Origin of the sequence: Anabaena sp. 90, assembly GCF_000312705.1 — a bacterium.
In the GTDB taxonomy this organism is placed as follows: Bacteria; Cyanobacteriota; Cyanobacteriia; order Cyanobacteriales; family Nostocaceae; genus Dolichospermum; species Dolichospermum lemmermannii.
On record NC_019428.1, the window covers coordinates 1 to 55,863 of the forward strand.

At 37.8% G+C, this 55,863-nt stretch carries 69 protein-coding genes and 1 pseudogene; 26 read left to right on the top strand and 44 right to left on the bottom strand.

All coding sequences use genetic code 11. The features are described from left to right. Window positions 1-254 precede the first annotated feature (254 nt). Window positions 255-4,808: a hypothetical protein gene (locus ANA_RS22575; RefSeq protein ID WP_015081596.1), complete on the top strand. Its 4,554-nt coding sequence runs from the start codon at window positions 255-257 to the stop codon at window positions 4,806-4,808. Between the two features lie 106 nt (window positions 4,809-4,914). Here the strand turns inward: ANA_RS22575 and ANA_RS22580 are convergent, their stop codons facing one another. Continuing rightward, window positions 4,915-5,190 (bottom strand): hypothetical protein, encoded by a 276-nt coding sequence (locus ANA_RS22580; RefSeq protein WP_148279157.1) that lies wholly within the window; start codon window positions 5,188-5,190, stop codon window positions 4,915-4,917. 152 nt (window positions 5,191-5,342) lie between these two features. On the opposite strand from ANA_RS22580, the gene ANA_RS27995 reads away from it, so the two are divergent. Together ANA_RS27995 and ANA_RS22585 are read left to right on the top strand one after the other, a co-directional pair. Further along, window positions 5,343-5,483 (top strand): hypothetical protein, encoded by a 141-nt coding sequence (locus tag ANA_RS27995; protein WP_235082146.1) that lies wholly within the window; start codon window positions 5,343-5,345, stop codon window positions 5,481-5,483. Window positions 5,484-5,829: 346 nt separating this feature from the next. Further along, window positions 5,830-7,329 carry a DUF4268 domain-containing protein gene (locus ANA_RS22585; protein ID WP_158310566.1) on the top strand — a complete coding sequence of 500 codons (1,500 nt, stop codon included), beginning with the start codon at window positions 5,830-5,832 and terminating at the stop codon, window positions 7,327-7,329. Window positions 7,330-8,124: 795 nt separating this feature from the next. Here the strand turns inward: ANA_RS22585 and ANA_RS22590 are convergent. After that, window positions 8,125-8,313 carry a hypothetical protein gene (locus ANA_RS22590; RefSeq protein WP_015081600.1) on the bottom strand — a complete coding sequence of 63 codons (189 nt, stop codon included), beginning with the start codon at window positions 8,311-8,313 and terminating at the stop codon, window positions 8,125-8,127. A gap of 179 nt (window positions 8,314-8,492) precedes the next feature. On the opposite strand from ANA_RS22590, the gene ANA_RS22595 reads away from it, so the two are divergent. The 3 genes from ANA_RS22595 (at window position 8,493) to ANA_RS22605 (ending at window position 10,902) form a co-directional block, all read left to right on the top strand. Further along, the gene (locus ANA_RS22595) at window positions 8,493-9,446 is read left to right on the top strand and encodes a DUF4351 domain-containing protein (protein WP_015081601.1); all 954 of its coding nucleotides are present in this window, start codon (window positions 8,493-8,495) and stop codon (window positions 9,444-9,446) included. Window positions 9,447-9,573: 127 nt separating this feature from the next. Continuing rightward, on the top strand, window positions 9,574-9,927 hold the full coding sequence (locus ANA_RS22600) for an HhH-GPD domain-containing protein (RefSeq protein WP_015081602.1): 354 nt from the start codon (window positions 9,574-9,576) through the stop codon (window positions 9,925-9,927). A gap of 417 nt (window positions 9,928-10,344) precedes the next feature. Then, on the top strand, window positions 10,345-10,902 hold the full coding sequence (locus ANA_RS22605) for a hypothetical protein (protein ID WP_015081603.1): 558 nt from the start codon (window positions 10,345-10,347) through the stop codon (window positions 10,900-10,902). A gap of 2 nt (window positions 10,903-10,904) precedes the next feature. Here the strand turns inward: ANA_RS22605 and ANA_RS22610 are convergent, their stop codons facing one another. Then, entirely contained in the window at window positions 10,905-11,867 is a 963-nt protein-coding gene (locus ANA_RS22610; protein WP_015081604.1) for a tyrosine-type recombinase/integrase, read from the bottom strand. Window positions 11,868-12,256: 389 nt separating this feature from the next. On the opposite strand from ANA_RS22610, the gene ANA_RS22615 reads away from it, so the two are divergent. Next, window positions 12,257-12,763, top strand: a complete 507-nt coding sequence (locus tag ANA_RS22615) for a DUF1993 domain-containing protein (protein ID WP_015081605.1) — start codon at window positions 12,257-12,259, stop codon at window positions 12,761-12,763. 98 nt (window positions 12,764-12,861) lie between these two features. Here ANA_RS22615 and ANA_RS22620 read toward each other — a convergent pair whose 3' ends face one another. Next, window positions 12,862-13,143 (bottom strand): HNH endonuclease signature motif containing protein, encoded by a 282-nt coding sequence (locus ANA_RS22620; protein ID WP_015081606.1) that lies wholly within the window; start codon window positions 13,141-13,143, stop codon window positions 12,862-12,864. Between the two features lie 259 nt (window positions 13,144-13,402). Between ANA_RS22620 and ANA_RS22625 the strand changes: the two genes are divergently transcribed. The 4 genes from ANA_RS22625 (at window position 13,403) to ANA_RS22635 (ending at window position 15,925) form a co-directional block, all read left to right on the top strand. Next, on the top strand, window positions 13,403-14,356 hold the full coding sequence (locus tag ANA_RS22625) for a nucleotidyl transferase AbiEii/AbiGii toxin family protein (RefSeq protein ID WP_015081607.1): 954 nt from the start codon (window positions 13,403-13,405) through the stop codon (window positions 14,354-14,356). Between the two features lie 146 nt (window positions 14,357-14,502). Continuing rightward, window positions 14,503-15,048: a hypothetical protein gene (locus ANA_RS28000; protein ID WP_235082148.1), complete on the top strand. Its 546-nt coding sequence runs from the start codon at window positions 14,503-14,505 to the stop codon at window positions 15,046-15,048. A 6-nt stretch (window positions 15,049-15,054) separates the two neighbouring features. After that, entirely contained in the window at window positions 15,055-15,387 is a 333-nt protein-coding gene (locus ANA_RS28005; protein ID WP_235082151.1) for a hypothetical protein, read from the top strand. 160 nt (window positions 15,388-15,547) lie between these two features. Continuing rightward, the gene (locus ANA_RS22635) at window positions 15,548-15,925 is read left to right on the top strand and encodes a hypothetical protein (RefSeq protein WP_015081608.1); all 378 of its coding nucleotides are present in this window, start codon (window positions 15,548-15,550) and stop codon (window positions 15,923-15,925) included. Window positions 15,926-16,007: 82 nt separating this feature from the next. Here ANA_RS22635 and ANA_RS22640 read toward each other — a convergent pair whose 3' ends face one another. Next, entirely contained in the window at window positions 16,008-18,650 is a 2,643-nt protein-coding gene (locus ANA_RS22640; protein WP_015081609.1) for a CHAT domain-containing tetratricopeptide repeat protein, read from the bottom strand. Between the two features lie 245 nt (window positions 18,651-18,895). Continuing rightward, complete coding sequence (locus ANA_RS22645) at window positions 18,896-22,360, bottom strand: caspase family protein (RefSeq protein ID WP_015081610.1); 3,465 nt, start codon at window positions 22,358-22,360, stop codon at window positions 18,896-18,898. A gap of 431 nt (window positions 22,361-22,791) precedes the next feature. On the opposite strand from ANA_RS22645, the gene ANA_RS22650 reads away from it, so the two are divergent. Further along, the gene (locus ANA_RS22650) at window positions 22,792-23,097 is read left to right on the top strand and encodes a bifunctional DNA primase/polymerase (RefSeq protein WP_256380224.1); all 306 of its coding nucleotides are present in this window, start codon (window positions 22,792-22,794) and stop codon (window positions 23,095-23,097) included. A 34-nt stretch (window positions 23,098-23,131) separates the two neighbouring features. Here the strand turns inward: ANA_RS22650 and ANA_RS22655 are convergent, their stop codons facing one another. Beyond that, window positions 23,132-24,043, bottom strand: coding sequence for a ParB/RepB/Spo0J family partition protein (locus ANA_RS22655; protein ID WP_015081612.1), 912 nt, complete (start codon window positions 24,041-24,043; stop codon window positions 23,132-23,134). After that, on the bottom strand, window positions 24,043-24,792 hold the full coding sequence (locus ANA_RS22660; protein ID WP_015081613.1) for a ParA family protein: 750 nt from the start codon (window positions 24,790-24,792) through the stop codon (window positions 24,043-24,045). Before ANA_RS22660 ends, ANA_RS22655 begins: the two co-directional genes overlap by 1 nt. Before the next feature lie 552 nt (window positions 24,793-25,344). Between ANA_RS22660 and ade the strand changes: the two genes are divergently transcribed. Together ade and ANA_RS22670 are read left to right on the top strand one after the other, a co-directional pair. After that, entirely contained in the window at window positions 25,345-26,973 is a 1,629-nt protein-coding gene (ade, locus tag ANA_RS22665; RefSeq protein ID WP_015081614.1) for an adenine deaminase, read from the top strand. A 141-nt stretch (window positions 26,974-27,114) separates the two neighbouring features. Next, a complete protein-coding gene (locus ANA_RS22670) occupies window positions 27,115-27,942 on the top strand; it encodes a hypothetical protein (protein WP_015081615.1) in 828 nt (275 codons plus the stop codon). Here the strand turns inward: ANA_RS22670 and ANA_RS22675 are convergent, their stop codons facing one another. After that, on the bottom strand, window positions 27,943-28,455 hold the full coding sequence (locus ANA_RS22675) for a thermonuclease family protein (RefSeq protein ID WP_148279159.1): 513 nt from the start codon (window positions 28,453-28,455) through the stop codon (window positions 27,943-27,945). A gap of 61 nt (window positions 28,456-28,516) precedes the next feature. Between ANA_RS22675 and ANA_RS22680 the strand changes: the two genes are divergently transcribed. Next, entirely contained in the window at window positions 28,517-28,699 is a 183-nt protein-coding gene (locus tag ANA_RS22680; protein WP_148279160.1) for a hypothetical protein, read from the top strand. 672 nt (window positions 28,700-29,371) lie between these two features. Here the strand turns inward: ANA_RS22680 and ANA_RS28660 are convergent. The 23 genes from ANA_RS28660 to ANA_RS22795 all read right to left on the bottom strand — a co-directional run bounded on the left by ANA_RS28660 (window position 29,372) and on the right by ANA_RS22795 (window position 40,814). Further along, window positions 29,372-29,431: a zinc finger domain-containing protein gene (locus ANA_RS28660; protein WP_083881545.1), complete on the bottom strand. Its 60-nt coding sequence runs from the start codon at window positions 29,429-29,431 to the stop codon at window positions 29,372-29,374. Between the two features lie 325 nt (window positions 29,432-29,756). Further along, window positions 29,757-30,800 carry a DUF5131 family protein gene (locus ANA_RS22690; protein WP_015081618.1) on the bottom strand — a complete coding sequence of 348 codons (1,044 nt, stop codon included), beginning with the start codon at window positions 30,798-30,800 and terminating at the stop codon, window positions 29,757-29,759. A gap of 2 nt (window positions 30,801-30,802) precedes the next feature. Further along, window positions 30,803-31,012, bottom strand: a complete 210-nt coding sequence (locus ANA_RS22695; protein WP_015081619.1) for a hypothetical protein — start codon at window positions 31,010-31,012, stop codon at window positions 30,803-30,805. 86 nt (window positions 31,013-31,098) lie between these two features. Further along, window positions 31,099-31,374 carry a hypothetical protein gene (locus tag ANA_RS22700; protein WP_015081620.1) on the bottom strand — a complete coding sequence of 92 codons (276 nt, stop codon included), beginning with the start codon at window positions 31,372-31,374 and terminating at the stop codon, window positions 31,099-31,101. 93 nt (window positions 31,375-31,467) lie between these two features. Further along, window positions 31,468-31,746: a hypothetical protein gene (locus ANA_RS22705; protein ID WP_015081621.1), complete on the bottom strand. Its 279-nt coding sequence runs from the start codon at window positions 31,744-31,746 to the stop codon at window positions 31,468-31,470. A 172-nt stretch (window positions 31,747-31,918) separates the two neighbouring features. Then, window positions 31,919-32,263, bottom strand: coding sequence for a hypothetical protein (locus ANA_RS22710; protein WP_015081622.1), 345 nt, complete (start codon window positions 32,261-32,263; stop codon window positions 31,919-31,921). Window positions 32,264-32,338: 75 nt separating this feature from the next. Then, window positions 32,339-32,731 (bottom strand): hypothetical protein, encoded by a 393-nt coding sequence (locus ANA_RS22715; protein WP_015081623.1) that lies wholly within the window; start codon window positions 32,729-32,731, stop codon window positions 32,339-32,341. A 65-nt stretch (window positions 32,732-32,796) separates the two neighbouring features. Beyond that, window positions 32,797-33,003, bottom strand: a complete 207-nt coding sequence (locus ANA_RS22720) for a hypothetical protein (protein WP_041458690.1) — start codon at window positions 33,001-33,003, stop codon at window positions 32,797-32,799. 71 nt (window positions 33,004-33,074) lie between these two features. Then, a complete protein-coding gene (locus ANA_RS22725; protein WP_015081625.1) occupies window positions 33,075-33,791 on the bottom strand; it encodes a 3'-5' exonuclease in 717 nt (238 codons plus the stop codon). Between the two features lie 103 nt (window positions 33,792-33,894). Beyond that, a complete protein-coding gene (locus tag ANA_RS26885) occupies window positions 33,895-34,209 on the bottom strand; it encodes a hypothetical protein (RefSeq protein WP_015081626.1) in 315 nt (104 codons plus the stop codon). 148 nt (window positions 34,210-34,357) lie between these two features. Beyond that, window positions 34,358-35,101, bottom strand: a complete 744-nt coding sequence (locus ANA_RS22735) for a DUF5895 domain-containing protein (protein ID WP_051155267.1) — start codon at window positions 35,099-35,101, stop codon at window positions 34,358-34,360. Between the two features lie 97 nt (window positions 35,102-35,198). Further along, window positions 35,199-35,654 carry a hypothetical protein gene (locus ANA_RS22740; RefSeq protein WP_015081628.1) on the bottom strand — a complete coding sequence of 152 codons (456 nt, stop codon included), beginning with the start codon at window positions 35,652-35,654 and terminating at the stop codon, window positions 35,199-35,201. A gap of 40 nt (window positions 35,655-35,694) precedes the next feature. Then, window positions 35,695-36,147 carry a hypothetical protein gene (locus ANA_RS22745; protein ID WP_148279162.1) on the bottom strand — a complete coding sequence of 151 codons (453 nt, stop codon included), beginning with the start codon at window positions 36,145-36,147 and terminating at the stop codon, window positions 35,695-35,697. A gap of 63 nt (window positions 36,148-36,210) precedes the next feature. Beyond that, complete coding sequence (locus tag ANA_RS22750) at window positions 36,211-36,450, bottom strand: hypothetical protein (RefSeq protein WP_015081630.1); 240 nt, start codon at window positions 36,448-36,450, stop codon at window positions 36,211-36,213. Between the two features lie 4 nt (window positions 36,451-36,454). Beyond that, a complete protein-coding gene (locus ANA_RS22755) occupies window positions 36,455-36,703 on the bottom strand; it encodes a hypothetical protein (RefSeq protein ID WP_041458691.1) in 249 nt (82 codons plus the stop codon). Then, window positions 36,684-37,022, bottom strand: coding sequence for a hypothetical protein (locus ANA_RS22760; RefSeq protein WP_015081632.1), 339 nt, complete (start codon window positions 37,020-37,022; stop codon window positions 36,684-36,686). Before ANA_RS22760 ends, ANA_RS22755 begins: the two co-directional genes overlap by 20 nt. A 40-nt stretch (window positions 37,023-37,062) precedes the next feature. Next, window positions 37,063-37,545, bottom strand: a complete 483-nt coding sequence (locus ANA_RS22765) for an SLOG family protein (RefSeq protein ID WP_015081633.1) — start codon at window positions 37,543-37,545, stop codon at window positions 37,063-37,065. A gap of 194 nt (window positions 37,546-37,739) precedes the next feature. Further along, window positions 37,740-38,027: a hypothetical protein gene (locus tag ANA_RS22770; RefSeq protein WP_015081634.1), complete on the bottom strand. Its 288-nt coding sequence runs from the start codon at window positions 38,025-38,027 to the stop codon at window positions 37,740-37,742. 92 nt (window positions 38,028-38,119) lie between these two features. Continuing rightward, a complete protein-coding gene (locus ANA_RS22775; protein WP_015081635.1) occupies window positions 38,120-38,572 on the bottom strand; it encodes a hypothetical protein in 453 nt (150 codons plus the stop codon). 102 nt (window positions 38,573-38,674) lie between these two features. After that, complete coding sequence (locus ANA_RS22780) at window positions 38,675-39,202, bottom strand: hypothetical protein (RefSeq protein WP_015081636.1); 528 nt, start codon at window positions 39,200-39,202, stop codon at window positions 38,675-38,677. 212 nt (window positions 39,203-39,414) lie between these two features. Next, window positions 39,415-39,972 carry a hypothetical protein gene (locus ANA_RS22785; RefSeq protein WP_015081638.1) on the bottom strand — a complete coding sequence of 186 codons (558 nt, stop codon included), beginning with the start codon at window positions 39,970-39,972 and terminating at the stop codon, window positions 39,415-39,417. Window positions 39,973-40,068: 96 nt separating this feature from the next. Further along, complete coding sequence (locus ANA_RS22790; protein WP_015081639.1) at window positions 40,069-40,368, bottom strand: hypothetical protein; 300 nt, start codon at window positions 40,366-40,368, stop codon at window positions 40,069-40,071. A gap of 89 nt (window positions 40,369-40,457) precedes the next feature. Then, complete coding sequence (locus tag ANA_RS22795) at window positions 40,458-40,814, bottom strand: hypothetical protein (RefSeq protein WP_015081640.1); 357 nt, start codon at window positions 40,812-40,814, stop codon at window positions 40,458-40,460. A 316-nt stretch (window positions 40,815-41,130) separates the two neighbouring features. Here ANA_RS22795 and ANA_RS22800 point away from each other — a divergent pair, with 316 nt between their 5' ends. Next, a complete protein-coding gene (locus ANA_RS22800) occupies window positions 41,131-42,078 on the top strand; it encodes a hypothetical protein (protein WP_015081641.1) in 948 nt (315 codons plus the stop codon). 102 nt (window positions 42,079-42,180) lie between these two features. Here ANA_RS22800 and ANA_RS22805 read toward each other — a convergent pair whose 3' ends face one another. The 3 genes from ANA_RS22805 to ANA_RS22815 all read right to left on the bottom strand — a co-directional run bounded on the left by ANA_RS22805 (window position 42,181) and on the right by ANA_RS22815 (window position 43,462). Further along, window positions 42,181-42,522 (bottom strand): hypothetical protein, encoded by a 342-nt coding sequence (locus ANA_RS22805; protein ID WP_148279163.1) that lies wholly within the window; start codon window positions 42,520-42,522, stop codon window positions 42,181-42,183. Window positions 42,523-42,671: 149 nt separating this feature from the next. Further along, a complete protein-coding gene (locus tag ANA_RS22810; RefSeq protein ID WP_015081643.1) occupies window positions 42,672-43,058 on the bottom strand; it encodes a hypothetical protein in 387 nt (128 codons plus the stop codon). Window positions 43,059-43,237: 179 nt separating this feature from the next. Next, on the bottom strand, window positions 43,238-43,462 hold the full coding sequence (locus ANA_RS22815; RefSeq protein WP_015081644.1) for a hypothetical protein: 225 nt from the start codon (window positions 43,460-43,462) through the stop codon (window positions 43,238-43,240). Window positions 43,463-43,548: 86 nt separating this feature from the next. On the opposite strand from ANA_RS22815, the gene ANA_RS22820 reads away from it, so the two are divergent. Both ANA_RS22820 and ANA_RS22825 read left to right on the top strand, forming a co-directional pair. Continuing rightward, on the top strand, window positions 43,549-44,688 hold the full coding sequence (locus ANA_RS22820) for a hypothetical protein (protein WP_015081645.1): 1,140 nt from the start codon (window positions 43,549-43,551) through the stop codon (window positions 44,686-44,688). A gap of 202 nt (window positions 44,689-44,890) precedes the next feature. Next, window positions 44,891-45,634 (top strand): LAGLIDADG homing endonuclease, encoded by a 744-nt coding sequence (locus ANA_RS22825; protein WP_015081646.1) that lies wholly within the window; start codon window positions 44,891-44,893, stop codon window positions 45,632-45,634. A gap of 196 nt (window positions 45,635-45,830) precedes the next feature. Here the strand turns inward: ANA_RS22825 and ANA_RS22830 are convergent, their stop codons facing one another. The 4 genes from ANA_RS22830 to ANA_RS22845 all read right to left on the bottom strand — a co-directional run bounded on the left by ANA_RS22830 (window position 45,831) and on the right by ANA_RS22845 (window position 48,479). Then, complete coding sequence (locus ANA_RS22830; RefSeq protein ID WP_015081647.1) at window positions 45,831-46,052, bottom strand: hypothetical protein; 222 nt, start codon at window positions 46,050-46,052, stop codon at window positions 45,831-45,833. A gap of 668 nt (window positions 46,053-46,720) precedes the next feature. Beyond that, entirely contained in the window at window positions 46,721-47,083 is a 363-nt protein-coding gene (locus ANA_RS22835; protein ID WP_015081648.1) for a hypothetical protein, read from the bottom strand. 159 nt (window positions 47,084-47,242) lie between these two features. Next, complete coding sequence (locus ANA_RS22840) at window positions 47,243-47,524, bottom strand: hypothetical protein (RefSeq protein ID WP_235082141.1); 282 nt, start codon at window positions 47,522-47,524, stop codon at window positions 47,243-47,245. A 349-nt stretch (window positions 47,525-47,873) separates the two neighbouring features. Next, window positions 47,874-48,479 (bottom strand): hypothetical protein, encoded by a 606-nt coding sequence (locus tag ANA_RS22845; protein WP_015081650.1) that lies wholly within the window; start codon window positions 48,477-48,479, stop codon window positions 47,874-47,876. Window positions 48,480-48,587: 108 nt separating this feature from the next. Here ANA_RS22845 and ANA_RS28015 point away from each other — a divergent pair. Then, window positions 48,588-48,779, top strand: a pseudogene (locus ANA_RS28015) (hypothetical protein); the annotation flags it as partial. A gap of 103 nt (window positions 48,780-48,882) precedes the next feature. Here the strand turns inward: ANA_RS28015 and ANA_RS22850 are convergent. The 4 genes from ANA_RS22850 to ANA_RS22865 form a co-directional block, all read right to left on the bottom strand. Further along, window positions 48,883-49,380 (bottom strand): hypothetical protein, encoded by a 498-nt coding sequence (locus ANA_RS22850; protein WP_015081651.1) that lies wholly within the window; start codon window positions 49,378-49,380, stop codon window positions 48,883-48,885. Between the two features lie 56 nt (window positions 49,381-49,436). Next, on the bottom strand, window positions 49,437-49,688 hold the full coding sequence (locus tag ANA_RS22855) for a transcriptional regulator (RefSeq protein ID WP_015081652.1): 252 nt from the start codon (window positions 49,686-49,688) through the stop codon (window positions 49,437-49,439). A gap of 217 nt (window positions 49,689-49,905) precedes the next feature. Continuing rightward, window positions 49,906-50,223 carry a hypothetical protein gene (locus tag ANA_RS22860; protein WP_015081653.1) on the bottom strand — a complete coding sequence of 106 codons (318 nt, stop codon included), beginning with the start codon at window positions 50,221-50,223 and terminating at the stop codon, window positions 49,906-49,908. 370 nt (window positions 50,224-50,593) lie between these two features. Beyond that, window positions 50,594-50,962, bottom strand: a complete 369-nt coding sequence (locus ANA_RS22865; protein WP_015081654.1) for a hypothetical protein — start codon at window positions 50,960-50,962, stop codon at window positions 50,594-50,596. Between the two features lie 254 nt (window positions 50,963-51,216). Here ANA_RS22865 and ANA_RS22870 point away from each other — a divergent pair, with 254 nt between their 5' ends. From ANA_RS22870 to ANA_RS28670, 6 genes are all read left to right on the top strand, one after another. Next, window positions 51,217-51,465, top strand: coding sequence for a hypothetical protein (locus tag ANA_RS22870; RefSeq protein ID WP_015081655.1), 249 nt, complete (start codon window positions 51,217-51,219; stop codon window positions 51,463-51,465). Between the two features lie 2 nt (window positions 51,466-51,467). Beyond that, on the top strand, window positions 51,468-52,043 hold the full coding sequence (locus ANA_RS23805; protein WP_015081656.1) for a hypothetical protein: 576 nt from the start codon (window positions 51,468-51,470) through the stop codon (window positions 52,041-52,043). Further along, window positions 52,040-52,966: a hypothetical protein gene (locus ANA_RS23810; RefSeq protein ID WP_015081657.1), complete on the top strand. Its 927-nt coding sequence runs from the start codon at window positions 52,040-52,042 to the stop codon at window positions 52,964-52,966. The genes ANA_RS23805 and ANA_RS23810 overlap by 4 nt, the downstream gene beginning before the upstream one ends. Beyond that, window positions 52,941-53,411 carry a hypothetical protein gene (locus tag ANA_RS23815; protein ID WP_015081658.1) on the top strand — a complete coding sequence of 157 codons (471 nt, stop codon included), beginning with the start codon at window positions 52,941-52,943 and terminating at the stop codon, window positions 53,409-53,411. Before ANA_RS23810 ends, ANA_RS23815 begins: the two co-directional genes overlap by 26 nt. A 348-nt stretch (window positions 53,412-53,759) precedes the next feature. Further along, on the top strand, window positions 53,760-54,554 hold the full coding sequence (locus tag ANA_RS28665; protein ID WP_083881543.1) for a DNA cytosine methyltransferase: 795 nt from the start codon (window positions 53,760-53,762) through the stop codon (window positions 54,552-54,554). Next, window positions 54,523-54,939: a hypothetical protein gene (locus ANA_RS28670; protein WP_371260433.1), complete on the top strand. Its 417-nt coding sequence runs from the start codon at window positions 54,523-54,525 to the stop codon at window positions 54,937-54,939. Before ANA_RS28665 ends, ANA_RS28670 begins: the two co-directional genes overlap by 32 nt. Window positions 54,940-55,131: 192 nt before the next feature. Here ANA_RS28670 and ANA_RS22895 read toward each other — a convergent pair whose 3' ends face one another. Next, window positions 55,132-55,404 carry a hypothetical protein gene (locus ANA_RS22895; protein ID WP_015081660.1) on the bottom strand — a complete coding sequence of 91 codons (273 nt, stop codon included), beginning with the start codon at window positions 55,402-55,404 and terminating at the stop codon, window positions 55,132-55,134. Between the two features lie 177 nt (window positions 55,405-55,581). On the opposite strand from ANA_RS22895, the gene ANA_RS22900 reads away from it, so the two are divergent. Next, the gene (locus ANA_RS22900) at window positions 55,582-55,818 is read left to right on the top strand and encodes a hypothetical protein (RefSeq protein WP_235082142.1); all 237 of its coding nucleotides are present in this window, start codon (window positions 55,582-55,584) and stop codon (window positions 55,816-55,818) included. Window positions 55,819-55,863: the final 45 nt, after the last annotated feature.

The window sequence follows — 55,863 nt, forward strand, 5'->3', positions numbered from 1 at the left end:
TTTTATAACACAAATTTTAATTCTAAGTGCGACCGCTACACTTTTGCTATCTAAAGCCCAGTTTCTATCATTGAAGTGGCGTGAGTTCGTGAAACTAAATTTAAAACTTAAAATATCAAAGGCAAGAAGCAGGTATTGCAGGTACGTAATCAATGTAAATCAAAGCTACGTTGATTAATAAGCCACACACCGTATACATCTACAGATAAAATTGGAATAGAGTAAAATTTATATCAAAAAAGGTGTAAGCAAAATTGGACTGGTCTAACTTTAACCTTCATGGTGATGCTCCTGACCGTGCATTGGAGTCCCTAACAGGAATAATTTTCGAGCGATGGTGTTACCGTGAGTATCCTTATCCTTCACAGGTTAGCCAGGTAATATTTGTTAATGGGTCGGGAGGAGATGGAGGCGTTGAAGCGTATGCTCGTCTGAATAATGGAGATGTCATCGGTTTACAGGCAAAATGGTTTAGAGAACCACTTGAATCTTCCCAAATCAACCAAATTAAAAGTTCCCTGCAAACGGCTGCAACTAAAAGAGAAGGATTGACTCGATATGTAGTCGCAATTCCTCGTGACTTGAGTGATGTTAGAAGAACTGATAAAAAAGGGAAAAGGGTTGAGACTGAACGCGATCGCTGGAATGATTTTTTCAAGACTGCCAAAACGAATCATCCTGGAGTAACCGTTGATTTATGGGATGAAACCCGAATTATTGACTTACTAGCTGAACTGGGTAGTGAAGGATTACGTCGCTATTGGTTTGAAGGCTCAGTCACTGACCTAGATTACCTTCAGTTGAAATTCCATCAGGCGCAAAATGGTTGGCTCTGTAACCGATATACCCCCGATTTACACCAATCTGGGCAAATAGAGCAGGATTTAAAAATTCGTTTGAATGGACCTGGTGTTTATCCTGAGTGGCTTCAAGACGTTACGAAAATGCGTAATCTTCTAGAGGATGGACAAGTTGCCACAAATCGCCTGAGACGCTACCCAGAATTTATGGATCTGCCAGATGCAGAAAATCTGATTCAAACGGCTCAAAATTGGTTGACAGATGCGATCGCAGAACAAGTTGAGCTAGAAAAACGTCTCTCTCCACATAATTCATTCCCTGTTCCTGATGTTGAGAGCAAATTGGACACCACTGGTAATGAGGATTTACAGAATTTAATTAATGTACTGCTGCCTGAAGAGACAAATACCTCCGACAGAGAAATTATTAAAGATATTCGTGATCTTTTATCGCACGCCCCTTCGTACAAACCCACGAAAACTAAAAATATACGCAGTAAATCCACCTTAATTTTATTGGTTTTTATCCTTAAACTAAGGGGTTCGGAAATATACTTTGTTACTAAATTGCATCAATTTATATTGACGCTAGATACTATTAAAGATATTGGCAGCCAATTAGATAAGTTACCGAAAAGTTGGGGTAAGCGAGAAATTACCCCTCAAAAGCTACGAGATTGGGGGCATCCAGTTATATATATCGGTAATCCTGGTGTTGGGAAAACTGATGCTTTGGCAAACGCAGTCCAACAACATCTAGTTCAGAGAAAACCTGCTGTTTTAATTCGAGCTAGGAATGTTGATTTAACCCAAAGTATTGATTTACTACTGGCAAATGCAATTGGTCAGCCTACTTGGAATCTACGACAAGTTCTTGATGCCCTTGAATCAGCAGCAATCCAATCTCAAGTTCGTTCCGTTGCCAATACTGTTGATGTATCCGAAAGTTTACCAGTTCGAGTGCTGATTGCAGTGGATGGTTTAGATGAGACAACTAGCGCAGAAGATTGGGCAGAAAAACTTGGAGAACTGGCTGTAGTAGCTCAAGAATACCCAAGAATCTTATTTGCATTCTCAGTTCGACCAAGTTTGCTTCAGCGAATTTCTCCACTGAGAAATATTAATAGGATTCGGTTGAGAGGTTCTGACGCTCCACTAGCGGATGTACTTGAAGCACATTGTCAAATTAATGACATTCAATGTCCACCTCTACTACGTTGGGCTTTACAAACTCCTTTAGCTATTCGCCTTTTTGCTGAATTGTATCGAGGACAAAGAATCGAGCATATTTCGTTGCAAAATTTTTCCTTAATCGAATTAATTCAGAAAAAAATTGATAATGTGGAACGTTCTATCAGGGAGCGTGTAGGTGAAGACTGGCCAACAGATATAAAACCAGTTCGTAGTTCTCTCGTTGCGATCGCAAAAACCTGCTTTACAAAAGGAGCAGCATTATCAGAAGAGGAGATGCTGCAAGCTGTTGAGTCAGCGCAGACCCCAAAAGGAATTTTAAATCGTTCACAACTGTTGCACATTCTTAACCAGTGCCGTGATCAAGGGCTATTACTTCGCCGAAGTATGCCTTCAGATGATCTTTTTGCTCCAGAAATTAATACGTGGGAGCCAGCATACGAAACTTTGACAGATTTTCTGCTGGCATGGGAGGCGTATCAAAATGCTAAAAAATCACCTAACAACCCCGATATGCCTCCATATTTGGTACATCGAACAGCATCTGTCAGGCTGGCAGTATATCTCCTAGAAAAGGATGGACATAATTTCTTTGATTCAGAATTGTGGAAAAATAACCTGACAGGTCAGCGTCGAGAAGATATTCAATTTACGGTGCTGTCTATGATACCCTCCCATCAGGGAGAAGCATATCGAGAATGGGTGCTTAATCTATTTAGTCGAGATATGCCTACTTGCTCCAGAATTTTAGAACTCCTTATAGTTCCTGGGCTAAGAATTCCTGGCTATATCTATGGTGCAAAATTCGTCCATGAGGCTCTTTTACCTATGGGAGTAGCAGAGAGAGATTTATTTTGGTCTGGTCTACATCATATATCCCATAATCATGGAGCAAAATGGGAAGGTTACGCCTATGCGGTATTGGAAGAACTTGAATTATATGAAGATGAGCCTTGGGATTCAGCGCCTTTGCTTTTAGCATGGGCAACTACCACTGTTAATAACGATAACCGAAGACGAATTCGGTCTGAACTTTCAGACTGGGGTGATAATAAACCAAGTGAACTTCTAGCACTTCTAGAAACTGCCTTTCAAACTAATGACCTTCAAATGAGAGAGGATCTTTTGATGGCAGTGTATGGTGCTTCTTGTCTTGTCCGTCCTAACGAAACATGGCTACCATTATGTGAGTGGATTATTAACAGCATTTTCAGCCCTAATGCGCCATATCGCACGCATAATCTAATCATCAGGCACTGCGCTCGTAGTTTAATTGATAGGTCTCGAACTTGTGGTGTCTTAATTTCAGAGGAGCTTCTGGTACATCTACGCACAACTTATGTAGACCCAAACGAATTACTTCCACTTGATCATAGCTCTATCAGTAGTATTGATGAAGAACACGGCATTAATCCAGCTACTATGGATCTTGCTTGGTATGTTGTGCCTCAAGCAATAGAACCTTTTTTTGATAACAGCCATTTTGCAAGAATGGCTCATTCTACGTATGCCAATGCTGGTAAATCTCCACAGTATTCTACCTTGGCTCAAAAATTTCTAACACATCATGCCAAAGCTTATCATTTGTCAGAGCTAACACCTAAACGTCTTGCTTTGGCTTTCGTTCGCGCTTATGCTTTGAGCTTGGGCTGGTCTGAGAAAATTTTCATTGGAAATCCTCAAGGTGGCGATCCTGGTGAGATTTTGGGTGCAGATATTGCTATTTCACGGAAGCATGGGAAAGCAACGCATGGGGAACAAAGTTCAATGGCTTCGTTCGGTGAGAAGTATGTCTGGGCAGCCACGCATGAACTCACTGGTTTTCTATCTGATCGCGTCACAGCTTATGATTGGAAGCATAAACCTCATCAACCTCCTGTCAATTTGGGAATTCTGGCTAAAGTAAATAACCCAGCAACTGATATTGGTTATGGTGAATTCAATTCAGGTACAGTTTTAGCCTTTTCAGAGCTTATTCCAGATGTTGACTTAACTGAACCAGTTCAAATTGATAGAGTCAATGAGTGGGTACAGAAAGCTCGTCTACCAGCAGTTGAGCCATTACTTTTGCCTGAATCAAATCAGTTTCCAGAATGGGCGCAAGAGCATGAATGGTTAGTTTTAAAAGCATTTGTGAGAAGACGACATATAGATAGTCAGGCTGAATCGAATTTCTGGGCATCAAGTTTTGTATTTCCATCGTTCGCATCTTCTCTTCTAGAAAACAGTATATGTGATGTCGAAACACGGGATTTATATGATTTTAAGGCAATTGTTGATGCAATGGAAACCTACCAAGATCCATGTGAGGTAGTTTGGGCCCCCTGGATTCGAGAGGCAGAAGGAATTGTCCATCCTGTGGTTTATAATTCAGTCGGACAAACAAAAGCAATTCCTTTGCAAGCCGGAACTTGTCAAGTTTATTGGCGTAGTCCAGATGGTGAAGCAGAAGAGTGGTTGCCAGCAAAGTGGCTGAGAAGGATGTTAGGAGTTGTTGATTTCCGCGCAGGAAAATTTTTGAATGCGTCAGGAGAAATCTTAGCCTTCACAATAAAACAATCTGGTGAAAGCGGGGAAAGGCATGAGAGCGATATTCTTTTTGCTCGCCGTGATGTAGTTACTAATGCCTTAAAAATAAGGAACTTGTCCTTGGCTTGTGGAATTCGGCTATATCGTGAGCCATCATATCCACTTATTATGCTGTCAGATGAAAAAAGGATGTATCGAGACTGGTATGCAACTGTGTTTTTCTCAGATGATTCTTTAAAAACTGTCATTTGTAAGGATTTGGTTGCTCGTTGGGGAAACAATGCCTAGTAATAGCTATTTTATTGGCTTGTTCGGTTTACTTTACCTACAACTTCGGTTTTTGCACATTTCGACTGAAAGCTTATATTGCTAAAATAAGAAGTAAGTTAAATATTTAAGTCATTCGGTGTGTCACGGGTTCGAGTCCCGTAACTTCCATTACGAGGGGGTTTAGCTCAGTGGTAGAGCAACCGGCTGTTATCAGCAAAAGGTCAGGAATCGCTACATCCTGGCCTTTTGCTATTTTTATTAAATCGCTGGTGGTAATTTTGTGGAATAAGTAAGTGGGCGATATGTCTACGGCTAGGGAAGCGATCGCATTAACGCTAGAAAAGGTGCGAAGTGGGCAATATTTAAGTAGGGGAATGAGTTTTATCAAAAGTGCTATCATAAAAATTGATACAAACAAAACCCCGCCCTTCTTCATACTATCTCCTTTTAACCCTGTTCTGTCAGGAATTATTTATTGAGGGAAGTAGGGTTGAGTGTATGAGTTTATATAACTACAAAAATATTTGATTATTGATTTGGAGTGGGTTTCTAATGACATTTAGCATTCAACATTTAATTGGAAGCCAGCAAACGGTTACAAAGGTAATGCCCAATGAGTCAGTTCAGATAGCACTAGAACGGATGATTAAGTATGATTATACTCACAATACCTTAGTCAAATTACGAGGGTGAGATGATAATGCTTTAACCATGAACTCCCGTTCCTCGCTCTTGCTTGGCAAAAACAATCACCCCTAAAAATTCCTTAAAGGTTTCCGACAAGGATTTTTTAAATGTATTGACGGTAGGATAAGGGTTTTAGATTCTAAACTACCTTTTCATCGAAACGCTTATATATGATTATTTTTGCCGTTTTTGCCAAAAATTATCAAGGCTCTTATTTTGGCAATAGTATTGTACTCAATTACCAGTTGTTGATCGTGAAGATAAAGTACAAGGAATGGTCACAAGTGACTCAATTCTTCGCGCACTCAATCACTTTGGAGTCACTTTAGAATTATTACGAGTTTCTGATGCTATGGTTAAAGCTCGTGAGTTCCGTGCTGATGAAGAATTGTTTGATTTATTAGATGACTTAAGAGACACCTACGCCGTGCTTATTGTAGACAGTGAGCGTCGTATTAGCGGTATTGTGACGAGTTATGACACAACTGAATATTTTCGTAGATATGCGGAAGATATCATGCTTGTTGAAGATATTGAAAATACAATTAAGGATTATATTTTAGCTGCTTTTACAAATGAAGTTAGTGAAATTGATCAGATGGCATTAAATCAATCTATAGAAGAAATTATTCCCTCCAACAAGGAATTAAAAGGCAAATTTAAACAAGCAATTGGTGTTTATTTAAAGGATAATATCAGCAGTCAGACAATAAACAATGAATCAATAGAAAATATTTTTAATGACTATTTTCAGCCCAAAAAGCAGGAAAAAACATTTGATAAACTAACTCTTTTTGAGTATACAGAACTATTTTTACATAACAGTCGTTGGACTAAATATAGTTCCATTTTTAGTCTGCCACCAAAAGCAATTCGTAACTTACTGAATCCAGTAAGACAAACTAGAAATGATTTAGCCCACTTTCGCGGAGAAATTTCTTCTCAGCAACGGGAACAACTCAGATTCTGCAAAGACTGGTTATCCAGGCATCAATCTGCTGTGAGTGATCATTTCAAAATAGGCGCAAATGAAGTAACCCAGGAAAATGATGTTGAATGTGAACTATTGACTGCTCAGAAAACATCTACTATTTCGGAAATTTCCCCTGCTGATGAAACTGTAAGTTTAAATAGAAGTCGGTATACAGCACTAGCTATTTGGTTACAGAATCAAACCGTTGGTCAAAACAAATTACAACTAACATTTCAACAAGTTGAAGAAATTATCCGTGATGAGTTACCAGTATCTGCACGTCGTCATCGTTCCTGGTGGGCTAATGACTCTGTTAACCATCCCCAATCTCAACAGTGGTTAAATGTAGGATGGCGTGTAGCTTCAATTAATATGAATGAAGAAAGAGTTCTTTTTGCAAGAATTGAAGAACAAGAAAAAGCTTATATTAATTTTTTTAGCACCCTTTTAGCAGAGTTAGGTAACTTGTCTGATTTCCCCGTCAACGAGCTTTCTCAAGATGGTCGGCACTTAGCTACTGTTGCAGGAGTACCTATAAAAGGCTCTCAATCTGCTAACTTAACCTTTACTTTTACTCCCGACAGAAAATTTAGGGTTGAACTTTATATTGATAAAGGTACATCAAAACACAACAAGCATATATTTGATGCGCTCTATCTTCGTAAAGATGAAATAGAGAAATCACTGGAAGAAAGCTTAACCTGGGAACGTATGAATACCAGAAATACTTCTCGTATTGCCCTATATCGCAATGGTGCAATTACAGATACTAAGCAAGAACTTCAAGAATTGCAAGATTGGGCGATAACAATAATGCTTAAATTTCAAAAGGTAATGGAGCAAAATGTTAGTGAAATTGTGTTGAAATTACTAAACTAAAAAATACATAATTTTTTGGTGGTGCTAAATTCAGGTATGAAATTTTCTGTGACTTGAACTATAATTTGAGCCAAATTGTGAACCATAACATGAGCCATAAGTAACGCCAAATTAAGCTTTTCAACTAATAGCAATATAAAACTTTGCATCAAATAATGAGCCAGAGTAGATTTTTTGCACCATAAGATAAGCCTGAGTTTTAAGAACTCTGTCGAACAAAGGTAGAAGTAAATAACCCTCAAGAAACAGCACAATTATCAACTTTAATACCAAGATATGGTTCAAAGTAACCATGTTATGCTTCAGAAACATTAGTAATCATCAATCTCGTCTTATGTAGTAGCAATCCAAAACTGTTGCTAAATAAAGGAAAAGACACGCTTATCATCTTTTATTGCAATGAACTGCTCTCAAAAAACAATGGTGTTTCTATAACCCATATTGAGGGATGATTCGGCACAACAACATTCCCATGTAATACACCGTTAATTTGACGTTTTTCCCATGTAATACATGGGAAAAATTAGTTCTCTACATTGCGTCATTGCGCTATAATTAGAGGAAGTAAAAAAATAATCAACAATCATGTCACGTTTCTCAAATCCACAAAATCAAAGACACCATGAGCGTTATCACAATTCAATATCGCTTGGTTGCTGAAGAAGACAGCCTCCGTAAACTCCTACAGTGATTTTGCGCGATTCCTGCGGAGCGCTTCGCTATCGTACCTCCTCACATTCCCAAAAAGGCGATTCCTACGGACTGCTTCGCTTATTGCCTTTCATCCCTTCACAATCAACTATCCAGATCAATCCATTCCCGCCCCGCTTTTTCTGCGGCTTCTGGACTGTAATAAAGTTTGCGTTCACCAAACACCTCACCACCAGTAGTAATTAACCGGAACTGCCAACAGTCTGATTCTGTGTAAAATACCAATAAGGTAACATTATTAATAATGGTAACTGAATCAACTTTAGTAAACATTGCCGTTTTAGGATCTAAATTAATCAAAACTTCTCCGTATTTTAAAATAGGTTTTTACTTTAGTTAAAACATAGAGTATTTATGAAAGAGTAACTATTTTAGGCTAGAATATTAGGTAGATATCAACAAATTAAAGTAGAGAAACGAAGTTGTAATAACAATTTCTATTATAGCATTTTATGACCAAAAAAGAAATTACTGCAAATTACGATGAATCTTGGAAAGAAGCCTTAAACGAATATTTTGATAGTTTCTTATCCTTCTTCTTTCCTGTAGCTTATAAAGCAATTGATTGGACAAAACCACCGGAATCACTAGACAAAGAACTACAGCAAATCACCGCATCCTCAGAAACCGAAAAACGCATTGCAGATAAACTGTACAAAGTTTGGTTATTGGATAAAACACAAGTATGGATTTTAATTCATATTGAGATTCAGAGTCAATATGATGTTGACTTCCAGGAACGAATGTACATTTATAATTACCGAGCCTTTGACCTTTATCATAAATTTGTGGTGGGTTTGGCAATTTTAGGTGATACAAGTCCCACTTGGCGACCTAACAGTTATCATCAAGCAATGTTAGATTGTGAATTAAGTCTGAAGTTCCCCATTGCTAAACTCCTGGACTATGAATCACGGTGGAATGAACTAGAATCAAGTGATAATCCCTTTGCTATCATAGTAATGGCACACTTGAAAACCAAAGCTACCACAGGGAATTTAGCAAAACGGGAACAGTGGAAATGGACATTAATTAGGGGACTTTACGAGCGAGGCTTAACAAAAGAAAAAATAGTTAAACTCTTTAAAATCATTGATAAGATGATGTCATTGCCCAAAGAATTGCAACGAGGATTAGTAGCTAAAATCAAACATTTAGAGGAGGAAAATCAAATGCCTTTCATTAGTCCAACAGAAGAATTAGCAATGGAACGCGGTGAATTAAAAGGAGAACAACAACTAATTCTCCGACTATTAAATCGGCGATTTGGTGAAATTGAATCATCATTTATTGACACAATTCGGACATTGACAATTGACCAATTAGAATTACTCGGTGAAGCGCTCCTAGATTTCTCCACTGTCACTGATTTAGAACAATGGTTACAAAATAAACCAGAGTCTTAGGGTAAACAAAAACCCCACTTTCATTAACTACTGTGGGGTCAAACAAATTACCAGAAGCCGAGATTATAGAAAATTAAATCATTACTCAAAATTATAAACTCAGCGAGTTTCATAGACTTTATCATCAATGAATTACTCAATTGCTATTAAAACACTTAAACAAGATTGTATTTTATCTCAGGTGATAGAGCAAATAGGCGAATGTCGTTTAAATCAAGCACAACAAACCGGGGATTTATTATATTGTTTATCCTGTGCAATTATCTATCAGCAATTATCAGGTAAAGCAGCATCGGCTATTCACCATAGATTTTTACAATTATATGATTCTTTAACACCTATTGATATTATTAATACTCCTGATGAAGTTTTACGCTCGGTGGGTATTTCTCGTCCTAAAATCACCTATTTAAAAGACTTAGCACAACGATATGAACAATGGGGTAAAGACAAGATACGCGCAAAATGTATCACACTGTAAAGTTTTGTAACGTAGTTATGTATTTATGTCTTCCAAACATTCAAACATTCAAACATTGCCTAGTTTGGCTTATTTTAGGCAATGTTATGAGAGCAACTGAGCGGAAGAACAAGGGTTTTGTCCTTTCTTGATCAGAGTCTTCAACTTCCGTTTTCGGCAATGCTTTACAAGATGGGATAAATAAGCGCGAAGCTTTTATAAGACTGAAAGCCTTACTCAGTATACTTTTTTAGTATATAGACAAAGGCGGTTGCCTTCAGTTTGTTACAAAAAATTTACATCGTGATAAATTTTGCGCGTATCTTGTCTTTACCCCTAGTCTGCGACATTTTCACTTTGTCCGCGAACCGACAACGGAGTTTGAGAAATTCTTAGAGGAAACTTCAGACTATAATTGATATCACAACTGATATCGTCATGAATAACAAGACCCCACCCAGTGAAATGATCCGCGTGCCGACTGTACTAATTCCGGTAGTACGGCAACTAGCCAAAATCCACCGCGACGGTCACACAACGGCGTTATTGCAAGGATTACAGGAATTGATAGCGCAGTTCGATAGCAGTGTAAAACTGGAAGCAACCACCGAATTACAGCAGGTGGAGGAGAAACTTTTAGAACTGGAAACCCATCTTTGCCAACAAGATCAACAGGTGGCCACTAAATTGGAAGTCCTTGGTAAACAGTTAGAGAAGATTGAAAAAGCAATCGCTTCTGGCAAATACAGTGGTGGTAATTCTCGACCCCGGCGGTCAGGGTATCCCTACCAGTATCAACAACAAGCAGTAGAAATCAAAGAATTTGCTCCTGAGAACTTAGCGCAACGGTTGGGGGTAACACCGCATAGTCTAATCACAGAACGGGAAAGCAAGAGTGAGAAAGAATTTATCAGTTGGTCCAGGAATCGAGATCCCAGTAGTTTAGGCTGGAAATTTCAGGTTAGTGATGGGCTGTATTATCCAGTTAGGCAGTAGAATTAACGACGTTTGGGAATACTAAGAAATTGTACCGCTTGTCGTTTGGTTTCTTCACCCCGACGGTCATATCTAGCAGTTTGGTCAGTGGTGGCATGACCTACTAATTTCTGTACAGTCACAATATCAACACCAGAATCTAATAAATCAGAAATAAAAGTTCTGCGGAAATCATGTGGTGAAAATTCACTAACCCCAGCTTCTTTTCCGCGTTTTTCCAAAATCAATAATACAGCCTGAGAAGAAAGTTGTCGGAGAGTAACCACACCTGCCTTATTAATATGACAAAATAATGCCCCCGCTTCTGGTCCCCTCACTTTTAACCAATCTTTCACCACCGTCACCGCCCCATCTGGTAAATAAACAGTGCGGTCTTTACCACCCTTACCACTGAGGATTTTGAGACTACCAGCCTTAAAATCACTCAAGTTTAAATTCACAACTTCCCCCCGACGTAAACCTGCACCTCTAAGAATTGCTATTAATGCCGCATCTCTATAACCAATGGGAGTTGGATCAGCAAAACATACTTGCATTAGGGCATCAATTTCACCCTCTGATAGACACCGACCCTTGAGTTCCCTCCCAGATTTAATACAGGGAATATCAACAGCCCTAGCGAAATCGTTGGCATCCATCAGTTCCAAACGCACAGTTTCTTTGAGTACCCGACGTAAAGCACTAAGCATTTTGTTGGCAGTTGCCGGGGCATATTTTTCCATCAAAATCACCCTCACAGCAGCGGTGTGTTTGTAGCGGAGTTTAGACCAGTCCAGAGTCAGCGCATCGCAAGTGTTAGCAGTTATGATGTTGGCGATCGCATTTAGGGCTTGTTCCATAGTCCGCCGAGAACCCGCACCCAAAGAAGCAAGGTAAACAGCGGCGGGGTGTTCAGTTAGGGGTACAGGAGCAGTCAAGGATAAAGAGACAGAATTTATTTCACCGATATCGGTAGAGTCAGACATTTACTTATGGGAAGATGCGTTCTTACTATCTATATTCTCACAACTAATTTAACAATTTTGTCAGGTTTTTCCTAGCCTACAGGTTTCCTCTAAGAAAATGTGCCAGTGTTTTCCTTATTTTCTTTTCCTCTAAGAAAATTTAGTAGTGGTTTTCCCACCAAGTTTAGCGTTGCTGTCACCAGGGGCAAGATAACCTGAAAGTATTACCAATAAAGGTTTTCAGTTGCTACCCTGCCAAAACGGGAGAATCGTCCGCTAAGGCTAAAACCTAGACACAGCAAGAGTTTCCAGACCATCTTGCAGGTTTTTACAAGGATCTCGGTCTGTTACCTTTTTGTGACTTATCAGCAGAGAATAGTTTTGAAGACCTGCTTTGAGGAGAAACTTTCATGACTATTTCCATGTATCAAGCCTTAATGCCATCAATTGTTCGCTCGCTGAATAATCTCATGGCAATTCTGGAAAAGGGTGCTGCACACGCAGAAGCTAGAAAAATAGATCCATCAATACTGATTAATAGCCGACTCTATCCTGATATGTTGCCATTAGTGCGACAAGTTCAAATTGCTTCCGATGTTGCTAGAAGAGGTGCAGCTAGACTGGCCGGACTGGAAGCTCCCCAAATGGAAGACACCGAAACTACCTTTCCTGATCTGATTGCTCGTCTTCAAAACACTATCGCTTATCTGGAAACATTAACACCTGAGCAAATTGATGGTTCAGAAGAAAAGTCAATTTCCCTACCAGTAGGCAAAGAAACCATAAATTTTGAGGGGTTGTCTTATCTGCTTTACTTTATTTTGCCTAACGTTTATTTTCATGTCACTACTGCTTATAACATTCTTAGACATTGTGGTGTAGAACTAGGTAAGCGCGATTTCCTTGGTAATCCTTAACTATCAGTAGGTTTAAAAATAAGTAGAGTTGGGATGCTTGTAAATGCAACAATACTCAATGCTGCAAGCAAACCACTCAAAATTTCCCCCAAGAAAATTTAACGATTCTCAAACCCTGACAAATCAAACAACGACAATTGCCCCACAGAAATATTACCCTTACCACCACGATGATAACTAAGATGACATTTTGGACATAAAGCTACTAAATTTTCGGGTCTATTGTCTGATGGATCACGATTCCAATGGTGAACTTGTAGATATGTACGGGATTCCTTTGGTTGATCTGGAGGTAAAAGGCGATTACATTTCTGACAACACCAATTAGTTTTTTCCTTGATGGTTTTGGCTAGTTCTTTCCAGTATTTTGGGTATCCCATGATAACTGTTGAATCTTAATATCAGCACTTTACTATTATTAAATAATAACATTTTTATTGATAAATGTACCAATAAATTACTATCCTTTCCTATTATTAGGATTTTATTAATGTTTCTGATAAATAGATATATGGGATATAATTACAATATTGCTTTAATTGACAATTATAATAATTATTTACCAATGCGAAACCTGACTCCTGCTTCAATTTTCTTCCTATTCCCTGATTCAAAATACTAAACTCCAGTATATCCCCAATGTTAATTAAACCTCAAATTAAAACTCCAGAGAAATTACCGTTTCTAGAAAAATTATGTTGGCAAAGAGAAGATATAGAAAATCTGACTCCTTTAGAAATGCTGAGAATATATGAACGCGGGTGGCATTACCGGGGAGTTTTAGGCAACTTGAGCCAAATAGAAGCCTTATTTGTGCAACAATTAGCTCAATATTATCATTCATGGTTAGGAGCGAAAATGTTTGAAAGGGAATTTCATCGAAAAATTTTAATTGTTCTTAATCAATTAAATGCTAATTTTTTATTAGAGTGTGGCGCGTATTTTGGCGGTGGGACTCTGGTTAGTTTAAATCATGGGGAATATAGATTAAGCAAGGATATAGATTTTCTCTGTTCCACTGGTACTGGCTACCGATTACTGCGCCAAAAAATAGCTGAAAATCAATATAATGCCCTTTTTAACACTCAAAATAATCTCAACCTCCCCGGAGAAATTAAAGCTGACCAGTACGGAATAAGATTTGCCATTATTGTTGATGAAACTCTGATTAAATTTGAGATAATTATGGAAGGACGGATTGAATTGGGAGAGGCAGATTATCCTAGTTGGTCGCCTGTCCCATGCTTAAATCAAATTGACAGTTTTGCGGAAAAACTTTTAGCTAATTCTGACAGATGGAATGATTCCTCGGTAGAGTCGAGAGATTTAATTGATTTGGCTATGCAAAGGCTCAATTCTCCTATTCCTCAAGCAGCTATTGAGAAGGCAGAATCAGCTTATCCTGTAATTGAACCTTTAAAAAAAGCGATATCCTTTTTCCAAAATCACCCTAATTATCGAGACAAATGTTTTACGGCTTTGAGAATTGCCGAACCTAGTAAAATTATTGATGGTATTGATTTAATGGCGGCTGATTTTAATTTAAACAAGACAACTAGAATATTTAGCGAATCTCAACGAGACGGGGAATAACAATTAATCGCATATCCTAATTGATAGGATTTTATTAAGGTTTTTGTTTAATATGATAAACTAGAACTTTATTGATTTAATAATATGAAACCCCAAAATTACTTTATTGTCTTTGGTATATAAAAATTAAAGTTCCTCCTACACAAATGTTAGCAGTAGAAAGACAAGAGTTTTTGATGGTAGCTGAGAAGATTTCGGGTGAGAAGAAATTACCACAGCTACAAAATGCAGATATCAGAGATATTGCTAATCAACTAGGTTCTTTAGCACCTACTGGGACTTTTGCAACGTTGGAAAGTTTTAGAAAGACTGAGGTATTGGGTTTACTTAATTCTGCTTTACAACAAGCTAAGTCTGATATTTTAACTATAGGTGAATACACGATTTCTAGATCCAGGGATGTAGAAGCTGGAGTGGCACAATTGCGGCTACATAAAACTAATCATCAGGGTGAACAAGAAGAAATGGTATCTTTTACTCTCTATAAAACAGCAGAAGGTATTGTTAAACAGGTAGATTATCTTAATATGAGTGATTGGGATTTAACACAGTTAAAGTTTATATCCCGCAATGCTCATTTGTTTGATTTGGAAAAGTATGGTTTAGTTGATAAAGCAAGGGATGGTAGCAAGGAGGTTAAGAATATAGCTGATATACCAGTTCCTTTACATCCTGCTCTTAAAAAGGTATAGCAGCAAGTGGAAAGGGATAATTCTCATATTAATTCTTCTCTCGTTAATGCAGACGAGGTTAAAGCGGGTATTCGAGATAAACTTGAAAAGTCTCAGGAGATGCTTTCTGTGGGTGAACAGAGGGAATTATATTTTCAACTTTTGATTTTACAGAGTTTAAAGGATGATAATCTGCAAAATAAAATGCCACCTTTGAGAGAGATAACTAATGATTTGGAACGGTGGCGGAAGGAAGTTATTGCAAATAACTATACTCCAAAAATGAGTATATTGAGAGAGGATCTTGATGCTACTAGAAAATCAAGTAAATCTAGAGATGTTGCTTCTTTTTCACTATGAACAGCAGTATAATGGAGAACAATATCTGACTACTCATAAGATATTGAAGAGAAAACCTGAAATCAGCCATAATATACCCCATCCATCTTGAAAACTTGAGTTTTCGCCATAGAAAAACTATAGGTTTCAACGTAGACGGGGTTTAACTGTGAAAAACTATATGAACAACCTATTACTTCCTCAAGATTTCCGAGTATATGTAGGTGAGGTTGGTGTAATCAATCATCCTTACTCTGGCTACCAAGAGCGGATTTTACCCACTGTAAATCTTTATCTAGGCAAAGATGGAGGTTATATTGCTATTTACTCTCGCAACGCTGTTCATGGGGTTTATAGCGTTGGCGGAGGCATTTATGTAATTGGACAAATTCGTCTACAAGGAAAGTATATAGGCAGAATTTTTCACCCTGCGGGATACGAGGGACAAGATATAAGCGCCGCAGAGGAGTTCAAGCAATTGGCAGACGAGACTTTCCCCTCTTGTCAGGGAGATTGTTGGGCTGGAGGGGATACAGGAGGATGGTTTGGTATTGCTTAGTGGGAGGTGCTACTGAATAAAAACGCTCCCCACTTGTACCTTAATCAATACTCAATACTTAGAGTGATAGAAGAAGTTTATATTAGTGCGATTCACCAATTAAGGTGAAAGCAGCCCAATTTTTGGGGTGAGAATATTGTTGCATTGTCGTTAGCATTGCTTGACGCAAAGATTCGGCTTTATCAGCGTTTTTCTGGAATTGTTTATAAAAATTAGTCATTAGCTCAACAGTCTGGGAATCAGGTATTGCCCATAAAGATACAATCACACTAGGAACACCCGCAGAAATAAAGGATCGAGATAGCCCAATCACTCCGTCTCCTGTTAATCTGCCTCGTCCTGTGTCACAGGCACTGAGAACCACTAATTCTGCATTTAGTTTGAGGTCTAAGATTTCTTCAGCCGTAAGCAGACCATTATCATTACCAGAAGGAGCTAGGGCGATCGCACTGCCCAATCCCCGAACGTTATCTAGTAATCCGTGAGTGGCTAGATGAATGATTCTTGCTTTGGGCATTTTCTCTACTATTACCTTTTTAGTACCATTGCTTCCTGTAATAGCTGGAGTCTGAAAAAGAAGTGCGATCGCTTCTGCTTCCTTTTTAGCCCCCGGTAAAGAGTTTAAAGGCTGAGGCTGTTCCCCCATTCTGTGAGGTAGACTGGGCATAGTTGGATTTCCCAATACCAATACTTCTTGAAGTGCAGCTTGGTTCACTTTTGCTTGTTGTTGGCGTGTTAACTGCAATACCTGAACTGAAGGAGCGGTGAGAATGGTGTGTTTTTCAATTAAATATTGACCAGATTCATCTTTGAGAGCAGGGAAAGGAACGAGAAACAAAGAGCCTTGAGGCATAAAGATAACTTTGGCAGTATCTTCTGTGGGCAATAGATCGGCAATTGGTTGAATTAGAATTTGATGAAGTTTTTTCAGGCGTTGTGATAAATCGCCTCCTTCAGTATCAGTTTTTTTAAGAACTACTGGCTTCCATTCTCGACCTCTTACACCCAGAGAATCACGAGTAAGGCGAACAAGGTATTCAAGAGTATTGTTTGTCTGCCACAACGGTTTTAAGTCAACATTACGAAAGGCTATTTCCCCTGTGGGTTTAATTACCCAAATATAGAGTTCTGAGTCGGCAAATCCTGGCTTACCTTGAACTTTAAATTCATCACCAATAATCGAATACTCAACTAAAGTGGCATTTTGAGCTTTAGCGATTTGTTTAATTTGCTGTAGGGTAGGTGAAGCAATAGTTGATTCAGAGTTTTCGGTGGGGGATAATCGTGAAGCTAACAACTCTACGAAGGCACGGGCGCGTCCCCGTTCAGCTACTTCGAGAGCTTCAGTAATTTTATTCTGGGCGATGAGGACTTTTTGTAATAATCGGTAAGTGCGAGCTTGCTCTTCAAAAACCGAAACTTTATAAGCATCATTATCACCCAATCTTGCCCTTATTGATTCCCAGGCTTGCATTGCAGTGCAAAGAAATTTTTCTGCTTCCCCAAAATTACCAAATTTGAAGTGAATACCACCTAAATTGTTCAGTGCATTCCCTTCAGCATCGAGGTCTTTGATTTCTCTAGCAATCTCTAAACTCTTTAGAGTATAATTAAGTGCTTGGGTATATTCTTCTTGGTAATAGTAACTAAGTCCCAGACCGCCCAAAGCAATCCCCTCTCCTTGGCGATCTTTGTATATGCGGGCGAGATCCAAATATTGTTGCTGATAGTTAATCGCTTGAGCATAGTCTCCCAAGTGCTGGGAAATATTACCTAAATTTCCTAAGCTACGCCCTTTACCTATGGGGTCTTGGATTTGTTGGGCGAGGTTTAGACTCTGCTCTTGGTAATCCTTTGCTTTGGTAAAATCTCCCTTAGCAGAATAAACTATTCCCGTATTATTTAAAGTTTTCACCTTATTACGAGGTTCTTGGAGATAGTTGGCAAACTCAAGACTATTTTCATAGTATTCAATCGCTTGATCGTATTCTCCCAAGAAATAGTAAGCTAGTCCAATACTTTCTAATGCACCGGACACACCTTGGAAGTCCCGCCATTGCTCTTTGATAGTCAAGCATTGTTGAGCGCAGTCAATTGCTTCGGCGTAGTATCCCAAGTTCCTGTAAGCAATTCCCAGCGTTCCTAGAACATCTGCTTTTCCTGTTTCTTGGTGTGGTTGCTGTGAGAAAAATTCCAATAATTGTTGTAGATATTGAATTGCTTCAGAGAATTTACCTAAGCTATTGCAAACTGCTCCCAGATTTCCTAAAACTCTTGCTTCTTGTTCTTGATCTTGCAATTCTCGATATATAGTTAGTGCATTTTTTAAAGACTGTTCTGCGGCTTCCAATTGACCAGTATTAACTTGCTCGAAAGCTTTTTCCATCAGTCGGTGTGCTTCTTGTTGCTGAGGATTATTATTAATTGCAAATCCAGCTAAAGCTTGCTGAACCAGATTCTCTAACCACTGATAATTAATTTCTCTAGCAATGGCTAAAGATTGGTTATAAAAATTAATTACTTCATCATAGTTCGCAACAGCAAAGTAAGCATTTCCTAACCAAAATAAAGTCTCTGCTTCACCTTGCCGATCTTGGATATTCTGGTAGATATTTAGGGCTTCGTTCAAATTATTTACAGCAGCTTCGTGAGTACGACTCCGTATTTGCTGCATCCCTTGTTCAAACAGTTGTCTCGCTTGCTCTTGGAGTTGTCTATAATTCATGATTGTTCAGTTACAAAATTATTTATACAATAGTTTCCAAAGATATGAGGTGCGAATTTAGTGGACAAGATACTCCCAGAGAGTTTAATTATTACCTCATTTGAATTAAACACAGCCTATTTCAGATATATGAGGTACAGATTTTAGGAACAAGGCTTTATGCAAAGAGACTTTTAACCCTGTTCTCTGTTCCCTGCTGTATGGCAAAAGTAAAACAAAAATTCCTACTTTTTCCGTTTAATTGGTTACTTTTTTTGAATGAGATATTTACTTAAATACTTGAGAGATTCTGAACTTTCAACAAAGTAAGTCAGATGGTCACAAGCCACTTCTTGGATATTGGGAGGAATCATTCTTCCTTCTGGAATACTCTGAATGCTGTCCACTTTCACAGCAATATCATTTGGTTGACCAAAGAAAGGAAATTCCACAACTTGAGTGCCTAACTTTTGTATCAGTCGCTTTAATCGGCTCGCTTTTCCCCCTTCTTCCTCCATTGCTGCCCTCTTAATAGAGGTATTACCAGCAATCACTGAATACGGAATACCAGGATCGGGACTTGCTGCTAAGGTTCTAAGAAACGGAGAACTAGGCTTCATCTGGTCTAGAGTCACATCCACTGCTTCCAGCCCACTAGCCAGTCCTCCTAGCACTTTTACTGGCCAAGCAACCGTAGACAGGCTATTAAGTCCAATTCCCAAAGCCACTGTCGCCAAATCTTGAACCGTTGGCCAAGGAGAACCTGCATTGGGCGTTCCTAACATCACTAAATGTTGGACAACCTGATTACCTCCTTCTCGCTCAATAAACCAACGGGAAACTAACCCTCCCATAGAATGAGCGACAATATGTAGAACTTTACCGTGATTGACTGTCAAATCTACATCTTCAAGTTTCTTTTTGAGAATGCGAGCAATTTCTGGAATGTCAGTGTTAATGTTCTCGTAGTCAAAAGTTAGAACTAGGTCATAAAGGTCATTGAGGGGGCTTTCTTGCCCGTCTACTGAAACTTTCGCCCTTTGAACACTCTTGACCATATCTTTGGTATCACCCAAAATCCCGTGAACGTAGAGCAAGATACGATTTGCATTTTTTACCTGGTCTTTGATATTTTCTACAGGAGTTACGGTTTGATCTTCAGCAACTTTAACCGCCCTGAGATGATAACCGTCAAACTTTCGACCCAGCTTTTCGCCGATCACCTTTACAAAACACATCCAAATAGAGCCTACTACGTCTCTATCTCCACTGTATGGGGTTGACAATCGTTCTAACTTAATTTCCGTTTGCGCGTTGCCGTTTTCATCTTCAATTGTTGTCCCATAACCTAATGGCAAGTAAAACTCACCATCATAGGCGATAGGTAAAAGGTGTTCACCTTCTCCTAGTGGAATATCAGTCAACAATCTTAAAGGGTGTGTTTTGGTGACAACTTCAGGGTTTTCCACATCAGTGAGTTCCAATACACTTAACCCCGGATCAGTGCCACGACTGATGGTAAATTGAAATGGCTGAGTTACTTGAGGGTCTTCTCGCAGAATAGGTGGTAAAATAACTTTTTCTAGACTGCGACTGGCTTGAGGTACAGTAGTTAAACGAGCCTTAGCCTTTAAGCTCGGATGGGGCTGTAACCTGACCCCTGAACCTAAATTTTGCGAGTCTGCGTTAGAAACAGATTTGGTATCCAAGAGACGTACAGTGGTAATTGTGACTTGCTTGGTAATCCAATCTTGATAGTTCTGTAGTTTGGCTTTTTTCCACTCACGATTTTGAACCTTATTCATGAGACGATTTAAGCTATTTTGATTGATTACCCCTCGATCTACTCCTCCTTTCGCGTCTTTAGGCGCATCAAGTTTGTTCTGAGTTAACAATCTGGCATCAAACTCGGCGGTACTAACAATCAACTTAATGGTGTTGTTATACTCGGTAATTTTTTCAGGCAACTCATCTGGTAAGGTTAATATTCCCTCTTCAGAGATATAAGGTTCTCCTTTTGGAGAAAGCTGAATATAACCCGCTTCCATTCCGTTAAAAGGGACTTCGACTGCGAACAGGTCTGTGAGGAGGAGCAAGCTACAGTAAAGTAGCTTATCACTTTTATTAGTGAGTTTTATTTGAACAGTAGATGGTTCTTTTGTACCGTCCTCCCTTAGTTTGTACTCCAAACGAGTCTCTTCAGGAGATAAGTCCTGATCGCCAAAGATAAGTTCCATCTCTATGTCACCCTCTTTAATTACACCATTACCAGAACCTCCGAGTTGAGCGATCGCACTCCAGCGAGCAATATGTTCTAAGCGTTGAATTGCTTTTTGGGCATTGTCTTGAGTGTAACCATCAATTTGAGCTACCAAGGGGTGGTCATCTTGAGGTCGGACAATTAAATACTGGTTCTTGCGACATAATAGACGAAAGTGGGCTTTAGCAAGTTCTTCCTCTTCACGGACATAGGCTGAGGATTGGTTGTGGTTGTTCAAACCTGCTGACTCCATTGCTTGGCGTGCCAATTTCACTCCATCTTCTTCACCCTCTAAATAAACTGCTAAAGGTGGAAGAGGCAGACTGATGATAACCGCTTTAAATGTCTTTTTCTTATCAGGATCTAGGACTTTAATGTAACTGATGGCGGGTAACACCAAAGTTACTGCTGCCTCACCAAGAGATTGAGAAGGATCATGTAGGTCTTCAACATTGCTGTTAGAAGGGAAAAGTGCGAGTAACGTTTTTTCATCTCCAGAAGGACTTTGAACGCCATGAACACCACCACCATCAATCACCCAATTATGATGTTCTTGGCTATAACTGACTGTAAAATAATGACTACGTTCTGCGATTGTACCTTTAAGGAAAATTTGGTCTTCAGCCTCTGAATAATTAACTTCAAGTTGAGGAGACTGAAGTGTAACCTGATTGTTAACTAAGGATTTTGCTTCTCTAAACAAATATTGATAGGATATGTTTCCTTTGGCTTGTTTTAACGTCTCTAATAAACAATAAGAAAAAGCTCCCCTCTGTTTACCATTCCCGTTTATTTCTTTCGCTACTTCACTATCTCGACAAGCAGCTAGTAAAACATGAGAACCTGTAAGTATTTTCCAGCCAGAAGGATGATCCTTAAGACTACTATAAGTCAATGAGTTTTTGATCTGTTGCTGCAATTCAGGGAGATAACTATTTAAAGGTCGATTTCGTTTATCTATGCTGGTAAGACGTACTCCCGTTTCTTGTAAGGGATCTCTTGTTCCAGAACCTGAATGACAGCTATCAAGAATAATGCAGATATGTGGCTTTTTTTCTGATACTTCAGCAATCAGTTGTGCCAACTCTTTATCTGCTAAACCCCAACCACCTTCAGTGCGACTATCATAACAAACCAAAGTTTCATTAAGTCGGTCTGGCTCTAAATGCCGAAACTCCTCCGGTGCTAGTTCTTGAGAACCATGTCCACTGTAGTAAAACATAACTACATCGTTGTTCCTAGCTTGACAAAGATGGTTACGGAAGCCATCAATAACTGCATGACGAGTTGCTTGCTCATTCTTAAGTGTTAGTAAATTCAACTTATATTTTTCTTTATCAGATCGTTCGTTAAGATACTCTTTCATTGCTGTTATGTCATTAACACAGCCTTGTAATTGATTCACTTGAATAACTGAATCTGGAGCGTAGTGATCAATTCCCACTAATAGGGCGTAAATACTATGAGTCATACTTTATTGAAAATTGATTTATATTTATTAAATATCATACTTTTATGCAGCAATAAACAGCATTCTAAATCAACATAGATGAATAAAATTTACTAATCACCTAAGTATATGCCTAAGTGATACTACTATTTGAGTATCTTTACGACTCATGAGGGTAGGGAATAGAAAGCGTTCAGAAATCAAATAGGAGTCCTATAGTATTACTATCTGCTAACGCAGACATAACTAGTAAATCAAAATTTGATCCCAGCTTTGGTTATTTATTTACTACTCTTTGAACAAGCAATAAATCCTGAACAACCAGCACAGTAACTTAGGTTCAGCTTCTTTCACCTATTTGCAACCCCAATCAATATTCAAACCCATGCTGAAAAAAACCACAAACCCAAAAACTGATTGACACCTTAAAACTACTCCCTCCACACTGGCCTATCATCCCCACCCAAGGGAAAAGACCATTAGGGTATCAATGGGAACAACATCCCTGGTCTCCTCAAGGATTGCTGAACCAACTCCAGCAATATGAAAAAGTACCAGTCAGAACCCGCCATCACGGTTTTTACACAGTAACCCCCACAGGTATTGGTGTACTTTGCGGTCAAAACTCCCAGGAATTTTTAATCGCCATAGACTGTGATGGATACAGCACCCATGCAGCAATTATCGCTTATCAACCACTACCCACCACAGTTGCATTTACATCAGGACAACCAGGAAGGGCGCAATATTTTCTGTAATTACTAATAACCTGACCTACAAGTTTCCTGGTTTCTATTCCAACAATTTCTCTAACTCCCCCAACAATTTCTCTAGCTTTTTGGTTTTTTTAGCATCTTCCCACACCTGAGCATTCTTCAACCGTTTACCAATCTCGGAATATTTAGCATTCAATGTTTCTTTGGCTGTGATTTTCCCTGGGGTTAATTCCTTTACTAACTGCTTAATCTCACTTAAAGATAGATTTTCATTAAGAACTTTATCCAGTAGTTCCCTACGTTCACCGTCATCTTTGAGTTTAGCGATCGCTCTGGCTTTGGTGTATTCTATTTTCCCCTGCCGCAATATTTCCAATACATCATCGGGTAAATTCAATAATGGTAAACGACTAGTCCGAAAACTTTCAGCACTGAATCTCCCCACACCTGACAACACTGATTCAATAATTTCCAGTTGACGGGAAACGTTTTCCGTCAGTTCTAATCCCCGTTTTTTGGCGTTGGCGACTTGATTGAGAATTGATATAACCTCACCAGAATTTACATCAAGTTCAATACTGAGTAGTTCTAGAATCCCCTCGGTTTCTTCAACTGGGTTTAAATCTTCCCGTTGCAGGTTTTCCAGTAAAGCGATTTGCAGGGTTTGGAGGTCAGATAATTCCTTGGTGATAATTGGTACTTCCGTCAACCCCGCTTCTTTGGCCGCCCGGAGTCGGCGTTCACCAGCGACTAACTCAAATTCACCATTAACAGCACGCACCAACAAAGGTTGTAAAATCCCGTGTTCTTTAACTGACTGCACCAATTGACTGAGTTTCTCAGGGTCAAAATACCGTCGGGGTTGTTGAGCAGGTAAACGAATTTTATCAATATTAACGGTGGCAGTTGGTGATTCTGATTCCACATCCATACTCAACAAATCTTCCACACCACGCATTTTTGGGAGTTCTAAAGGTTTCTTGACCATTACAGTTTCTCCATCCCCAATGCTATCTTTTTCAGAACTGCGATCGCTGGATGTTTGGGGTCATACACAGCCAATGGTTGACTATTCATCACCGCATCGGCAAAGGCCGTGGCACGGGGTATTTTCGGATAAACTTTGGCTAGTGGTGATAACTGCTGTTCCAAAGCCTCCAAAATTACTTTGTCTTGGTTGGCGTTTACGTACAAGGTTGGCACAAATCCGGCGATCGCTAATTTCGGATTGATATGTTTCTTCACCTGTTTGATGCTATCCAACAATAACTCCGTTCCCTTGAATGCTTTGTAATGAGTCTGAACTGGTACTAAAACATGAGTAGCAGCACAGAGTCCGAGAATACTGAGGATACCTAAAGAGGGAGGACAATCAATCAAAATGAAATCGTAGTTATTTAAAATGGGTTCTAAAGCTTGTTTGAGTCGTAGTTCCCTGGCCATAACCGCAGAGAGTTGTAATTCGACCGCACTGAGGGTAATATTAGCCGGGGCTAAATCCATACCATGTAAATTGTGGTGAATTGGTAATTTAGTCTCTGGTGTGAGTAGTGAGTCAGCAACGATTTCTTCAAGTTCATGGGGTTCAAGTCCCATAAAAGTTGTCAGGGATGCCTGGGGGTCAGTATCCACCAATAAAACTTTATGTTTGAGGGAAAGATGATAACCCAAATTCATCGTCAGACTGGTTTTCATCACCCCACCGGCTTGATTGAAAATAGCAATAATTTTAGTCACAATTTTCTTTAAATTCTTGGTTCTACAGTTTATGGTAATACTTGAGAGTAGCCCTTTCAAGGTGGTGAAATTTTGAAAGAAGATTGGTTGTTTCAACCTTCAAAAAAACCAAAATATGAGCGGAAGATTCAAGATGATAGTAATGAAATGACGTATTTCCGTTAGTCACCTTGAAAGGACTATACTTGAGAGTCAGGAAAAATCAGGGGTTATTCATTAACAAAATCCTTACTTTATTCAATACTATTGCCAAAATAAGAGCCTTGATAATTTTTGGCAAAAACGGCAAAAATAATCATATATAAGCGTTTCGATGAAAAGGTAGTTTAGAATCTAAAACCCTTATCCTACCGTCAATACATTTAAAAAATCCTTGTCGGAAACCTTTAAGGAATTTTTAGGGGTGATTGTTTTTGCCAAGCAAGAGCGAGGAACGGGAGTTCATGGTTAAAGCATTATCATCTCACCCTCGTAATTTGACTAAGGTATTGTTATTATTGCATTTTTTTGTCATAAAAACTCTACCTTTAGTTATTGTTTAACGATAAAATCATGAAAAATTTTACTCTTGTCGGCAATATAGTAGATGTTCTCCACCGCACCATTTTTCCCGGTACTATCTATATTCAGGATGGACAGATTCAAACCATAGTTCAGGACCAGGGGCAATACTCACAGTACATTCTTCCTGGTTTTATTGATGCTCATGTTCATATCGAAAGCTCGATGCTTGTACCCACTGAATTTGCCCGATTAGCGACGGTGCATGGTACGGTGGCCTCTGTCTCTGACCCCCACGAAATCGCCAATGTGTTGGGTTTAGAGGGTATCCGGTTCATGGTGAATAATGCTCTGCAAACTCCCTTTAAAATAGCTTTTGGTTTTCCTGCTTGTGTCCCTGCCACCGAGTTTGAAACTGCCGGGGCAAAACTGACGGTAAACGATTTCCGTCAACTGTTTAAACATGATGTTTCCTATTTAAGTGAGGTCATGAATGTACCGGGGGTGTTGGCAGACAATCCAGAAATGATGGACAAGATTCACCTAGCGCAAAGTCTGGGACTACCCATTGATGGCCATGCACCGGGGTTATCTGGTACAGGATTACGTAAATATGCAAATGCTGAAATTACCACTGATCATGAATGTTCCACACTGAACGAAGCTGTAGAGAAATTAACATTGGGAATGAAGATACAGATTAGGGAGGGTTCAGCAGCTAAAAACTTTGATGCCCTACACAGTTTGATTGATTCCCATGCAGCAGATTGTATGTTTTGTAGTGATGATAAACACCCTGATGATTTAGTTAATGGTCATATAAATCTACTGGTAAAACGGGCTGTGGCATTAGGTCATGATGTGATGAATGTGCTGCAAATTGCCTGTGTGAACCCCGTCAAACATTACAATTTGAATGTGGGGTTACTACAAGTTGGTGATAGTGCAGATTTGATTGTTGTTGATAATTTACAAGATTTCACGGTGTTGGCTACCTATTGTCAGGGAATATTAACAGCAAAAACAGGGTCAACTTTGTTACCATTTGTTCCTGTCAAACCTATCAATAAATTTATCACTACTTCAAAAACACCGGGGGACTTTGCAATAACTGCCAAGGGGGCAACAGTTAGAGTGATCACCGTTACCGATGGACAATTAATTACAGGGGAAAAGTGTGTACCAGCACATATTAAAAACGGTGAGGTTATAGCTGACTTAAACGCAGATATCCTAAAAATTACGGTTGTTAATCGGTATCAAGACACACAGCCGACGGTGGCATTAGTGCAGAATTTTGGATTGAAACGGGGGGCGATAGCATCGAGTGTGGCGCATGATTCCCATAACATTGTGGCAGTGGGGACAAGCGATGCGGAAATCTGTGCAGCGGTAAATGCCCTGATTCAGTGTCACGGGGGTATTGCAGTAGCAGAAAACAATGTAGTTCATGTATTACCTTTAGCTGTGGCTGGGTTGATGAGTGATGCTGATGGTTATGAGGTAGCAAAACAGTATGCAGAACTTGATGCAGGGGCAAAACGATTAGGGTCAAAACTGACTGCACCATTCATGACACTTTCATTTATGGCATTGTTGGTGATCCCAGACTTAAAACTCAGTGACCGGGGGTTATTTAGTGGTCAAGATTTCCGGTTTGTGTCGTTGTGGATTGATTAGATTTTAACTTGCAAAAATCAATATTTTCATAGGGTATAATCGCTGGTTTTGATCATATATTCAAAATCAAATTTATACCCAAATTTATGCCAATTTAAAATATTAGGAATAAAATAGAAATTAAGTTTTTAAATTAAAATTATGAATCCAGACAAAGAGGCATATCAAATTGAATTTATAGAAGCCATGCCGGGGTTTATTTCAATTGTTGACTTAAATCTGACGTATCTTACGGTTAATAACAAACTATCTGCTTTGTTTAACCTAGAGAAAGAGAATATCAAGGGAATGCTGGCGGGTGGAAGTTGCAAAAAGCAAAGTGTGCAAATGCAGCAATTACTTGACTCCCCAGTGGGAACTGAAATAACTTGGGAGTATTATTTTGAAGGTACTTGTTTAGCTGTTTCGTCTAAACGACACGAGTTTTTTATTGTCAATCAAGCTGTTGATATTACTGAAAGAAAACACCTAGAGGAAAAACTTAAAGCATCTAATGAGAGAAATGGAATATTACTCAGGGCTATTCCTGAAGCTATTAAGTCAGGGGCGGGAAGACATTCTACTGATGAGTTAGAATTTCTTGTTAAATCTTTAACTGAAAATCCCATTGTTGACCGACAATCAATTGAAACATTAATTAGATTAGAAGTTCAAGTTAGGGAAAATTCTGCCAAACTGCAACAAGTCGAAAAAATGCTTTTATGGGAAGATTCTTCATTGATGAGCAGAGTCAAAGCATTAGAAGTTTATCAACAAAACGATGATGAGAACTGGGAACAACTTGCAGAAAGCAGAAATAAAATCAATGATTTATCTAAAATTGTGGGGATTATTACTAGCATCCCTGGTGGGTTAAAATCTTGGCTAATAGTGTTTATTATCCTCCAAATGACAGGAATCTTTGTTATAGATTTGGGTGTGAGATTATTGAACTTAGAACACTTCATACCCATTGAAAGAAAACAGTAATTATAGTTTTAAGCTTTTGATTTCGTGGGGTAACATGAATTTATCCTCTTTCCAAAACCCAGACTTTAATTTATAAGCTTTTGCACAGTTTTTAATGATTCCTGTGTACAAACTTAATTCTCTTGTCGTCGGAAAACTGTAATATTGAAATGGTAAATAATAAGCACACATTCCCGCCAAACACATTTGTAATTGAATATTAGTTGATGCTGAAACTGTGCCAACATACCAATCACATAACCACCGATTATATTGATCAAGTTCGTAGGGAATAATTATCAAGGGTTTTCTAGTGATTAAACTTCCAAGAAACTCTTTAGATTTTATTGCCCATTCCCAATGTTTTAATATTTGGGGGTTATCACTATATTGTCCGGGTTTCTGCATTTCTGGGGCATCAATCCACCTGGCACGACCATGAAAATCTTGTCCTTCATAATTGAGTTTGAGGGTATCCCCATCAGCAATAAATTTCAGGGTGGGTTTGATTCTTTGATTTGGTACAATCATCATCTTTTTCTAACATTATAACATAAACAAACAACTTATTTGGGGACTCGGTTTATTGGGGGTGTTGGGCATCGTTCTCATATTAATATCTGGTAAAAATCCCCCCAATAGCGAAACTTACACAGTATTAGAGGAATTATTAGTGCAAGGACTGGCTAAACTAAAACAGGATAATTGCCCCAATCAAAGTTCCCTGGAAACTGCCAAAACCATTGCCAAACAAAATAAAATTGGGGTCTGGAAATAACCCCATAACTATTACGCATTAACTAAAACAGGTTCAATCCAAATCCGTTTTGATTGTTTCCATTTATTATCACCAGATGGTTCTAAAACCCGCCAATGTCCCCGTCGCCAGTGAGTATGGGGTGATGAATGAGTACCACCGCTACCCTCAGATTTACTTTGATAACCCTTACCTAACCATCTAGCCCGACGAATATTGGGGTTCTTAATCACACCGAAACCCTGGGATTTGGCAATAATTTCACCATCGGAAACTTCGGTATTTAGACTTGGGGAATACTCCAAAGACAACAGAATATTAAGCACAAGATTTCTTACCCTGTCTAAAAATTCCCTGTCAGCTTCGTCAATGGTATTCCTACCAAGATTATTGTCATCGTTGTAACTCAAATCACCGTTATCTGTAACCTGACAACTAGACATCCACACAGTTTCTTTGCTGCTGGTTGTGGACCAATCAAAGTGCAAGTTTCCAGTCTGAATATCTGGGATTTGAATATCTCTCCACTTCCCTGTTCCCCATTCTGGATGTTGGTTATTTGTACAGTGAACCACCAAATAATCTATATCCCCACTGGGTGATTGTAATACTTTGGGCAACGCTATCAAAAATGTCGGTAATGATGGTTTCCAGCCTGTTAATACCCCTGGTTTATGAAGAACATCGGTATTATCAAAAGCATGAAATAACTCTGGGGTAATGCAATAAAGGGGGGCATCCTGAACAAACCATAATGACATTCGATGACTATGAATAAACGCCGAAAAGTCAGCATTAGCAAATTCGACATCGCAGGTTGATAATCCCACCCCGACAATACCGCTTAATTCATCCCAGGAAATATAACCTTTGGGGGTTTGATAATTCTTTTCAGCACGGATTTGTTTAAGCAGTTTTTTATTGATTTTCTCGAATATTTTAAGACTGTGATTTCTGTTCATTTTGTTGGGGTCTAAAACAATGGTTTTCATGATTAAATATTTCAATTGATAATTCACCGCTACCAGTCAGCGATAGCATTAGAAAAAGACCCAGGAATAACCCTGAGTCTATGATGTTAAGGAAATTGACGTAACTGTAAATCTGCTGGGAACTCCGTTAAAATCCCACCCTTTTTATCACTGATTTTGTGGGGTGCATTATTTAACATGGGTTTTGCTCCGAGTTGTTTGATGAATACTGGGACTTGGGATTTTTGGCATTGGTGAGTGAGCGATCGCAGATTCTCAATATGAGTTTGTCTAGCATGAGAACCAGATTCCCCACCAATAATTACCCAACTTAATTGAGGTTTACACTGATTACAAATTGCTAATCCCGCTACGGGTGCAGCGTCAACAGCATAGAGAATATCCCGTTGTTCACCGCAGCCATCACAGATACCCGCACCAATAAACTCGCTTAAATACTCTGATAAATCAATGTCTTCCAAAACTGGTTCACAACTGAGAAAACGAATTTTGGCAGGTGTTTTTAGCAGATAATAAACATCTTCAGCGTCTTTCTGTGTGCATACTGAATACCCCAACCACAGATGATCCAATGGTAACTTGAGTTCCGTTTCCTCTAAGAATCTGCAACTTTCCTCAACCAATTTGCGTACCCGTTTTGTTAGCTTGGTTTCTAGTATTTCGGATTTAGCTTTCACCAATGCAGATTGAATCTTTTGGAGACGGTCAGGACTGGTGAAATACTGGTGCATAATTTCCGGGCGTTTGGTGAGGATTTGGTAAATGTTCCACCGGGCGATGATCATATATGCCACAGCTTCATCTATGAACTCAAAGGGAACTTTTTCATGAAATAAATCCCCCAAATTAGCGACAAATACGAGTTCGGGGTTTTCCCAATTTCCCCATTCCAAAATCCATTTTAAGCGTTGGGGTTGTAGGTTAATTTGTCCTGTCCATTGGAGTTTACCATTGGTTGATTTTCTGACTGTTCCTGCAAAAACGTCGGATATTTTGGGGTTCGGATGATGTGAATGAATCCAACTTTCCAACACTGCATAGCAATTCGCGCAGCCATCCGAATCAGGGTCACAGCCCGTTACTATTGGCCATGTATTCCCAGTCCATTCAATATTAGAATCTTTGCTCATTTTTAACCTTCCAACTTGGGATTTTTAGCTTGTTCAAGTAACTCCAACATTTTCCTCAATGTTTGTTCACTCAGGTAAAGGTAACGCTCACTATAGGTATCCGGGGCAGCATAGAAAAATCCAATTGTAATTTCGCATTTCTCACCAGTAATGTAATCAACATTTTCTTCGTCATCACTGGATGTCTTGATATCAAAATTATCTATTTGCATACTTACTCCAAACTATTCAAAAGTAACCAAAATCATTAAGTGACAACATTAAAAATAAGCCGGGATAAACCCAGCCTATTTATTATTTAATTGCCATAGGTATTACCTTCTGGGATGAATTCATCACCAACAGGGGAATTACCATTAACAGTGAAAGTCTCTACTGGTTCAGCTTTATTAATCAGTTTTCTGTATTCTTCCCTGACAGCTTCCCGACATTTATCTTGGAGAAGTTGAGTACACATATCCTCGTTTTCTCCTTCTGATATTGATGCCCAAATTGAACAACCTAATGTGGCACTATTAAAGTCACCCAAATTAAACTTTCTTTCGTAGCTGACTGCGATGGTTTTGACAAACATTTTAACCCCTATTTTTTATTCAAAAGTAACCAAATTCATTAAGCGATAGCATTAAAAAAGTCAGCAATACCCTTATGTATTGCCAACTACTTGTTAGAAATTGTCTGGATCATTCCAACCAGGAGGATTCAATACCAAAGTTGGTTCAAACATATTATTTTCCCCATAATCTCTAACAAGGTCATCACAGTTTCTGAGAGATTTAATCAAACAACTAGCAAAATCTGGAGTACAAGCGTTACCATCAAATATATAGAAATCAGGATGCGAGGAAAGACTAACTTCGGAAGCATATCGTTGGTCAATCCATGTAGGATGATTTTCATAAATTTCGATTTGGAATCCTTGATAATGAACTATCATGTTATTCATGGGTGTCTTCGCAATTAATAAAAAACCACCACCTCTGCGCGATAGCGTCCTCACAGATAACCTTCCGGTAACGTCATCTTTGTTGATTTGGTGTACAGGGTATTTAAAAAATCAGCGATCGCCTCAAAAAGAAGCGCTCGCAGTAGGCATCGCTAAACTTAAAACCCCGACATTACTGTTTATTAACTAATTGTTGAAGCAAAGATTTCATTTCTTCCATAGATTTCTCTAACTTATCTATGCGTTGATCAACAAAGTATTCTTCCTTATTCAAGGATTCCACATCATCCCATTCAATGTATGCCCTGCCACCCATAGCTTCTATAATTTCGAGAATCGTAGATAATTTACTTTTCATGGGTTCATCAATTGCTTTACCTGTGGAAGTATGATAAGTTGCGGGTTTTCCAGAACCTTTAATTTCGGCAATTCTTTTGGAGATTTGATATAAGGTTGTACCAATATCCTGCAATCTTTTAGATAATGCTTCCGTGTTTAATTCAACTTGATATGTCATGGTGTCCTCCGGTTCATAAAAAAAGCCGAGTCGGGAAATCCCAGACTCAGCATTGTTGTTTAGTTGCAATAGGAATTATTTGGATATGATTAAATGCCCAAACTTGACTTTGTACTGTTCATAAGCCCAAGCAATAACATTAGCCTTATCAAGTTTTGCAAATTCTTCCTTGGTATATTTGACAAGATTATGAATTGTTTCTTCCTCCCAACCAAACTCATCTTTGGGATTTTCCGAACAATAATCAACCTCGATAATGCTAATATTGACAGTCTTAATCCAGTAAGTAATTTGAAGTTTAAAACACCCAGATTTCTTATTTCCTAAGTGTTCAGCAACTTCAGCATTGTAAGGAACTTCCTTGTTGTCTGGGGTTTTCCATTTACCTTGTTTAAGAGTAAAACAAAGTTCTTGTCCATCCGCAGCAGTCCACCAATATCTATTGCCTTCTTTAGCCAATGTTATCATTGTTAATTACTCCAATTAATTACAAAAACAATAAATAACCCAGGGTTTCCCCTGAGTTATTGTGTTTAAACCTCCCCAATCATCCAAGCCTGAAAAGCAACACTAGACCAATCGGGTCTTAACTTTTCAAAGAGTTCATTAGCTTTAGTTGCCAACTCATTTTGTTGATGAATGATATTAATTAACTGAGAACACACGGAGTCTAATTCATCAAAAGTACCAATACCATCATTGATTTTGGTTTCCAATTCGTTCAGGATATTTGGGTTCATAATCATTACAAAAAACACCAAAATCCTGAAGCGATAGCGCCCAAAGCAAAGAATACTCTGGGCATTTCTATTTAGATAATCTCAACTCCAAATGCCAGGGTTTTCACAAACTCATTAAACCGACATTCCCGGATTTTCTTAGTCCATAGTTTCCTGTCGCCATCCCAATGAAACCTAGCATTACTAGCCAAACTACGAGTTTCATATTCAACCAATGCCTTCAACTCAATCATCGGTGAATTGGAGACAAATATCGCTTGTTCAACTATTTCTGGTAATTGTTGTTTACGCCGATTAAAGCATTCCACCAATAACCGGACATCATCACCTGCCCTGTGAACAGTGCTGATACCAATACCCATGAATAAAGCTAAATCAGTAAGTTTGTAGCTGTCATTTTTAGCAGGATAACCCCAATCAAAATCCTTCATGGCACATAACCAATCAGGAGTAAAATTAGTCCATGAAAAATCATCATCAATCAATAGTTTATCTACTAATGGTGCATCAAATTCAGCATTAAAAGCAACTGTATAATCAGTACAAGCAGCCATTCTTTTTAATAAGCTCATAGACTCGTCAACAAATGGATTTTTAGTTGTCAACTCCCAAGCAATGCCATTAACGAACTCTGCGGGGTTTTCTGTCACTGGTAATAATGCTGAAACACTACAAATCGCACCGGTTTCTCGGACATTATCACTAACTTGATACAAAGTTGCTGCAATTTCACAAACCTGTGGTTCAATAATGTTGGTGGTTTCGGTGTCAATAATTAATAGTTTCATTTGGTTCTCTATTTAATTTAATACCAACGCATTTAAACGATAGTAATAAAAAAAAGACCCAAGGTTTCCCCTGAGTCCTTACTTGTCCGTGAATCCTTAATGACTACTGTTGACTTTCTGGTAATGCCAACTTAGTAGGTGCTGGTAACAAAGCCTTGACGGTTTCATCAAAGCCTAAGCTAGTATCATACTTTTCCAACACCGCAGACATTTTAGTTCTTGTTCCCATAAACAAAGCTGGGAAGTTTTCTTCATCGGGGTGAATGTAAGTCCCTACTTTGCAGCAGAATGACCGATTTTTACCTTCACCTTCCTTAACACCTTTGAACTCCACATCAACAACACACAATGACCGCCATCTATCATCTTTCAATACCTTAGTCAAATTACGAGGGTGAGATGATAATGCTTTAACCATGAACTCCCGTTCCTCGCTCTTGCTTGGCAAAAACAATCACCCCTAAAAATTCCTTAAAGGTTTCCGACAAGGATTTTTTAAATGTATTGACGGTAGGATAAGGGTTTTAGATTCTAAACTACCTTTTCATCGAAACGCTTATATATGATTATTTTTGCCGTTTTTGCCAAAAATTATCAAGGCTCTTATTTTGGCAATAGTATTGATCTTTACCACTGGGTTTCTTGTTGAGCATTCTGGCAAATGTCAATTCAGCTTGAGAGTAATACTGTTCCAAAGCTTCTCGTAAACTCCACAGCGATACATTCTTGAATCTGATTCTAATTGGGGTTTCATGGAGAAAATTGTTGGCATTATCTAGAAACATTATTAAATGCTCTGAAACTGCACTCATCATTTTCTTGTCAATTTCTTCAGAATATTCGTCGTACCAACCAATCATTATTCCTTCTAATTCTCGGTTATCTTTCAAATCAGTTTTATATCTCAAATAGGGACGCACATTACCCAAGATTATCATTCTAGCATTGGTAATAAATAATCCTTTCTCAACACCACCTGATAAATCCTTTTCAACTATTTCGGGAGTTCCAAACCATCCAGCTTTTGCTAAACTCTTTTCAGGAATGAATAACCCGGCTGTTTCCTCATTGATGACAATTCCATAAGGAAATCGCTTGGGTCTTACATAATTAAACTCTTCTCCCATTACCGCAGGGTCAATCTCAAATTCTGCACTAACATCTACTTCTTGATTATCAAGATTCTCAGTAACTTCATCAACTGTGTTTTCAACATTATCAGTCATTTCATTAACTCCATTTTGAACATTATCAACAGTCATTTCATTAACTCCATTTTCAACATTGTTAGCGGTTCTTTTTCTAGTCATAATCAAAATTGAAAGACATTAACATCATTTAGTTTCATAGAAACCAACATCAAAAAGCGATAGCATTAGAGACAAGGTTTCCCCTATCTCCCAACTATTACGTCAATAAATTTACCGATGTATCCACCAAAGCATGACCACTATTATCAATCAGTGTTTTCATCCGTTCTTCGAGTCCTGGTTTTCCCCGAACTCCCGAAAATGAATAATCAAAGAATTCACTTTGCTCCTCAAATTTCACTAAACTAATGGTGGTGATTACTCCGCATAATTCCAGTTCTGATTCAACTTGTTTTCTGTATTGTAACCAAGGATTCAAAGCATCAGTAATCCCATTATTCAGCAGTGCATAACACCAATTTCCTTGCATATCAAGAAACGTTATTTGCACCCAATTCTGTGCAGATAAATGGGCAAATGGTTTACCAAATACTGGTGCAGATGCCCATAATATAATCATCTTCAAAGTTGCACCAATTTCACTCAGTTGATTACCAACTTCTAAGTAAACTTTACCTACTTTGCGATTAAACCGATATCGTCTTAATTCCATTATGTTGCCTTGAAATTATCAACACTAGAAAGCGATAGCATTAATTGAGAAACACTGATAAATTAGGGTCTAAAGACAATGTTGATTCCCGGTGTTCATGGTACTGTTTCTTGAGTGTGCTAATGCGGCGATCGCTCAATAATTTATCCCGTTGTTTCTCCAGGTTTTCAATTTGTTCACGAAGTTCCACAATTTGAGATTCCAGTTCTGCAATTTGTTCAGAATGTTTATTAGCCAATTCCCCAGTAATGCGTTGAATATCCTCGTCTAATCTGGCAAGTGTGGTATCCTCTTTATTAGTAGAAAACCGCTTCTTGAGGACTAAAACAATTCTGCCATCCTTATTATGATAGACAACCTTATTTTTGAAAGTTTCCGCAAGTTTCAAGGCTTCAGCAATAGCATCGGGCATAATAACCTCAATTTCACGCTGAACTTCAATGGCAGTATTTCGTAGACTTAATAACAGGTCAAGTGATTTATGTTGAGTCATGATAAAATAGTTGCAAATACTAGCTGAGACTGGTGCTATCATCCACACCAGTCCCTTCATTTACTATTTAGTTACAGTTTCCTGTGCTAAAATTGATGCTAAGGTGTCGGGGTCAAAATCTAACAAACCCTTGGCACTTTGTTGAAACAGTTTAAACTTTTGCAGGGCATAATCTGATTCAACAAATCCAGTTCTTTGCAGAAACTGTGAATAGTCCATTTTCCAGTAAGCACGGGATAAACTTTCTAGAAATTCATTCATTTCCTGAATACCAAAAACAACAACATCAAAAAGCGATAGCATTAGGTCATTTGATTTTCACTGGTACACCCCGACATAGTTTGTTGTAAACAATCACCGCAGCGCGTTCTTTCTCAAACTTCTGTTCCCCAAATAAATGCCAACCCCCATCCGTTGATTCTTGTTTGGGAATATTCGCTAAAGTTCCTGTAGAGTAAATACCATCATTATTCCGTAACATTACAAAATGGACATTTTCCCTAATTTGTTGATAACGTAATATCAGAAAGTTTACATTAGTAGGTAATTTTGACATTGATTCCCCCGTTATATTGCATTGAATGTTGTTGAGATAATTCATTAAAAATCCGGCGAATATCTGTGATTCTCAGACTTTGATAGTTAGTAGCCCCAATTGCGTATTTTCTCCACACACCAATTTGCTGGAAATAAACGCAGAGATAATATCCATATTCAGGTAATATCAATACCGGACATTTAAGACCTGTATAATATGGTTGGAATTGTTTGACGGGGTTTCCTAAATCTTTTAAACTACCCTTATTAACCAGCCAAAAATCGGCATCATCAAAATTGTTTCTGACAATCCAATGAAAACAAGACTTATTTTCCAAAATGCTTCCCAAAACACAACGGAATCGGGAAGCGATAGCATTAAAATAAACTTAGTTGTTTGGGTTCAATTACTGCGGTTTCCAAAGTTTTAGGATTAAATTGAATGATTGGGAGATGGTGAGCGATCGCCAAATTCACAGTCAGCGCAGCACCCCCAGTCAACCGACCATCATAAACAGCCAAGCAAATATCAGAATGTTTGACCATCCACTGATTACGAGCTTGCATGACACCCGGTGTATATTCTGGATAAAGCACGATTTTATTTGATGCAGACTTGAGGAGTTCTTTGTATTTAAGTTTCTGTTGAAGAGTCCATAATCTGTCTTGGTTTTGACAGGGGATTACAGCAGTCCAATGAAGTTGTCGTTCAATTAAAACCTCAGCAGCTAATTGGTCAATACCCAAAGCCATCCCATTGAAAAACTCTGTTACTCCACGATCTAAAGCCATATCAATCAATTGATTAATTCCATCTTTGATGTTAATGATATCTCGGTGTCCAGTGAAAAATGCTTTCATAATACTGATGTAAAGAACACCAATAACAAGCGATAGCATTAGCGTGACGCAAGCCATTAGCAATAGAAAAGTCCCTAGATAAACTAGAGACTCGTGGGTTTATTCAATGTCAGTTAATTGTTGGTTTCAATCCTCAATCCTCGTTTCAATTCTCAACGAGAATTGTCACAAACATCAAACAAAAATCTTCCTAATCATTCTATATCATGTAATCCTTGAACTTCCTGAATAGATTTGATAGTATTGTTAAGAAATCTACTAATCAATTCAATCCTTACTTCATACGATATAGCAGGATTATTCAGGTTCTCAACTTGGAACTTTGCCGATAACATATTATTGAGAGCTATTGCTAAATTTGTCTTCATTTCACTATCTCGTTGTTCGTATTCCTGAACCTCTAACTCCCAATCTTCCGGTTCATATTTTGTCACAGAAACAGGCATTCCATGAGCTTCATGATATTCAGTATATTCTGACATAATGATATTACAAAAACACCATGAACCCCAAACGATAGTATTAAAAAAAAGCCTAATACTTATACACAATGTATAAATATTAGGCTACAATGTTAGTATCCTATTTCACGACGAATCCTTTTAAATTCCTCAACATCATTGGCATTTCTGATCTCAATTTCTCGTAGTTTAGCCAATGCTTCATCAAGGTTTTGGGTACTATATACAGAATATGGTTTGCCTTTAACAAAGATACTATAATACCCGGTGATACCTTGAGCTTTACCTGCTCTGGTGATATCTGTACACCACTTAACATACAAGTTATTACCAACCGTGGCTAATTCTCGTTTAACTAACTCTTTTTGCTTGAGTTGTTCGCCGATTTCTTTAACTGCTGCGATAACTTCTGCACGGGTATTAGACCACCAATGACAGTCTTCACTCTTCACCAAAACGTCATCAATATATATTTCATAACTCCATACATTCTGACGCATAGATTCACGATAATCTTGACGAAGATTGCGGATACTGCCTTGGATTTCAGGGGCTTGATAAAACATGATAAATACCAAAAAACAACGCCCCCTTTCCGCGATAGCGCCCCCACAGATTAATAAACAATAACTCCAATCTTGTTAAACTGGAGTTATTTATTTTTGTAACTAAACTATTGGAAAATAACCTTTTTCTTGATTCAACTGCCAAAGATTGATACTAAATCTTTCTGCACTCAAGATTTTAGTAACACCATGAAGTTTCTTACAATTAAACTCAATAATATCTCCATCATTAAGTTGATAATCTTTGCCATCATAATTAAATATACAACTACCAAGATTCACAGTTCTAGCGATCGCTCTAGAATAACTATGATCCCGATGTGGTATAATCAATCCGGTACTTTGAATATTACCAATCTTGCCACCAAAAGTTAACAAGCCGATATTAGTTCCGGGATAAACTCGCTGACAAAAATTCCCAAGTCTATCATTATGATAAGCTTTAGTAATTGTTCCAGGAGTTCTCAAATCACACTCATGAAATAACCAAAGTCTATATCTGCCTTGAGCGTAACTACTAACATCGCTAGTCATTAAATTCACGCTTTCTCTACAAAAGCTTCTTAAATCAGCTAAAGTTTCGGATTTAACTTTACTAATTAATTTCAAATCACTGGGGTTAGGATTCATGAAATTCTCCAAATTACTCAACTCCCCTCAGCGATAGCGCCCCCACAGATAACCTATCAACAACATTGAGCGCCAGCGATTCTAAATCAAGTTTGCAAAGAATAGCCCTGGACTGCTTGCAGGACACGGCGGTATTGGCTCAACGAGTCGGTTGATGTGATTACCCGTGATAGAAAAATCCTAACTCTCATGATGAAAGCTAGGATTAATTATTAAACTCGTTTGATAAATTCACCTATTTTGAGGTCGTGAACTTCTTCGCCATATTCATCAATAGCTACAAAATAATGAAATGTTGTGGAACGAGTGATTTTGGTAACTTCGACAACACCATAAATAGGAATCCGGTATTTACCTCCTACTTCAATGTAATCGCCATTTTCACAAACTGGTAAATCACAATAGAAGGGATCATAACCATCAGAACCATAATGATAAGGCATCCCATCAAATAATATAACTTGCTGATACTTAGGTAAATCAAAAGTTTGGGCAATTGCTGGAAATTCTTTTTCTCTAAAGATTTCAATGTTTCGGCGTTGATTATCAATTTCTTGGAAATACATTTTCTTCCAAAGATTATGTTTTTTCACATTTCCCAGCTTAATTGCAGCTTCAATTACTTGCTCTCTTGTTCCTACTGCATAATCTTCATGCCAGACAAGAGTATCATTGATATAAATATCATAAGACCAATATTCCCGTTTAGAACCTTGATTATGACATTTGAGATTACTAATTCTACCTTTGAGTTCGGGGTATTGATACATAACAAATACCGAAAAAACAACGCCCCCTTTCCGCGATAGCGCCTCCAATGACTAAAGTTAAAAAAAGTCCTGACCTGGGGAGTCAAGACTACTAAACTAAATTTGAGCTAAAATCTTACCAATTTCATCATATTCAGCATCACGATTTACAGGGTATTCTTCACTTTCATTGCTGGTGAAGTTCACATTCAAGAAATGATTTTTACCGTGATAGTAATTACCAACAAATAAATCACAACAATGATGATATAATACAAGTTGATGATTAGTTAAATAGGGTTGAATATTATCACGTTCAAAGCGAAGTTTTTCAGTAAGTTTATCAAAGTCAATACCCTTTTTCTTATTGGGTTCAGGTAAACCACTACCAAATTTACTGGGGATGTTAATAGCCATAAATTCCTCATGTTAGATAATCAAAAACGCCAAGTGATAACATTAAAAAAAAGCCCTAATCCCCAAAGGAGACTAGGACTGTAAACTAATTAGTATGGAATGTTATCTGGTTGATTACCTTCAACATAATCAACACTGGCAGGTTTGTTATCAAAACTAGCGGGTTCATTACCAATACCAGTAGCTCGATTACGTTTCTGATAATATCTATTCCTTTCAGCAAGTAAGTCATCTACGGTATAACCTAAACCTGCAATAAACTTATCAAACTTGGCTTGATCCATCTTATGAATGTCATGAGTTAACCATTCTGCTTCAAAGATTTTATAACCTTCCTGACCTTTGATACGATTATCAATCTTGTACTGTTCCCAAGCCAAAACTCGAATTCCATCCTTGAGTTGAGAAAGTTTCTTGTCAGCTTTGGAAAGAATGTTGATAGCCATAACAAAACCTCGAAAACAACGCCCCCTCTGCGCGATAGCGCCCCTACCGATAACTTCCGGGTAACTCAAGACTATGGCTTATGCCACGCTGCGCTATCAATGCCAATAGGGGGCTGATTACCTATGTTTACAATGCTGATAATATTGATAATGCTTCGGGGTTCTCAAGTGAATGAGCGATCGCCAGGAGCATTATTAATTATACTAAATTTTGTAGTATATAAATCTCAGACAATATCATACTATTGACAACAAAATTAATGGTATCATAAAGAAGTTGGGGATTTATTATAAATCCCAAAAACCAGGGGCAAATATGACAGAAGCAACAGCGAACTATGATCAAACATGGAAAGAAGCTATAGGGGAATATTTGGAATTATTCTTACAATTCTTCTACCCAGACATTCATCAAGAAATTGACTGGAGTAAACCCCCTATTTCTTTAGATAAGGAACTAGAACAAATTACCGCATCTAGTCAAACTAAAAAACGCTATGCTGATAAATTGTTTCAAGTGTGGTTATTAAATAATGAAGTAATTTGGATTTTAATACATATAGAAGTCCAAAGTCAGCATGATAAAGAATTTCCACAAAGAATGTTTATCTATAATTATCGTTCTTATGATTTATTTAATCAACCAGTAATAAGTTTAGCAATATTAGGAGATGAAAACAAAAATTGGCGACCAAATAGCTATAAATATGGGATAGGCGATAGTGAAGTAAGCATGAAATTTAGTATTGCCAAACTACTAGACTATCAATGGTCAGACCTAGAAGCAAGTAATAATTTATTTGCTATAATAGTAATGGCACATTTAAAAACTAAAGCCACTACTAAGGACTTAACTCAAAGAGAACAATGGAAATGGCAATTAGTTAGACCATTATATCACAAGGGCTTAACTAAAGTTGATATTATTAATTTAGTTAAGTTTATTGATAGAATGATGACTTTGCCACCACCATTACAAACAGAATTTCAAACCAAATTAAATGATTACGAAAAGGAGTTAAATATGCCATTCCTCAGCACTATTGAAGAAAATGCCCAAGAAAAAGGAGCTAAAATAACTCGTCAAGATGACATTATCAAAATCCTCTCTACTAGATTTGATAATCTTCCAGAAAAGATAATCTATAATATCAAGCAAATTGATAATATGTCGATCCTAGAAAATTTACTTTTACCAAGTATTAATGTTAATTCTTTGGAGGAATTTCAAACATTAATTGATGCAGAATTACAGCAAAAATAATACTGTTATATCCCTGATTTATGATATTATCAAGACATCAGGGATATTCATAAAATTATCTGCCAAGAAAAAACCACTAGATTTAACCAGCAAATCAAACACTTATTCAGGTAAACAAGACACAACTTCTAAATCGAGTTCTTGGGCTACCCCTTCAATTTGTTTCCATACCTCAGTTTTATCAACAAACAATCGTTTAACATAGAGTTTGAATTTAGTATTAGGCAATGACAATATTCTAATTCCCAAATTCTGGGCATCCTGTTTAACTGTTTTCACAGACTCCAATAAATTATCACCATATTTAGTTGCTAAAGTCCCCTTTACACCACCTAATTGGGCATGACTTTCATCCTCAAAATCAACTTGGGCAATCCATTTATTTTCAGTGCCAGGATACATTTGATAAATACCAATGCCAGTGGTAAATAATTGTCCAATCATCTTTAAATCCTCTATAATATAACCATCTTCAGAAAACAACAGCAATAGCATTACCGATAATCAATAACGCTATTGTGTTTGCTATTTGTTATTGCTGGTTTCAATCCTCAATCACCTTAATAGGTAATTGTCACCTGTATTTTCCAGCATTATCCAATTTCCCCATGAATCAACTCAACAACAGATTCAGCGAGTAACCCCCTCACCTTAATCTCCAGTGGAAATCTGCGGACTCGTTTTGATTGTCGGGGTGTACCGTCGTCTCCCTCGAAATAACCATTGTTGACAATTACCCAATCTCTAAATCTGGAGAACTCTTGTTGTTTCAAACCAATGTAAGTGATAAAACTGGTGAATCCAGAACTTTCATCGGTGGATTCTGGCCAATGAAACTTGTTTGAATAAGTACCCACAATGGTAATGCGATTCCTGCGGAGCGCTTCGCTATCGCTCAGTTCCACCACCTGATAATTCCCATGTGGACTAACTTGTAAAACCTTACCTTCAATACCCGCAAAATTGATTTTATTCATCATTAAATCTCAAAAATACCAAGACTAAAAAGCGATAGCATCAATGATTTTTGTAATCTTCATTGAACTATACAAAAGTTGATTTTATTAGTGATTGTGCTAAAATTAAACAATGGCTAGATTTCAGTTAATAGATGATGAAGTGCTGGGAATAGATTGACTCATGCCTATTCCCTTTTTCATTAATCCTGTTCTGAATAACTGTCAAACCAAATTATTTCATTATCAGAAAACCCAATCATCCTAGCCAAGCCGTCTTCACAGCTAACAATTAACTTACCTGAATCTGAAATATCAACAACTCCAATAATTCGGGGTTCATTCAATAGTATATTTAATTGCTCAACAGTGAGTTCAATTGATTTTAAAGGGTTGATTCCTGTACGTTTAACGAATGCAGTGGTCATGATATTAACTAACAACAACACAACCCCAAAGCGATAGCATTAGCATCCTTAACATATTTTTATTTACTAAATTAAATTGATAGACCATGACACCAGAAGAAGTTTTAAGTCAAATAACCGATGGAATTTGGGTAAACAAGGGTGGGTTAAGAGTCCCCACAGAAGTTGTGCAAGCTTTGTCAAATAAAGAGGATTGGTTTGATTCAATTCAACCAGTAGTTTACTCGCAAGATAATTTACCTTCACTAAAAGCGATTATTAATTACTTTTCTAAATCAGAATTAGACGATGAAGTTGGCTATGCTTCTGCGGAAATCCTACAATCTTGTTATGGTGTCAACAAAGTTTTCAACTCTAAAGTACACGGTAATCCAAGTGCTGTTGGACAACAAAAACTGGATGCCATTGGACAACGCCTAGCGAATATCGAAACTTATAAAGCAGCCGTAGAAGTTAATAATATATTGATTAATTGGAAGAATATTAATAGTAGTGGTTATGATAACGATGATTCAGTTTATGACAGAATTAAATCTGTAGAACAAGTAAATAAAAGTTGGTTTTCTCAACAAATTGAGGATTTAAAAACATTAATGCTCAATGCTTATGATAGTTTATTATCCCAATTTGATGAACAAGAAGACCCTGTACCACAGGAAGTAAGGAATCACTTTGTGGCAATTAGGGAGAAAACAGAGCAGGAATTTCCATCGGCGATAGCGAAGCGCTGCTGCAAGCAGTTCGCTGATTTTCCCCAGGACAACCTCAACATTGTCAATATATTTCAAGGACTCCTAGATAAAGTCAAAGAAGAACTTGCGGATGCTTTACAAAAAATCAAAGAATTGGTTTTAGGTAAAGATGAATCCAAAGCAGCGAGGGCAGAAGCGAGACAAGAACACAAGGATAAATCAGGACTGTTGAAGTTTCTGAAAAGCAAGATTGTTAATCCAACAATTAACGGTGTCAAAAAACTATTTAGAAAAGCCGGGAAATTGTTATCTAATAAAGAAGAAAATAATTATAAAGAAGACACAATTAAATCCCAATTTGGGAATATTTCTAGTGCTTATGGTGCAATCGTTCCTGTGGATATACCGACAACAATCAACGCCATTGAAGTATTGAAAAAGATTACCGAAAGTATTCTGACAACATTTATTTTAAAGGGAGTGCAATTACCGGGAGTTTTCGTTGAAGCCTTAAAAAATACTACGATTTCTTAATAGTTCAATTCATTTAAAGCAAAATAATCAAATTTTAGATGAAAAATAATTTTGCAATTAGTTTATTTTAATATTAAAATTACAGAATTTTAATAAAATAGTGTATACTAAAAATAGTAACTGCGCCTTGAAAGAGTGAGCCAACACTCAGTCAAGACGACTACTCCATTAGTTGTTTGTCCAACATAGGAGCAAAATTATTATGCCACAAAAAACGCAATATGAGCAAGAGAGTCTATTTTCTTACAAGAATGAAAGCTACCGCGAATTTGTAAAAAAGTTTGGTCATCATCGCCAAAGATATCCCCACAGTGATGTGCTTTTGACAAATTGCATTAAACAGGAAATGGATTTAATTCAAGGTCACTTGCTAGGTGATGGAAGTATTTTTGTAACAGGAAAAGACTGTAATCGAGATGCTACTTTCAACTTTGTTACGAAACATGAAGACTACGCTCAATGGATTATAAATAACACAGAGTCATTTGCTGCTTGCAAGCTACAAGTAGGTGATAGTTATGACAAAAGAACAGATAAATCATACCATCGTGTTTCTTTTAGAAGTCCATCTAATAATCTATTTACAGAGTTAAGAAATAAATGGTATCCAGATGGTAAAAAGATTGTTCCACAAGATTTAGTTTTGACAAAAGATTTAATTTTGAGATGGTATGTAGACGATGGAAATTGGCATGATAAAGGAATTTACTTTAACACCCAAGGTTTTGATCCAGAAAGTACAGATTTTTTGCGATCTGAATTATCAAAATTTTTAGGAATGAAAGTAACAATTCAAAAACACAGTGGCGATCTTTACAGACTTTTTATTCCCTTACGAGGAACTGGATCTGGAGTTAGTAGCACTAATAACAACACAGAGAAATTTTTTGAAGTAATCGGAAAATGTCCTGTTAGTTGCTTTAGTCACAAATGGGGAAAGATTTAGTAGATTAACAAAGTTATAAAGGAAGGGATTTATTCTCTTTCTTTATGATTTCCAGTGATTTTATACAACTAATAAAGTCTTCTTCGTTTATATCTGGCTAGACTGTGCCAAAACTGGAAAATATACGCTAAGGAATCAAAATAAGTGCTGAAAGCATTGTGATACTTAGCTTTCAGCCATTACTTAAATGTATTTCCTATTTAGCTGCTGTTTCAGGGGAATTGCTACAAGGCTCTTTTCTAATTTGAAATTCCAAAAAGGATGATGGAGAAGATTTGAAGTTTACCGATGCTCCGCAGTTAGATGATTCAACTACAGAAAGAATATGCTTTGCTACTACTACACCAACAGATCCGCTGACAAAAATACCAGCTATACCAACAACAAGAGTAATGTTTGTTTTTTTGTATCTTTTCATATTTTTCTTCGATAAAAAAAACGCTAATTCGAGAATTAGCGTTGTTCGTGTGTATTCTGTGTTTTCTTTTGCCTCATATCTCAAGCGGCAATTGCCGCTGCATTTAGAAATCCGTCTCCCTGGTGATTAGAGTTTTTACAGATATTCTCGGACTTCTGAATCAAATGCAAATACTCTCACAAAAGAAGGAGGGAGTTAAAGGATACAAGATAATACTTAACTAAAGGGTTGTTTTGATGATTAATAAGCTACCTCTTAAACAGTTAAGGTACTGTTGACTTTTGAATTTTTTCATGGTATAATTAAAGGGCTAACGCCCTAGTATATGTGATGGGTAAATATGAAAGTCAAGAATTAGTTAACTAGGATTCACAAATCATCATTGCTCCAATCACTTTAGTTTTATAAAATTCCATCTTGCCGGAATTATATGTATCTTGGCTCTATTTTTAAGATTACTCCTAATTACCTCTCACCATAACCGGGGCGTTAGCCCCTGTTAATTCCCAGGTGTAGAACAGACAAACTCTTGAATCATTGCCCCAGCACTTCTTTTTGGAATAGGAAGTCTTATAGAATTCCATCTTGCCGGAATTATATGTATCTTGGCTCTATATTTTTAAGATTACTCCTAATTTCCATCACCACTCATGAGGCGTTAGCCGTTCTTAATTCCCAAGTGTTGAACAGACAAACTCTTGAATTGCTGCACCAACACTTGTTCTTTTAAAAAAAAACCATCTTGGAGCAGGAGTATCTTCCCACATTTGAGTATCAAGATTATACAATCTAATAGTCATCATTCTTGGACGACGACAATCGACTAACACAGCACCAAGAGATTCTGCCTGAGAATCCTTCATATATCTACTAACAAATCTTGCAGTCCCATTGTTAAGGTGTTGAATAGAATCTGTATCAACTTCCCACCAACCATCTTTAGTAACTGCTGCTGTAAAGAAATCTGCTTTTGCAGGAAGGCAAGGTAATAATGCTAATGCAATGGCAGACAAGGTTAATTTAATCTTCATAAGGAATCCTCATCCTATTTGTAAGCGCTTTAATAACTAATACATTATCGTTTAAGTAGCCATCATGAACTGCGTACAGCAGGACACATGAAAAACTTCTTATTCCCTTCCGCACTCTTCAATGGCGATCGCACTGGTGAAAGATCGAGGTTTACGCGACTAAAATCTGTTCATGAAGTCAACATAACAGGCGCGTGAATCCATAGACCTACATTGTTCTTCAATTTGTCTCGCTTTTTCATGAGCGTATCTAATTCTATCCCCTACATAGCAAGCCGGATTACGCCCATCAGGTCTAATATACGCGGAAGTCTGTCCACAGGTATATATTTTGTCTTCATCAGCAAATGCCAATGTCATACCTTCCGTAACTACTTGATCGTAAGGGCATAGGCAACCATCACTACCCGCCCAAGTTCTTATTGGCGCACGTAACTTCATGGGAACTGAATAGGGATTAAAAATTTGTGCGAAAGCACCCTGCTGAATAATAAATGCAAGTGGAATAGCAAGAAAAGCTAGAGGAAACTTCATGATTACACTACAGAAAAAGTTTGATATATGGAGAATGCGTAAAATTGATTGCAATCTCGCTATCTATTATACAGAATTTTTATGGTGTTTTTACGTTGGACTGAATTTTAGCGATCGCACTCAGAAGTATTTAAAATCGAGAAAAGTGCTGGATCTAGGGCTTGCTGGATAAACATGAAAAGATTACAGGTAAAGGGTCTGAGCCGTTTTTAGGTAAAAAAAGTGCAAGCTTTTACGAGAATGTTAAATTTAATGTTTATTCATTCATAAGCTTAATAAATAAATTACCTATATCGGAAATATGAACTCCTATATGAATTACATTACCTCCAAAAGCCATAGCAGGTACTCCAGTTGAGGATACTACTGACAATCCAGAGCGAACTAAATTAATTAAACATTGATTATCACTAGAATTCATAATTAAAGCTTTTATATCTTCTATAAAAGCAATATCTATAGCAGATGCCAACCTTCTAAAAGTCTCTAAATCTATATTGTTTTTGACATATTTTATAAATAATTCTGCCAGTATATCTGTTTTATCCATATCATCAAGCCTATCAATTATTAAAACTAAGTATTCACCAACTTTTGATTTTAGCTCAGGTTTAGAATCTAAATCTTGAATAAAATTTTCTTTGTCTTCTTGTGATATTTTGTCTATTTTTTGTAAAAATCTTTTCATCTTTGATAAAAATAGTTGATTGGGAATATTTTTTGTTATGGTAGCAATTTTTATAGCACTACCAATAACAGGTATATCTTTCAACAATCCTTCTTCCAAAGTTACATCTAAAGCAACTTCACCGAAATCAGCTAAAAGCTCTAATAATTTTGACATAATTTCTGAATCTTTCATTTACTATCACCTGATATATAAGTAAGTGGACAAAAATAAATATGATTTCTTATCTGATGGTTTGAATTACCCTCAGTTTGCTCCGTTAGTTTTTAGCAAGATAGATGTTGGGATGAACTAGAATCTAGTAATAATCCCTTTGCTATCATCACAATAGCACACTTAAAGACTAAAGCCACAACCAGTAATCTTAGTGAATGGTAAGCATGGAAATGGAAGTTAATTCGAGAACTTTACGAGCAAGGGTTAACAAAAGAACAAATCGTTAAGCTATTGAAAATCATTGATACAATGATGACTAATCATTACAATTAACTACCAGTTTTTAAAACTCTATTTCATTAACAAATTCAAAGTCTATCTGGCATTTCCAAAAAGCCCTTTGGCTTTGGTGAAGACAGGTTTACAACCTTACTCCCGGAAACAGTTGTTGTTTTAACAATTCATTCTCAGTAGTCAAATATTTAACCTTGTCACCGGAAATAGAGGAATCGGCATTTTGGTAAGCGAGTTTGTAAATGGCGATAGCGAAGCGCTGCTGCAAGCAGTTCGCCCATTGGTTCATAGCAGTCAAATAATCCCCTGGAATATCGGACACATCGAGAACCCCGTCATCAACAGATTCAAGAATTGCGGTGATTAGGCTTTTTTCATTTCTTTTAAGTGCCATGTTCTCAGTCCGCCACTGACGTAATAAATCGCAAACCGTGTCAGAACTACCACCAATACCGTAAATATATTTTAAAGCCGATTGTACGCTACGGATAACAATACCCACCTGATTCTTTTTCAACACGGCACAAGCAATATCAACCATTGATTTAGTAATACTATTGTACTGCTTAATTTCAATATCAAATCCGGTGAGGTCGAGTTCCTGAAATGTTGTTGGTAGTTTCATAGCGCACCTGCTTACATCTATATAAAGTATGTAAGGTTAACCTTACATTGTCAAGATTAAGAATCATCCTCATGAGGAAAAGCAAGTGCAAGTTCAGTCAGGGTACATTCAAGGATTTCGATGATTGCTAGGGTTTCTGTGGGGGATAGTTTGGGAACTGCATGACCATTTACCCAACTGCTGACAGCCTGACGAGATAATGAACGCCCAGAAATGGTACTCCAGGCATCCTGTACAAGTTCCACAAACTTTTCTTGAGTTAAACTTCGTCGCTCTAAAAGTTTTATAAACTTGGTTCTTTTTGCCATGCTATTGCAGTAAAGCCAGCCTTGAAAGTAAAGTTGACTTTACGTAATTATATTCATATACTTACAATATCAAAAAATCTATAGTTTAAATATAAAATATCTATACAGGAAAACTAAGACTCAGTATTTTTACCAAGAAATATAGTCAATAAATTATTGAATGTGGCACAAAGTAGAATGGTAATACCCTGGTATAGGTAAAAACTATAGGTAAAAACTAAGACTTTCTGATGATATCGGCAATGGCTAAGACAATATCTGATAACTGTTCTGTAGAAGCAGACTGAATGTTATAGAAATTGGTAGCGTTTACGTGGGATTGTCCAAATATTATTTGTAATCCAGTGTCGCCTAATAACCGCTTAACCAGTCTTGCTTTAGTATCTAGACTTACATCAGAAGCAAGCTGTTCCAACAGGGCAGATTTTTCCTGATACTCCAGTTTATCAACTAAATTTTTGATGATATTGCTAATGGCTGTGTCATCTAGTTGATGGCATTGATTAAGTATTTGCTTCAAAATATCTTCAGTCACCCTGACACTCTCTACTTTTCTGTTGTTGACCTGTATAGATTTGTTGATACTTGAATATTCTAGCCTTTTCTTCTAGGAATATCCTATCAACACTATCGCTTAATCAATGTTTACAGTTTTAAATTAGCAAATATTGGTAATATTATGCACTTTAGTTATCATAGAAATTTTTGAGTGAATCCTTAGACTTAACATTATTGATAGTATTTGCACTTAGTTATTGACAAGTCTTAGCAGATGTGAAATCTACGGTCTATAGAGATTAAGGTTCTAGTATTTTGATGCGGAAAATAATACAAGAATACTACAAATTATTGAATTTTAGGACTATCCACGACAAAGGACTGGATAATTGTGTTTATGTTCGGTTTTAAGCGCAAACCTTTTGGTCAGATGAGCGCAATGATAATGCCAGGGCTTGCATTATATCTGCTCTATCTTCTTTACCTAAAAACGGAATCAATTGCGCTATTTCCTGACCGTTCAAATATTTCACCATTTCTTCTGGCTGGACTTTGGTTTTTATCCCCAGTTTTGTCAGTGCTTCTTTCCGAATATCATCGTCTAAGCAATCCAAAATGCTGAAATAAAAGCCAGCATATAAATCTTCTTGAAGACCCTTCATTAACCGACTTAAAGAACTACCGCTGACTCCAGACATTTTAGATATATTGACTGCGGTTTGTCCCCGTGCGATCGCTTTGTTTAATGCGTCAATTAAAATTTCTCTGTGATTCATATTGCGTTATAGGTATTTTAAGATTATATTTAGTTTATAGCAAATTAGATAGTTACTGCCAATAGTACCACAACAGTATCAAACTCTTTTCGCTCTAGCGTCTAACTTAGGAATTTCCATAAGTTACACACCAATGATTTTAATCTAATTACCTTTAGTTTGCAATGGGGGGCTGAAAATTAATTCCAAGAAAACACCTTAACCAATGTAATGGCTAAGGCAAAAATTCAAAAAATTTCTTTATTAACTAAATTATGACTTATAACCAGGGATTTTTCCACTGTCTCCAGTCTGAACTAGGAGATTGTTGGACTTCAGCATCAATAAAACCGGATTTACTGCGCTTAATTACCAGTGTTTTTCTACAGTCCACCGTATTGAAAGTATGGTCAGCAGGGATTTACAAGCGTTTAGTTCTAGGCTGTGGTGATAGCTTGCGTGGCGTAGCCATACTCACAAAGATTTTTCTAGCACAATTAATTTTCGGGGCTGAGGAGTTGTAGTCATGACAATTACACCAAAGCCCAATCAGCATTACCGATTATCTCTGGATAAAGCCATTCAGGATTATAAAGACGGCATTATCACCGCCACTGGTCTTGTTTACTATGCGGTCGGTATTTTCCGTGCGCCGGGGCAAAAACTGCGGGTCAAAGATATTGAAGCATTCTGTGAAGAACTTTGCATATCAGTTAGCACTTTTTATAAAGCTATCAGCAAATTAAAGGAGCAAGGACGACTAGACTGGCTGGAAATAAATAATAAGGACAACATGGAGTTTATTGTCCGCGATAACCTCAAGTCTCAACTGGGCGGACTGACAGAAGTAACAACTCCTGCTGGTCGAATTGACCTACTAACCGACACTGAAATCATTGAAGTCAAACGGGTCAAGGACTGGAAAGCTGGATTGGGACAAGTCCTTGTGTACTCAGGATTCTACCCAGAACATCAAAAACGTCTGCATTTGTTTGGCAGTGCCGAATATGAAAAACAAATAGCTGATATTGCTGCGTCTTGTCTTGTTTTTGATGTGTTAGTTAGTTTTGACCAAGTAACATCTACGGAGTTGGGGTCATGACAAAGCGGAGAATGGGTAATCGCAAATTTTGTCCTCTGACAGCCCAAAAAGCTAAAGACTGGTATCAGAAAAAATACCTTACTACTCCTGGTTACTTGCTGGTAATCAAGGAGATTTTAAGACCTCCGGGCATAGACCTCAAAATTGACAATATCTCAGAATTTTGTGCCGAATGGGGAATCAGCCGATCCGCTTTCTATCGAGGAATTAGTATTATCTCCTCTAACAACGACGGAAGTTGGGAAACTACAGGCTCAATTATCATCAAAACCGACTCAATCACTGATGACTTTGATTATGTGGATTCGCCACGTCAGCCATCAGATCCTATTCCAGAACCCAGTTCTAACAATGATTCTCAGTCTGTCCCACCACCGGAACAACTGTCCCACGCGCGGGACACAGAATCCCACACACGGGACACAGAATCCCACACACGGGACACAGAATCCCACACACGGGACACAGAATCCCACACACGGGACGAAAAAACCTCAGAACCTTTAACACAAAAAAGCTGTGGCTCTCTACAGACTTTACAGACATTACAAACTTATAAAGACTCTCTCTCATTCTTAGAGCGAGAAAGTTTTGAAAAGTTTGCTTTAGATAAAGTCAATAAGTTACCCAATCCCCCAACGTTGCCCCATAAATGGATAGAAAAACACTGGGAAGAATTGCGATCGCAGTGGGAAAAATCCCAAGGTAAAGTTTCCGCCACACAGGCCAGTAAATGGGAGAACTACCCAGAACGAGAAGAATGGCTGGAGAAAATTCGGAACTTAGGACAGTTCGGTTTCTTTGCTGAGAGTGAAGCAGAGGAAAAAGAACGCAAGGAATTTTATAAGTGGGCAGATAGTAAAAATCTAGTATGGGGCGAAATACCCAAAGTAAACCATGATCAACGATTTACCGGAGTTTGAGCGTAATCCTATTAATCCTGAAGAACCCCAGGACAAGGAATTTTTCTACCCTAAGTGGCATTGTTTCTGTTGCCAAGATTCTGGCTTGGTTTCACAAAATTTAGTTCGCTTAATCATACCCAACTATGATAACAACCAAGATAAATGGGTATTATGCCAAAACATAGGCTGTAAAGCATCTAAGCATTGGGAAAATATACCAAGTAAAAACTTTGATACTCGATTTACACCCGTAATTTGTCAGAAGTTGGATTTAAAAAACCGAGGAAACTGGCATAACACAGTACAACGTCAGATTGATATTCGCGCCTTAACTAAAACAATGGCAATGCCCGGAGTCCCAGACCGCACAGAAAATGACAACCGGGAAGTACAGCAGCGCAAACAAGAAGCTGAAAACTTTGACTGGGCAGCAGCTTCAACAGCATATTTAGGGAGTGAGTAAAATGACAACTCATGTACTAACTACACCTTGGAATTACCCCCAACAATGGCATGACGGTTTCTATGATGGTCACAAGATTATCTGGAAAGACTGGACCATTCCCGTTACTGACTACATCAAACAACGGTATCTAAGTCCTGTTTGGTATTTAAACCAACTCATTGAACATTGGGAATTGTTGGGAGGAATAACTTTATTCCTAAGTGATGGATCAGCAGCTTCCACAGCAGAACTCAGTCAAGCCCTCACCACTGAAATATCAGTTGTCAATCAAGCAGTGGAATTAGGCTTTTCAATGGGGTGGTTTGATGTCAGTGACAAAATTAGTTTGATTTTCTTAGAGGAAAAATGCGACAACTCGATTTATGCTCCGGCGTTGGTGCAGGTTTTGGAATTGCCGGACTCCGCGCAGGTTGGGAACTTGTGGGAATCTGCGAGAACGATAACTACTGTACAGACATCCTCAGTAAACGATTCCCCGGTGTCCACAACTACGGAGACGTGCGAGGTTTACCAGTTCAAGACATCAGAGGAATTGACGTTATTACAGCTTCAGCACCCTGTCAGCCATTTTCCATCAACGGTAAACGACTCGGAGCAACCGACGAACGAGACTGTTTCCCCGCAGTGCTGGAAAGTATTGCCAGAATCCAGCCCAAATTCTTTTGTATCGAAAACGTTACCGGATTACTCACCTGTCCCAATTACCCAGGACAACCAACAGGGTCATATTTTAGGGGACTGGTCAGAACCATTGACAGCAGCGGGTATGATGCGGAATGGGTTTGTGTATGTTCAGGACACTTTGCAGCCCCCTTTCTTAGACAACGATTACTTTTGGTTGGAATCTCCCGGTGCATTAAGCTCAACTGGGAACGGACGACCCCCTGGACAAACCAAGCTAGAAACACAATTGAAAAAGCTGGGACTGTTGCACAAAGGCGAAGTGCTAAACCCGGTTATCCTGAGCGAGTGGTACGATATCCCGCCGAGTTGGCTAGACCCTTGGGAGTCCCGTCCGGCAACGGCACTATTAGAAAACAAAGACAGGCAGCAGGAAATCTTCTCGATCCCAGAGTTGCCGTCGTCGGAGTTAACAGAGTTCAATACCTTGCCACAATTGCCGGGGTCAATAACTACTGAGAAATTCTTAGAGGAAAACGTAGATACTGAGGAATTAAATCAAGAAACTTCACTTACTGAGAAATTCTTAGAGGAAAGTTCAAGTACGGATAAATCTAATGCCTGTGGTTGTTTATATCAGTATATAGAAAATAAGAAATTAAAGAATGGAACAATAGTTAGCTATCCCCGTGTTGAAGGTGAACGAGATAAGCATAATTATTTACATTGGCGTTGGGGGTATAGTTGGGAGGAAAAGATTGATGGCCAGTGGAAAAACCGTTCTCTGGGAGTTTCCACGAAAATAGTTACCCAAGTTGCCAACATGATATACAACGGTAATTCTGTACAAAATATCAGGGAGTTTATAGCACTCAGTAAAAACTACAGGAAATCTGATAAATAATCATTTTCCTTTAAGAATTTTTATCCGCTAATTCCACAGCGGGAACTTAGTAAATTTAGTAACTGGGATTCCTTGACTTTGTGATGCGTGTGAAAGAATGTATATTAAAACAAAAAATAAGTTTGGATAAAAGTAAGATATCCAAACAGAAAATATCAGGGGGTGGGATTTTAAAATCCTTGCCCCAAAAACTCATTGACTTTTATTGTTAGTATCACGAATTTTAACTATGATAGCTTCTAACAAGTTTGCTGTTTCATCTTTACTGTTAAGATTAAATTGATAAACAGTATTAGCATGGACTTGAGAATTTCCCATTGTTACAGAGCAACTATTATCGTCTTTGATAGGAAATAATTTCTTTACCAACTTAGCTTTTTCATCTATCGTCAAATGTTCAGTAGCCATTTCCAAAAATTCTAACTTTTCTTCAGCACTTAACTTATCGTAATGATTTCTGTCCATTGGGATTCCCTGGTAATAACTGCTATAATTATCCTATATTTTATTTAAAATATCAATAAATTTAAAAGTAGTTATGTAAAGAAGTGGATTTAATTGATAGAGATTATTTATGGTCGTGCTACACCATAACAAATAGAGCAAATTTTACAGGAATTAAAGTTTTATAGAGGTTTTTGGATGACTAACTTAATTACTTTACAAACAATATTTATTAAAGATGATGTTTCTATCAGGTTAAATAAGTTAGACAATCACTTAAAACAAATTCAGTGTTTATTACTGGATTCTAATAATAATGATGTTGTCAAAAGTTTAATTAGAGAAACTATGTATTTTATTGAATGGATAGCCCCTGATATAGAATTTAACTATGCTTTTGAGTTAGCGAACTTAGGACTGTTTTTGACCCGTTGATTGTTTAAATGGGAGCAAATCTGGAACGACACAGAAGCCAGACAT

Bases quoted from the DNA above. Each gene is read 5' to 3' on its own strand.
- ANA_RS28665 (WP_083881543.1), top strand. From the start codon at position 53,760: ATGCGACAACTCGATTTATGCTCCGGCGTTGGTGCAGGTTTTGGAATT.
- ANA_RS22635 (WP_015081608.1), top strand. From the start codon at position 15,548: ATGAACAACCTATTACTTCCTCAAGATTTCCGAGTATATGTAGGTGAG.
- ANA_RS22605 (WP_015081603.1), top strand. From the start codon at position 10,345: ATGAATAACAAGACCCCACCCAGTGAAATGATCCGCGTGCCGACTGTA.
- ANA_RS22830 (WP_015081647.1), bottom strand. From the start codon at position 46,052: ATGAAAAGATACAAAAAAACAAACATTACTCTTGTTGTTGGTATAGCT.
- ANA_RS22715 (WP_015081623.1), bottom strand. From the start codon at position 32,731: ATGATAACATTGGCTAAAGAAGGCAATAGATATTGGTGGACTGCTGCG.
- ANA_RS22710 (WP_015081622.1), bottom strand. From the start codon at position 32,263: ATGACATATCAAGTTGAATTAAACACGGAAGCATTATCTAAAAGATTG.
- ANA_RS23815 (WP_015081658.1), top strand. From the start codon at position 52,941: ATGATCAACGATTTACCGGAGTTTGAGCGTAATCCTATTAATCCTGAA.
- ANA_RS22625 (WP_015081607.1), top strand. From the start codon at position 13,403: ATGTTAATTAAACCTCAAATTAAAACTCCAGAGAAATTACCGTTTCTA.
- ANA_RS22825 (WP_015081646.1), top strand. From the start codon at position 44,891: ATGCCACAAAAAACGCAATATGAGCAAGAGAGTCTATTTTCTTACAAG.
- ANA_RS23810 (WP_015081657.1), top strand. From the start codon at position 52,040: ATGACAAAGCGGAGAATGGGTAATCGCAAATTTTGTCCTCTGACAGCC.
- ANA_RS22700 (WP_015081620.1), bottom strand. From the start codon at position 31,374: ATGTTTGTCAAAACCATCGCAGTCAGCTACGAAAGAAAGTTTAATTTG.
- ANA_RS22595 (WP_015081601.1), top strand. From the start codon at position 8,493: ATGACCAAAAAAGAAATTACTGCAAATTACGATGAATCTTGGAAAGAA.
- ANA_RS22810 (WP_015081643.1), bottom strand. From the start codon at position 43,058: ATGATGAATAAAATCAATTTTGCGGGTATTGAAGGTAAGGTTTTACAA.
- ANA_RS22785 (WP_015081638.1), bottom strand. From the start codon at position 39,972: ATGTATCAATACCCCGAACTCAAAGGTAGAATTAGTAATCTCAAATGT.
- ANA_RS22800 (WP_015081641.1), top strand. From the start codon at position 41,131: ATGACAGAAGCAACAGCGAACTATGATCAAACATGGAAAGAAGCTATA.
- ANA_RS22695 (WP_015081619.1), bottom strand. From the start codon at position 31,012: ATGCAAATAGATAATTTTGATATCAAGACATCCAGTGATGACGAAGAA.
- ANA_RS22870 (WP_015081655.1), top strand. From the start codon at position 51,217: ATGACTTATAACCAGGGATTTTTCCACTGTCTCCAGTCTGAACTAGGA.
- ANA_RS22735 (WP_051155267.1), bottom strand. From the start codon at position 35,101: ATGACTAGAAAAAGAACCGCTAACAATGTTGAAAATGGAGTTAATGAA.
- ANA_RS22750 (WP_015081630.1), bottom strand. From the start codon at position 36,450: ATGCTATCGCTTTTTGATGTTGTTGTTTTTGGTATTCAGGAAATGAAT.
- ANA_RS22655 (WP_015081612.1), bottom strand. From the start codon at position 24,043: ATGGTCAAGAAACCTTTAGAACTCCCAAAAATGCGTGGTGTGGAAGAT.
- ANA_RS22835 (WP_015081648.1), bottom strand. From the start codon at position 47,083: ATGAAGATTAAATTAACCTTGTCTGCCATTGCATTAGCATTATTACCT.
- ANA_RS22600 (WP_015081602.1), top strand. From the start codon at position 9,574: ATGAATTACTCAATTGCTATTAAAACACTTAAACAAGATTGTATTTTA.
- ANA_RS22610 (WP_015081604.1), bottom strand. From the start codon at position 11,867: ATGTCTGACTCTACCGATATCGGTGAAATAAATTCTGTCTCTTTATCC.
- ANA_RS22755 (WP_041458691.1), bottom strand. From the start codon at position 36,703: ATGTCAAAATTACCTACTAATGTAAACTTTCTGATATTACGTTATCAA.
- ANA_RS22895 (WP_015081660.1), bottom strand. From the start codon at position 55,404: ATGGACAGAAATCATTACGATAAGTTAAGTGCTGAAGAAAAGTTAGAA.
- ANA_RS22705 (WP_015081621.1), bottom strand. From the start codon at position 31,746: ATGAATAACATGATAGTTCATTATCAAGGATTCCAAATCGAAATTTAT.
- ANA_RS27995 (WP_235082146.1), top strand. From the start codon at position 5,343: ATGACATTTAGCATTCAACATTTAATTGGAAGCCAGCAAACGGTTACA.
- ade (WP_015081614.1), top strand. From the start codon at position 25,345: ATGAAAAATTTTACTCTTGTCGGCAATATAGTAGATGTTCTCCACCGC.
- ANA_RS22820 (WP_015081645.1), top strand. From the start codon at position 43,549: ATGACACCAGAAGAAGTTTTAAGTCAAATAACCGATGGAATTTGGGTA.
- ANA_RS22845 (WP_015081650.1), bottom strand. From the start codon at position 48,479: ATGAAAGATTCAGAAATTATGTCAAAATTATTAGAGCTTTTAGCTGAT.
- ANA_RS26885 (WP_015081626.1), bottom strand. From the start codon at position 34,209: ATGGTTAAAGCATTATCATCTCACCCTCGTAATTTGACTAAGGTATTG.
- ANA_RS22670 (WP_015081615.1), top strand. From the start codon at position 27,115: ATGAATCCAGACAAAGAGGCATATCAAATTGAATTTATAGAAGCCATG.
- ANA_RS22780 (WP_015081636.1), bottom strand. From the start codon at position 39,202: ATGAATCCTAACCCCAGTGATTTGAAATTAATTAGTAAAGTTAAATCC.
- ANA_RS22770 (WP_015081634.1), bottom strand. From the start codon at position 38,027: ATGTCAGAATATACTGAATATCATGAAGCTCATGGAATGCCTGTTTCT.
- ANA_RS22675 (WP_148279159.1), bottom strand. From the start codon at position 28,455: ATGATGATTGTACCAAATCAAAGAATCAAACCCACCCTGAAATTTATT.
- ANA_RS22580 (WP_148279157.1), bottom strand. From the start codon at position 5,190: ATGATAGCACTTTTGATAAAACTCATTCCCCTACTTAAATATTGCCCA.
- ANA_RS22900 (WP_235082142.1), top strand. From the start codon at position 55,582: ATGACTAACTTAATTACTTTACAAACAATATTTATTAAAGATGATGTT.
- ANA_RS22645 (WP_015081610.1), bottom strand. From the start codon at position 22,360: ATGACTCATAGTATTTACGCCCTATTAGTGGGAATTGATCACTACGCT.
- ANA_RS22640 (WP_015081609.1), bottom strand. From the start codon at position 18,650: ATGAATTATAGACAACTCCAAGAGCAAGCGAGACAACTGTTTGAACAA.
- ANA_RS22840 (WP_235082141.1), bottom strand. From the start codon at position 47,524: ATGAAGTTACGTGCGCCAATAAGAACTTGGGCGGGTAGTGATGGTTGC.
- ANA_RS22725 (WP_015081625.1), bottom strand. From the start codon at position 33,791: ATGAAACTATTAATTATTGACACCGAAACCACCAACATTATTGAACCA.
- ANA_RS22590 (WP_015081600.1), bottom strand. From the start codon at position 8,313: ATGTTTACTAAAGTTGATTCAGTTACCATTATTAATAATGTTACCTTA.
- ANA_RS22740 (WP_015081628.1), bottom strand. From the start codon at position 35,654: ATGGAATTAAGACGATATCGGTTTAATCGCAAAGTAGGTAAAGTTTAC.
- ANA_RS22615 (WP_015081605.1), top strand. From the start codon at position 12,257: ATGACTATTTCCATGTATCAAGCCTTAATGCCATCAATTGTTCGCTCG.
- ANA_RS28000 (WP_235082148.1), top strand. From the start codon at position 14,503: ATGTTAGCAGTAGAAAGACAAGAGTTTTTGATGGTAGCTGAGAAGATT.
- ANA_RS22850 (WP_015081651.1), bottom strand. From the start codon at position 49,380: ATGAAACTACCAACAACATTTCAGGAACTCGACCTCACCGGATTTGAT.
- ANA_RS22775 (WP_015081635.1), bottom strand. From the start codon at position 38,572: ATGTTTTATCAAGCCCCTGAAATCCAAGGCAGTATCCGCAATCTTCGT.
- ANA_RS22585 (WP_158310566.1), top strand. From the start codon at position 5,830: ATGGTTAAAGCTCGTGAGTTCCGTGCTGATGAAGAATTGTTTGATTTA.
- ANA_RS22815 (WP_015081644.1), bottom strand. From the start codon at position 43,462: ATGACCACTGCATTCGTTAAACGTACAGGAATCAACCCTTTAAAATCA.
- ANA_RS22690 (WP_015081618.1), bottom strand. From the start codon at position 30,800: ATGAGCAAAGATTCTAATATTGAATGGACTGGGAATACATGGCCAATA.
- ANA_RS22620 (WP_015081606.1), bottom strand. From the start codon at position 13,143: ATGGGATACCCAAAATACTGGAAAGAACTAGCCAAAACCATCAAGGAA.
- ANA_RS22865 (WP_015081654.1), bottom strand. From the start codon at position 50,962: ATGAATCACAGAGAAATTTTAATTGACGCATTAAACAAAGCGATCGCA.
- ANA_RS23805 (WP_015081656.1), top strand. From the start codon at position 51,468: ATGACAATTACACCAAAGCCCAATCAGCATTACCGATTATCTCTGGAT.
- ANA_RS22745 (WP_148279162.1), bottom strand. From the start codon at position 36,147: ATGACTCAACATAAATCACTTGACCTGTTATTAAGTCTACGAAATACT.
- ANA_RS22805 (WP_148279163.1), bottom strand. From the start codon at position 42,522: ATGATTGGACAATTATTTACCACTGGCATTGGTATTTATCAAATGTAT.
- ANA_RS22855 (WP_015081652.1), bottom strand. From the start codon at position 49,688: ATGGCAAAAAGAACCAAGTTTATAAAACTTTTAGAGCGACGAAGTTTA.
- ANA_RS22720 (WP_041458690.1), bottom strand. From the start codon at position 33,003: ATGAACCCAAATATCCTGAACGAATTGGAAACCAAAATCAATGATGGT.
- ANA_RS22765 (WP_015081633.1), bottom strand. From the start codon at position 37,545: ATGAAAGCATTTTTCACTGGACACCGAGATATCATTAACATCAAAGAT.
- ANA_RS22790 (WP_015081639.1), bottom strand. From the start codon at position 40,368: ATGGCTATTAACATCCCCAGTAAATTTGGTAGTGGTTTACCTGAACCC.
- ANA_RS22795 (WP_015081640.1), bottom strand. From the start codon at position 40,814: ATGGCTATCAACATTCTTTCCAAAGCTGACAAGAAACTTTCTCAACTC.